The organism is Micromonospora sp. NPDC049529 (assembly GCF_055586685.1).
This window is the reverse complement of the sequence record NZ_JBVJHT010000006.1, coordinates 248,710-306,380: the sequence shown is the minus strand read 5'-3', so window position 1 is coordinate 306,380 and position 57,671 is coordinate 248,710. Positions and strand designations below refer to the sequence as shown.

Annotated in this window: 42 protein-coding genes and 1 pseudogene (1 of these 43 running past the window's edge); 24 read left to right on the top strand and 19 right to left on the bottom strand. The window is 72.4% G+C overall.

Going from position 1 to position 57,671, the window contains the following annotated elements:
• Positions 1-198, bottom strand: partial view of a response regulator transcription factor gene (locus ACZ6QQ_RS12830; protein WP_465876139.1) — the 5' end (the start) only. 468 nt of this gene lie to the left of the window's left edge; the window shows 198 of its 666 coding nt (coding positions 1-198); it begins with the start codon at positions 196-198; its stop codon lies off the left edge, out of view.
• Positions 195-1,349, bottom strand: coding sequence for a sensor histidine kinase (locus ACZ6QQ_RS12825; protein WP_465876138.1), 1,155 nt, complete (start codon positions 1,347-1,349; stop codon positions 195-197). The genes ACZ6QQ_RS12830 and ACZ6QQ_RS12825 overlap by 4 nt, the downstream gene beginning before the upstream one ends.
• A gap of 220 nt (positions 1,350-1,569) precedes the next feature.
• Between ACZ6QQ_RS12825 and ACZ6QQ_RS12820 the strand changes: the two genes are divergently transcribed.
• Positions 1,570-2,562: an NAD(P)-dependent alcohol dehydrogenase gene (locus tag ACZ6QQ_RS12820; RefSeq protein ID WP_465876137.1), complete on the top strand. Its 993-nt coding sequence runs from the start codon at positions 1,570-1,572 to the stop codon at positions 2,560-2,562.
• Between the two features lie 13 nt (positions 2,563-2,575).
• Here the strand turns inward: ACZ6QQ_RS12820 and ACZ6QQ_RS12815 are convergent, their stop codons facing one another.
• Positions 2,576-2,878, bottom strand: a complete 303-nt coding sequence (locus tag ACZ6QQ_RS12815; RefSeq protein WP_465876136.1) for a metal-sensitive transcriptional regulator — start codon at positions 2,876-2,878, stop codon at positions 2,576-2,578.
• A 111-nt stretch (positions 2,879-2,989) separates the two neighbouring features.
• Here ACZ6QQ_RS12815 and ACZ6QQ_RS12810 point away from each other — a divergent pair, with 111 nt between their 5' ends.
• The 3 genes from ACZ6QQ_RS12810 (at position 2,990) to ACZ6QQ_RS12800 (ending at position 9,482) form a co-directional block, all read left to right on the top strand.
• On the top strand, positions 2,990-5,038 hold the full coding sequence (locus ACZ6QQ_RS12810; RefSeq protein ID WP_465876135.1) for a heavy metal translocating P-type ATPase: 2,049 nt from the start codon (positions 2,990-2,992) through the stop codon (positions 5,036-5,038).
• A gap of 60 nt (positions 5,039-5,098) precedes the next feature.
• Entirely contained in the window at positions 5,099-5,797 is a 699-nt protein-coding gene (locus ACZ6QQ_RS12805) for a hypothetical protein (protein ID WP_465876134.1), read from the top strand.
• A gap of 103 nt (positions 5,798-5,900) precedes the next feature.
• Positions 5,901-9,482, top strand: a complete 3,582-nt coding sequence (locus tag ACZ6QQ_RS12800; protein ID WP_465876133.1) for an ATP-binding cassette domain-containing protein — start codon at positions 5,901-5,903, stop codon at positions 9,480-9,482.
• 36 nt (positions 9,483-9,518) lie between these two features.
• Here ACZ6QQ_RS12800 and ACZ6QQ_RS12795 read toward each other — a convergent pair whose 3' ends face one another.
• Positions 9,519-10,310: a hypothetical protein gene (locus ACZ6QQ_RS12795; protein ID WP_465876132.1), complete on the bottom strand. Its 792-nt coding sequence runs from the start codon at positions 10,308-10,310 to the stop codon at positions 9,519-9,521.
• A gap of 90 nt (positions 10,311-10,400) precedes the next feature.
• On the opposite strand from ACZ6QQ_RS12795, the gene ACZ6QQ_RS12790 reads away from it, so the two are divergent.
• On the top strand, positions 10,401-10,667 hold the full coding sequence (locus ACZ6QQ_RS12790; RefSeq protein WP_465876131.1) for a hypothetical protein: 267 nt from the start codon (positions 10,401-10,403) through the stop codon (positions 10,665-10,667).
• A 21-nt stretch (positions 10,668-10,688) separates the two neighbouring features.
• Here ACZ6QQ_RS12790 and ACZ6QQ_RS12785 read toward each other — a convergent pair whose 3' ends face one another.
• The 3 genes and pseudogenes from ACZ6QQ_RS12785 to ACZ6QQ_RS12775 form a co-directional block, all read right to left on the bottom strand.
• Entirely contained in the window at positions 10,689-11,819 is a 1,131-nt protein-coding gene (locus ACZ6QQ_RS12785; RefSeq protein WP_465876130.1) for an SMP-30/gluconolactonase/LRE family protein, read from the bottom strand.
• A 77-nt stretch (positions 11,820-11,896) separates the two neighbouring features.
• Positions 11,897-12,517, bottom strand: coding sequence for a class I SAM-dependent methyltransferase (locus ACZ6QQ_RS12780; RefSeq protein WP_465876288.1), 621 nt, complete (start codon positions 12,515-12,517; stop codon positions 11,897-11,899).
• A gap of 69 nt (positions 12,518-12,586) precedes the next feature.
• Positions 12,587-13,546, bottom strand: a pseudogene (locus ACZ6QQ_RS12775) (NAD(P)/FAD-dependent oxidoreductase); the annotation flags it as partial.
• Between the two features lie 79 nt (positions 13,547-13,625).
• On the opposite strand from ACZ6QQ_RS12775, the gene ACZ6QQ_RS12770 reads away from it, so the two are divergent.
• Positions 13,626-14,207 carry a helix-turn-helix domain-containing protein gene (locus tag ACZ6QQ_RS12770; protein ID WP_465876129.1) on the top strand — a complete coding sequence of 194 codons (582 nt, stop codon included), beginning with the start codon at positions 13,626-13,628 and terminating at the stop codon, positions 14,205-14,207.
• A gap of 8 nt (positions 14,208-14,215) precedes the next feature.
• On the opposite strand, the gene ACZ6QQ_RS12765 is transcribed toward ACZ6QQ_RS12770, so the two are convergent.
• Together ACZ6QQ_RS12765 and ACZ6QQ_RS12760 are read right to left on the bottom strand one after the other, a co-directional pair.
• On the bottom strand, positions 14,216-15,553 hold the full coding sequence (locus ACZ6QQ_RS12765; RefSeq protein WP_465876128.1) for an MFS transporter: 1,338 nt from the start codon (positions 15,551-15,553) through the stop codon (positions 14,216-14,218).
• 235 nt (positions 15,554-15,788) lie between these two features.
• A complete protein-coding gene (locus ACZ6QQ_RS12760) occupies positions 15,789-16,262 on the bottom strand; it encodes an AAA family ATPase (RefSeq protein ID WP_465876127.1) in 474 nt (157 codons plus the stop codon).
• Positions 16,263-16,465: 203 nt separating this feature from the next.
• Between ACZ6QQ_RS12760 and ACZ6QQ_RS12755 the strand changes: the two genes are divergently transcribed.
• The 4 genes from ACZ6QQ_RS12755 (at position 16,466) to ACZ6QQ_RS12740 (ending at position 21,278) form a co-directional block, all read left to right on the top strand.
• Positions 16,466-17,830 carry a serine hydrolase gene (locus ACZ6QQ_RS12755; RefSeq protein ID WP_465876126.1) on the top strand — a complete coding sequence of 455 codons (1,365 nt, stop codon included), beginning with the start codon at positions 16,466-16,468 and terminating at the stop codon, positions 17,828-17,830.
• A 174-nt stretch (positions 17,831-18,004) separates the two neighbouring features.
• Positions 18,005-18,226, top strand: a complete 222-nt coding sequence (locus tag ACZ6QQ_RS12750; RefSeq protein WP_465876125.1) for a response regulator transcription factor — start codon at positions 18,005-18,007, stop codon at positions 18,224-18,226.
• Positions 18,227-18,398: 172 nt separating this feature from the next.
• The gene (gene wecB / locus ACZ6QQ_RS12745) at positions 18,399-19,619 is read left to right on the top strand and encodes a non-hydrolyzing UDP-N-acetylglucosamine 2-epimerase (protein WP_465876124.1); all 1,221 of its coding nucleotides are present in this window, start codon (positions 18,399-18,401) and stop codon (positions 19,617-19,619) included.
• 66 nt (positions 19,620-19,685) lie between these two features.
• On the top strand, positions 19,686-21,278 hold the full coding sequence (locus ACZ6QQ_RS12740; protein ID WP_465876123.1) for a right-handed parallel beta-helix repeat-containing protein: 1,593 nt from the start codon (positions 19,686-19,688) through the stop codon (positions 21,276-21,278).
• 104 nt (positions 21,279-21,382) lie between these two features.
• Here the strand turns inward: ACZ6QQ_RS12740 and ACZ6QQ_RS12735 are convergent, their stop codons facing one another.
• Positions 21,383-24,703, bottom strand: coding sequence for a ThuA domain-containing protein (locus ACZ6QQ_RS12735; protein WP_465876122.1), 3,321 nt, complete (start codon positions 24,701-24,703; stop codon positions 21,383-21,385).
• Between the two features lie 655 nt (positions 24,704-25,358).
• Between ACZ6QQ_RS12735 and ACZ6QQ_RS12730 the strand changes: the two genes are divergently transcribed.
• From ACZ6QQ_RS12730 to ACZ6QQ_RS12720, 3 genes are all read left to right on the top strand, one after another.
• Positions 25,359-25,907: a hypothetical protein gene (locus tag ACZ6QQ_RS12730; RefSeq protein ID WP_465876121.1), complete on the top strand. Its 549-nt coding sequence runs from the start codon at positions 25,359-25,361 to the stop codon at positions 25,905-25,907.
• 153 nt (positions 25,908-26,060) lie between these two features.
• On the top strand, positions 26,061-26,492 hold the full coding sequence (locus ACZ6QQ_RS12725) for a cold-shock protein (RefSeq protein WP_465876120.1): 432 nt from the start codon (positions 26,061-26,063) through the stop codon (positions 26,490-26,492).
• Positions 26,493-26,762: 270 nt separating this feature from the next.
• Positions 26,763-28,022 carry a NosD domain-containing protein gene (locus tag ACZ6QQ_RS12720; RefSeq protein ID WP_465876119.1) on the top strand — a complete coding sequence of 420 codons (1,260 nt, stop codon included), beginning with the start codon at positions 26,763-26,765 and terminating at the stop codon, positions 28,020-28,022.
• 97 nt (positions 28,023-28,119) lie between these two features.
• Here ACZ6QQ_RS12720 and ACZ6QQ_RS12715 read toward each other — a convergent pair whose 3' ends face one another.
• Complete coding sequence (locus tag ACZ6QQ_RS12715; RefSeq protein WP_465876118.1) at positions 28,120-28,590, bottom strand: aminoacyl-tRNA deacylase; 471 nt, start codon at positions 28,588-28,590, stop codon at positions 28,120-28,122.
• A gap of 356 nt (positions 28,591-28,946) precedes the next feature.
• Between ACZ6QQ_RS12715 and ACZ6QQ_RS12710 the strand changes: the two genes are divergently transcribed.
• The 3 genes from ACZ6QQ_RS12710 (at position 28,947) to ACZ6QQ_RS12700 (ending at position 31,067) form a co-directional block, all read left to right on the top strand.
• Positions 28,947-29,618: a FadR/GntR family transcriptional regulator gene (locus tag ACZ6QQ_RS12710; protein ID WP_465876117.1), complete on the top strand. Its 672-nt coding sequence runs from the start codon at positions 28,947-28,949 to the stop codon at positions 29,616-29,618.
• Positions 29,619-29,637: 19 nt separating this feature from the next.
• Positions 29,638-30,474, top strand: coding sequence for a hypothetical protein (locus ACZ6QQ_RS12705; RefSeq protein ID WP_465876116.1), 837 nt, complete (start codon positions 29,638-29,640; stop codon positions 30,472-30,474).
• A gap of 95 nt (positions 30,475-30,569) precedes the next feature.
• Positions 30,570-31,067, top strand: coding sequence for a serine acetyltransferase (locus tag ACZ6QQ_RS12700; protein ID WP_465876115.1), 498 nt, complete (start codon positions 30,570-30,572; stop codon positions 31,065-31,067).
• 89 nt (positions 31,068-31,156) lie between these two features.
• Here ACZ6QQ_RS12700 and ACZ6QQ_RS12695 read toward each other — a convergent pair whose 3' ends face one another.
• From ACZ6QQ_RS12695 to ACZ6QQ_RS12660, 8 genes are all read right to left on the bottom strand, one after another.
• A complete protein-coding gene (locus ACZ6QQ_RS12695) occupies positions 31,157-33,103 on the bottom strand; it encodes a hypothetical protein (RefSeq protein WP_465876114.1) in 1,947 nt (648 codons plus the stop codon).
• The gene (locus ACZ6QQ_RS12690) at positions 33,100-37,002 is read right to left on the bottom strand and encodes a vWA domain-containing protein (RefSeq protein WP_465876113.1); all 3,903 of its coding nucleotides are present in this window, start codon (positions 37,000-37,002) and stop codon (positions 33,100-33,102) included. The genes ACZ6QQ_RS12695 and ACZ6QQ_RS12690 overlap by 4 nt, the downstream gene beginning before the upstream one ends.
• Positions 36,999-38,189: an ATP-binding protein gene (locus ACZ6QQ_RS12685; protein WP_465876112.1), complete on the bottom strand. Its 1,191-nt coding sequence runs from the start codon at positions 38,187-38,189 to the stop codon at positions 36,999-37,001. The genes ACZ6QQ_RS12690 and ACZ6QQ_RS12685 overlap by 4 nt, the downstream gene beginning before the upstream one ends.
• A 116-nt stretch (positions 38,190-38,305) precedes the next feature.
• Positions 38,306-43,318 (bottom strand): hypothetical protein, encoded by a 5,013-nt coding sequence (locus ACZ6QQ_RS12680; protein WP_465876111.1) that lies wholly within the window; start codon positions 43,316-43,318, stop codon positions 38,306-38,308.
• Positions 43,319-43,332: 14 nt separating this feature from the next.
• Positions 43,333-44,190 (bottom strand): DUF4132 domain-containing protein, encoded by an 858-nt coding sequence (locus tag ACZ6QQ_RS12675; RefSeq protein ID WP_465876110.1) that lies wholly within the window; start codon positions 44,188-44,190, stop codon positions 43,333-43,335.
• Between the two features lie 252 nt (positions 44,191-44,442).
• The gene (locus ACZ6QQ_RS12670) at positions 44,443-45,396 is read right to left on the bottom strand and encodes a universal stress protein (protein WP_465876109.1); all 954 of its coding nucleotides are present in this window, start codon (positions 45,394-45,396) and stop codon (positions 44,443-44,445) included.
• A 174-nt stretch (positions 45,397-45,570) separates the two neighbouring features.
• Positions 45,571-47,952: a phosphoketolase family protein gene (locus tag ACZ6QQ_RS12665; RefSeq protein WP_465876108.1), complete on the bottom strand. Its 2,382-nt coding sequence runs from the start codon at positions 47,950-47,952 to the stop codon at positions 45,571-45,573.
• Between the two features lie 103 nt (positions 47,953-48,055).
• Positions 48,056-48,895, bottom strand: a complete 840-nt coding sequence (locus ACZ6QQ_RS12660) for a universal stress protein (RefSeq protein WP_465876107.1) — start codon at positions 48,893-48,895, stop codon at positions 48,056-48,058.
• Between the two features lie 385 nt (positions 48,896-49,280).
• Between ACZ6QQ_RS12660 and ACZ6QQ_RS12655 the strand changes: the two genes are divergently transcribed.
• The 8 genes from ACZ6QQ_RS12655 (at position 49,281) to ACZ6QQ_RS12620 (ending at position 57,317) form a co-directional block, all read left to right on the top strand.
• Positions 49,281-50,417 (top strand): S1 family peptidase, encoded by a 1,137-nt coding sequence (locus ACZ6QQ_RS12655; RefSeq protein ID WP_465876106.1) that lies wholly within the window; start codon positions 49,281-49,283, stop codon positions 50,415-50,417.
• Between the two features lie 129 nt (positions 50,418-50,546).
• A complete protein-coding gene (locus tag ACZ6QQ_RS12650) occupies positions 50,547-51,539 on the top strand; it encodes a diacylglycerol/lipid kinase family protein (RefSeq protein ID WP_465876105.1) in 993 nt (330 codons plus the stop codon).
• Positions 51,532-52,641: a YihY/virulence factor BrkB family protein gene (locus ACZ6QQ_RS12645; RefSeq protein ID WP_465876104.1), complete on the top strand. Its 1,110-nt coding sequence runs from the start codon at positions 51,532-51,534 to the stop codon at positions 52,639-52,641. Before ACZ6QQ_RS12650 ends, ACZ6QQ_RS12645 begins: the two co-directional genes overlap by 8 nt.
• 78 nt (positions 52,642-52,719) lie before the next feature.
• Positions 52,720-54,186: a phosphatase PAP2 family protein gene (locus tag ACZ6QQ_RS12640; RefSeq protein WP_465876103.1), complete on the top strand. Its 1,467-nt coding sequence runs from the start codon at positions 52,720-52,722 to the stop codon at positions 54,184-54,186.
• Entirely contained in the window at positions 54,183-54,899 is a 717-nt protein-coding gene (locus ACZ6QQ_RS12635; RefSeq protein ID WP_465876102.1) for a helix-turn-helix domain-containing protein, read from the top strand. The genes ACZ6QQ_RS12640 and ACZ6QQ_RS12635 overlap by 4 nt, the downstream gene beginning before the upstream one ends.
• Complete coding sequence (locus ACZ6QQ_RS12630; RefSeq protein WP_465876101.1) at positions 54,817-55,404, top strand: ATP-dependent Clp protease proteolytic subunit; 588 nt, start codon at positions 54,817-54,819, stop codon at positions 55,402-55,404. Before ACZ6QQ_RS12635 ends, ACZ6QQ_RS12630 begins: the two co-directional genes overlap by 83 nt.
• Positions 55,405-55,456: 52 nt before the next feature.
• The gene (locus tag ACZ6QQ_RS12625) at positions 55,457-56,713 is read left to right on the top strand and encodes a hypothetical protein (protein WP_465876100.1); all 1,257 of its coding nucleotides are present in this window, start codon (positions 55,457-55,459) and stop codon (positions 56,711-56,713) included.
• Between the two features lies 1 nt (position 56,714).
• Entirely contained in the window at positions 56,715-57,317 is a 603-nt protein-coding gene (locus tag ACZ6QQ_RS12620; RefSeq protein ID WP_465876099.1) for a DinB family protein, read from the top strand.
• Positions 57,318-57,671 lie beyond the last annotated feature (354 nt).

The following is a 57,671-nucleotide window of genomic DNA, read 5'->3' as shown; positions in this document are numbered from 1 at the left end:
GGTCGCGGTCAGCCCGTCGACGCCGGGCATCCGGATGTCCATCAGCACCAGATCGGGCCGTACCTGCCGGGCCAGCCGGACCGCGTGCGCGCCATCGCTCGCCTCGCCGACCACCTCGATGTCCGGCTCGGCGTCGAGCAGTGCGCGGAAACCGGCCCGGACGAGCGCCTGGTCGTCGGCGACGACCACCCGGATCACGGCGCGGAAGCCGGGTCGAGGGGCAGGTGGGCCTGCACCCGCCAGCCGCCTGGTACGGGTCCCGCGGTCAACACACCGCCGAGCGCCGCCGCCCGCTCACGCATGCCGGTGATCCCGTTGCCGGGCGGCGCCTCGGTCGACTCACCCGTGCCGCCGTCGTCGTCGATCCGGACCACCAGTGCCTCCGGCCGGTACGTGATGGTGATGGTGGCGACCGCGCCCGGACCGGCGTGCCTCCGCACATTGGTCAGGGCCTCCTGGACCACCCGGTACGCGGCCCGGTCCACGGCCGTCGGCAGCGGTCGCGGTTCACCGTCGACCACGGTCCGGACCGGTAGACCGGCGTCGACGGTCAGCCCGTCGAGCCGGTCGAGTCCGGGCGCCGGGGCGCGCGGCGCGGTCGCGCCGGTCGGGTAGAGCGTGTGCAGCACCGACTGGACCTCGCGCAGCGCCTCGGCGCTGGTGCGCTGGATGGTGTCGAGCGCGATCCGGGCCTGGTCGGGCTCGCGGGCCATCAGGTGCAGGGCGACACCGGCCCGGATGTTGATCAGCGACAGGTGGTGCCCGAGTACGTCGTGCAGCTCGGCGGCGATCCGCAGCCGCTCCTCACTGGCCTGCCGGCGCTGCCGTTCCTCGTCCAGCCGCCGCTGCTCCCGCGCCGCCTGCTGGACCAGCCGCACCGCCGGGGTGACCAGCTCGGTGAGCAGGCCGAGGCCGACGACGACCGCCGCCCCGGTCAGCGCCCGGCCGGTCGAGATCGTGCCGCTCCCGATGCCGTTTTCGGTCCCGATTCCGATTCCGAGCCACCCCACGTACCCGGCGGCGGCGACCGTCCAGACCAGCCAGCGGTGCCCGGCGGCGATGGCGGCCGACGCGGCGATCGTCGGCGCGATGAACGCCAGGTGCGGTGGATGGCCCAGGACGAGGTACACCATGGTCGCCACGGCCACGATGACGAGGTTGCGTCGGGGGAACCGGTGCCGGTCGGCCAGTGCGAGTCCACCGAGGACGAGCAGCGTGTATCCGACGATGCCCACGGCGGCCGCCGGCCCGCGTACCACTGTGGCCGTGCCCACGGCCTGGACCAACGCGGTCAGCAGTGCCAGACCGGGCGCGGACCGCGACGGCGAGCGGGGCTCGGACGGGGCCATGCAGGCACTGTAGGCGAGCGGTACCCCGGTCGTCGCCACCCGAACGAGGCGACCGGACTACTCCGCCGGGAGTATGCCGGGCACGGCCGTACCACCACGGGAGCAGGGGCGCCGCCGCCCGCGAGCCGAGGTGGGAGACCACCGCCATCGGCACGCTGTAGACGGACGACGGGCGACACGACCGGCCCGTCCCACGTCAAAGGCGCACGAGGGGGAACTGATGAGAGCGATCGTCCAGGACCGGTACGGCTCGCCCGACACCCTGCGACTGCGGGAGGTCGACCGGCCGGTCGCCGCCGACAACGAGGTGCTGGTCCGGGTACGCGCGGCGGCGGTCAACGCCTACGACTGGCACATCATGCGCGGTGACCCGTACCTGGCGCGGCTGATGAGTCCGGCCATGTTCGGGCTCGCCCGGCCCAGGGCGAGGATCCGGGGCCGGGACTTCGCCGGCCGGGTGGAAGCGGTGGGCGCGGCGGTGACCCGGTTCCGCCCCGGCGACGAGGTGTACGGCGATCTCGGCCTGGCCGACGGCGCGTTCGCCGAGTACGCGTGCGTACGCGACGACCTGGTGGAACGGAAACCGGCCAACCTGACCTTCGCGCAGGCCGCCGCCGTGCCGCTGGCCGGCAACACCGCCCTGGTCTGCCTGCGCGCGGCGGGTCTGCGGCCCGGACAGCGCGTGCTGGTCAACGGGGCGTCGGGGGGCGTCGGTACGTTCGCCGTACAGCTCGCCAGGGCGTTCGGCGCCGGGGTGACGGGCGTCTGTAGCACCAGGAACGTCGAGCTGATCAGGACCCTCGGTGCCGATCACGTCGTCGACTACACCCGCGACGACTTCGCCACGAGCGGGCAACGGTACGACGTCGTCCTCGATCTCGTCGGCAACCGGTCGCTGACCGACTTCCGGCGGGTGCTGACCCCCACCGGAACGCTCGTGCTCTCCGGCGGCGGAGTGTCCCGGGGCGGCAGTCTGGTCGGTCCGATGAGCCTGTTCATCCGGGCGCAGCTACTGTCCCGATTCGTCCAGCACCGGCTCCTCATCCCCACCGCGACCCCCGACCGGGAGAACCTGGTCGCGCTCCGGGAACTCGTCGAGGCCGGAAGGGTCGTCCCGGCCATCGACCGGACCTATCCGCTCGACGAGACCGCCGAGGCCATTCGCCACCTGGAGGTGGAGCACGCCCGCGCGAAGGTCGTCATCACCGTCTGACGACCCCGGGGGCTCAGCCGCGTTTCATCAGCCGGCCGACGGCGGCCATCATCTCGGTCGCCATCTCGTCGGCGCGGCCCTCGGCGGCACCCTCGTGCATGCAGTGCCGGGCGTGGCCGTCGAGCAGGCCGAGGGCAACCTTGTCGAGGGCGGCCTGGACGGCGGAGATCTGGGTCAGGACGTCGATGCAGTACCGGTCGTCCTCGACCATCTTCTCGACGCCCCGAACCTGCCCCTCGACGCGTCGCAGCCGGGAGAGGAGCTGGTCCTTGCTGGCGGTGTAGCCCCGGGTCGGGGGAGGGACTGGAGTGGTCATCCGTCAACTGTAGCTAACCCCCAGGGGGTATGTTACGGTCTCACTCCGGATACCTCTGGGGGGTATATCTCGGAGGGTGCTGGCCAGGAGGTGCGGGGATTGCGAGCCGACATGGCAGTCGAGCCAGGTCAATCGGACATCGAGTCGCATCACGGACACGACAAGCACGCCGGACACGATCCGGAGGTGTTCCGGCGCAAGTTCTGGTTGAGCCTGGCGCTCACCGTACCGATCGTCGTGACCAGCCACATGGTCATGGACTGGTTCGGCTACTCGCTCGACTTCCCCGGCATGTCCTGGGTCGGCCCGGTGCTCGGCTCGGTCGTCTTCTTCTACGGCGGCTGGCCGTTCCTCGTAGGCGGTCTCGCCGAGCTCCGCGACCGCGCGCCGGGCATGATGCTGCTGATCTCGATGGCCATCACCGTCGCGTACGTCGCCTCGCTCGCCACCAGCGCCGGTGCGTTCGACCTCGACTTCTGGTGGGAACTCGCCGCCCTGGTCACGATCATGCTGCTCGGCCACTGGCAGGAGATGAAGGCCATCGGCCAGGCCCGGGGAGCCCTGAGCGCGCTCGCCGCGCTGCTGCCCGACGACGCCGAGCGGATCACCGACGACGGCCGGACCGAGCGCGTACCAGTGCCGCACCTGCGGGTCGGTGACCGGGTGCTGGTGCGCTCCGGTGCCCGCGTACCGGCGGACGGGCAGATCGTCGACGGCCGGGCCGAACTCGACGAATCCATGATCACCGGAGAGTCCCGGCCGGTCCGCCGGGAACCCGGCGACCGGGTCGTGGCCGGCACCGTCGCCACCGACTCCGCGATCCGGGTACGGATCTCCGCCGTCGGCGACGACACCGCCCTGGCCGGCATCCAACGACTGGTCGCCCAGGCGCAGGCGTCGAGCGGACGGGCCCAGGTGCTCGCCGACCGGTTCGCCGCGCTGCTGTTCTACGTCGCCCTCTCCGCCGCCGTACTGACCTTCGCCGCCTGGACCGCCTTCGGCGACCTCGACCAAGCCGTCGTACGCACCGTCACGGTGCTCGTGATCGCCTGCCCGCACGCTCTCGGGTTGGCGATCCCGCTGGTGATCGCGCTCTCCACGGCCGTGTCGGCAAGGGCCGGAATCCTGGTCAAGGACCGGCTGGCACTGGAGCGGATGCGTACCGTGCAGGCGGTCCTGTTCGACAAGACCGGCACCCTGACCAGGGGAGCGCACGCGCTCAGCGGGCTCGCCGTCGCCCCCGGCCACACCGAGGACGAGGTGCTCCGGCTCGCCGGGGCGGTCGAGGCCGACAGTGAACACCCGCTCGCCAGGGCGATCGTCGCCGCCGCCACCGAACGCGGCACCACGGCCACCGCGACCGACTTCCGGTCCCTGACCGGGCGCGGCGTACGAGCCACCGTCGACGGCCACGAGTACGCCGTCGGCGGCCCCGCCCTGCTGCGCGAACTCGACGTACGGGTGCCGGACGAACTCGCCGCCACCACCGACGGCTGGTCGAGGCGGGGTGCCGCCGTGCTGCACCTGGTACGGATCGGGGACGGGTCGGCCGAGGCAGTGGGCGCGCTCGGGCTGGCCGACGAGATCCGCCCCGAGGCGCGGCAGGCGATCGAACAGTTGCGCCGGCTGGGCGTACCGAAAATTGTCATGATCACCGGTGATGCCCGGCCGGTCGCCGAGGCGGTCGCCGCCGACCTCGGCTTCCGACCCGGTGTGGACGAGGTCTTCGCCGAGGTCCTGCCCGCCGACAAGGACCGGGCGGTGGCCGACCTCCAGGCCCGTGGGCTGCGGGTGGCGATGGTCGGGGACGGGGTGAACGACGCCCCGGCGCTGGCCCGCGCCGACGTCGGGATCGCGATCGGGGCCGGCACCGACGTGGCGATCGAGTCCGCCGGGGTGGTCCTCGCCTCGTCCGACCCGCGCGGCGTGACCGGGGTGATCCGACTGTCGAAGGCGTCCTACCGCAAGATGATGCAGAACCTGGGCTGGGCCGCCGGCTACAACATCGTCGCGATCCCGCTCGCCGCCGGGGTGCTCTCCTTCGCCGGACTGACCCTCAGCCCGGCGATCGGCGCGGTACTGATGTCCGCGTCCACCATCGTGGTCGCGCTCAACGCCCAACTGCTGCGCCGGGTCCGGCTCACCCCCGAGCAGCAGTGACGGCCGTCCTCCCGCCCCGGTATCGGCGGACCGGCGACGGTGGCGGGTGACAATGCCAGGATGAGCGGGCAGGCGGAGCCGGACGGGACGCAACACCACCCCGTACCGGCCTGGCGGCGGCGCCATCCGGGCGAGCACCGCTGGCCGGTGACCCTGGTGATCGCCGTCGCGATCGTGCTGCAACTGGTCACCCCGCCCCAACTCGCGTTCAGCCCGAGATGGCTGCTCCCGGCCGTCGAGGGAACACTGCTGATCGTCCTGCTGGTGGTGAACCCGTTCCGGATGAACCGCGAGTCGGCCGCCGTACGCGTGGCCGAACTCGCCCTCGTCGCGGTGGCCACGATCGCCGTGATCTGGTCCGCCGGGCGGCTGATCGTCCTGCTGCTGGTCGGCGGCGCGCCCGAGGAGCCCGGCACGGTCCTGCTCAGCGGGGCGGCCATCTGGCTGACCAACGTGATCGTCTTCGCGCTCTGGTACTGGGAACTCGACCGGGGCGGGCCGGCGGCGCGGGCCAACGTACGACGTCCGTACCCGGACCTGCTCTTTCCGCAGATGACCGCCACGGACCTGGCGCCGCACGACTGGCGGCCGGTCTTCCTCGACTACCTGTACCTGGCGTTCACCAACTCCACCGCGTTCAGCCCGACCGACACGCTGCCGCTCAGCCGCTGGGCGAAGGCGGCGATGATGCTCCAGTCGGCGGTGTCGCTGCTGGTGATAGCCCTGATCATCGCCCGTGCGGTGAACATCGTCTCCTGACGCCGGGTACATCTTCTCCTGACCCAACGCGGTAATTGCGTTGAGTGATCCCGGATTTCCGGCCAGGCTGGAGGCTCCGCCCACGACGTCCGGGAGCTATTCGATGCGCCTGCTCCGCGATCTGTGGGCCACCTCACCGCGCCGGGTCGCGGCCGTGGCCTGCCTCATCGTGCTCGGTGCCGCCGGACAGGCCGCCGCCTCGGCGCTGGCCGGGCCGGTGCTGCTGAACCGCTCGACCCCGCTGTTCGCCGTACTCGCCATGTCGCTGGTCGTCGCCGTCGTCAGCGACCTGCTGCTGGGCCTGGTCGCCGCCGGGCTGACCGCCGACTGGGCCGCCGACGTGCGCCGCCGGCTCTGCCGGGTCGCCCTCGGCCAGGACCTGCCGAGGCTGGAGACCACACCGGTCGGGGAACTGCTCGACCGGATCGACGGCGACGTCTACCAGGTCGCCGCCGAACTGCGCGGCAGCGGCATCCGGATCGCGCAGATGCTGGCCGTCGGGGTGCTGTCGATAGCGGTCGCGGTCGGCGTCTGGTGGCCGGCCGGCGTCGCCATGCTGCTGCTCGCCGTGGTGCTGGCGGTCGGCCTGAGCAAACCGACCCAGCGGATCGGACCTGCCCGGATGGGCGAGGAGGAAGCCTGGTCGGACCTGGCCGCCGTGATGGAGGAGTCGATCCACGGGCAGGACGACATCCGTACCAGCCTGGCCCGGCCGTACGTGCTGCGGACCTACGCCCAGCGGGCAAGCAGGGTGCTGGCCCGGGGACGGGTGGTGTGGCGGCTCTCCGCCTCGGTCGCCACGATCGCCGTCGGCGTCACCCGCGCCGGCATCGCGGCGGTTGTCCTCGGCGGCGTCTGGGCCCTGGCCACCGACCGGGTCGACGGGGCCCGGCTGACCGCCGTCTGGCTGCTCGCGCTCGCCTTCGGCGCCACCGCCGAGCACGTCAGCCGGATGGTGCCCGAGTTGCAGTACGCCCTCGGCGCCTGGGGCCGGGTCCAGTTGCTGCGCGACTCGCCGCAGGAGCCGACCGGCGGCGCCGCACCGGTCGACGGCGACCTGGAAATCCGCGACCTCACCTTCGGCTACGGCACGACCGAGTCCGACGGCGGGCGCCGGCTGGCCCTGCGCGGCGTACGACTCACCTTCGCCCGAGGCCACTCGTACGCCCTGATCGGCCGGACCGGCTCCGGCAAGTCGACCCTGGCCAAGGTGCTCACCCGCGCCGTCGACGTGCCGCCCGGCACCGTCTTCCTCGGCGGCACCGACCTGTGCGAGCTGGACCTGGAGGGACTGCGCCAGTGGATCGGCGTGGTCCCGCAGCGGACCGAGATCCTGGCCGGCACCCTCGCCGAGAACGTCGCCCTGTTCGACCCCGACCTGCACGCCTCGGCCGCCAGGGCCATGCACGAACTCGGCCTCGACGCCTGGGTGTCCGGTCTGCCCGACGGGATCGAGACCCGGCTCGGCGAGGGCGGGCACGTGCTCTCGGCCGGACAGGAACAGCTGGTCGCGTTCGCCCGGATCCTGGTCCGGGACCCGCACGTGGTGATCCTCGACGAGGCCACCGCGCGGATGGACCCGGTCACCGAGGCACGGGTGCAGTCGGCCACCGAACGGCTGCTGCGCGACCGGATCGGGATCGTCATCGCGCACCGGCTGTCGTCGGTGCAGCGGTGCGACGAGGTGGTGGTGCTCGCCGACGGCGAGGTGGTCGAGGCCGGACCGCTGCGGGAGTCGGAGCGCTTCGCCCGGCTGCTCGCCAGCACCCAGGACACCGCCACGCAGGACACCGTGCCCGCCGAGCCGGACCCGCTGCGCCGGCTCGGTATCGGAGCCGGTATCGGAGCCGGTGGCGGGACTGCCGGTGGCGGGGTGGCGCTGGCCGTACCCGACGGTGACACCCGGCTGCGCACCGAACCGGCCACGGCCGTGGGCGTTGGGCCCGAGGTCACATCGGGGCGGGTCGCCGTACGGTCCAAGGCCGAGCCGCCGCCACTGCCCGAACCGGCCCGCGCCCGTACGCTGCGGGAGATCTTCCGGCTGGCCGGCAACGACCCCCGGTTCGGGCTCACCGCGCTCGGGTTGTTCCTGTTCATGGTGCTGCTCGGGCTCGACGGCGCGCTGCTGCCGTGGCTCTGGGTCGGACTGGTCGACGGGGTGGGCGACCCGTTCTGGCCGGCGGTCGGGATCGTCACCGCACTGCTGGTCATCGTGCCGATGTCGTACGCCACCTCGATGTGGTTCCCGGAGTGGTGGGTCCGGCAGATGCTGCGGATCAGCCTCCGGCTGGTGCACGGCCAGACCGGGGCGCGCCGGGTCAGCGCGCACACCCCGGCCGAGGTCGTCGCCCAGGGCGGCGACACCGAACGGGTGGTGATGCTCGCCGACAACCTGCTCGACCAGGCGGCCTGCTTCGTCCTGCTGATCTCGATGACCCTGGTGTCGGGGACGTGGGTGCCGGCGCTCTTCTTCGGCGGCACGATCCTGATCTCCGGGCTGGCGGCGGCCCTGTTCGGGCCACTGCTGGAGCGTTCGGCGCGCAAGACGGTGGCGGCACGGGCCGCCTTCGCGACCGCGCTGGTGTCGTCACTGTCGGCGGCCCGTACGGTCAAACTGGCCGGCGCCACCCGAGCGGTCCTGGACCACCTGGCCCGACTCGACATCGTCCGCAGCGACCGGCAACGGCGGGAGATCTCGACCCAGGTGTGGGCCCGGTCGACCCCGTCGATGATCGGTGGCCTGCTGCCGATCGCCGCCTGGGTGCTCTACCTCAACGGCTCACTGTCGTCGAGCGCGACCCTGGTGGCGGTCTCGACCCTGAGCGCGGTGCGCTGGTTCGCCTGGACCACCGCCTCCCTGGTCTCGCAACTGCCGTCGGCGCGGGTCTGGACCCGGCGTACGGTGGCGATGACCGGGGTCGGGGCGTACTCGGCCACGGTGCCCGGGGTGGACCTCTCCGAGGGGACCGCACCGGCGCCGGAGGCGGCTGCCCGGCATCCGCTGCGCCGGCTGGACCTGGTCGGGTTCAGCGCCGTGCACGAGGACGGGACGGTCGGCGTGCACGACGTCGACCTGACCGTCGAGACCGGACAGTTGGTGCTGGTCGTCGGCCCGGTCGGCGCGGGCAAGTCGTCGCTGCTGCGGGCCCTGGCCGGGATCGTCCACCACACCGGGGCGCTGCGCTGGAACGGGCAGCCGGTGACCGAGCCGGAGCTGTTCCTGCGCCCGAACCAGGTCGGGTACGTCGCCCAGCTGCCCCGGGTGCTCTCCGGCACCGTCGCCGACAACATCCGGCTCGGGCACGAGGTGAACGCCGCCGACGCGGTCTCGACCGCGCAGCTGGAACACGATCTGGCGGCGGCCGGGGGTGGTCTCGGGCTGCTGATCGGGCACAAGGGAACGCGGTTGTCCGGTGGGCAGTTGCAGCGGCTCGCCCTGGCCCGCGCCCTGGCACCGCGTACGGAGTTGCTGATCGCCGACGACGTCTCCTCGGCCCTCGACGTCACCACCGAGCTGGAGCTGTGGCGGGCGTTGCGTGGGCACGGGGTGACCGTGGTCGGTTCGACCTCGAAGCGGGCCGCGTTGGCGCAGGCCGACCATGTGGTGGTGCTGATCGACGGCACGGCGGTGGCCCAGGGGACGTGGCGGGAGCTGGCCGACCGTTGGGGTCACCTCGCGGGGTGACCCACGTCGCGCCGGTCGCGGGAACCGGCCGCGTCGCTACCGCCGGTCGACGGTGAGGGTGGAGACACCGGCGGTGGCGTCGATGTCGTACCGGTCGGTGGTGTTTGCCCAGGCCGGCGGTGTGATCACGGTGCCGCCGGCCACCCCGGAGCGGCTGACGCCGTCCACGGTGACGCTGCCCGCGCCGCCGCCCGCGCGGACCCGTACCGGCGCGGTGCCGGCCAGGTGGACCAGGAACTGGCTCGCCCCGCCGCCCATCACCACCCGGACCGTGCCGCTCGCCGGTGGCAGGGTCAGCTCGGCGCGGTTCGTGCCGGCACTGAACTCGACCTCCGCGACCTGCCCGCCGGTCAGGTCGACGGTCTCCGTCGCGGCACCGCCGCCGAGCCGGATCCGCCAGCGGACCGCGTCGCTCAGCACGATGCTGACGATCGCCGGTCCGCCCCGGCCGGTGCCCGCCAGTCCGGCCAGCACGGTGTTCCCGTCGACGTGCACCGACGGCGCGACCTTCGCGTCCTCGGGTGTGGAGATCCGGTAGAGGTCGTCGCCAAGTCCGGCGGTGCTGACCCGGACTGCGTCGGAGCCGTTGAGCAGGTCGAGCGTCGCCTCCCGGCGGTCGTCACGGGGCCCGCTGGCGACGTGCTCCACCGACCGGCCCGGCTCACCCGACACCGCCGGGTGCGGCCCGTTTCCCGGGGTGTCGTCGGACCAGCGGCCGTCGTGCCAGACACAACCGGAGACCAGCATCGCGGCGGTGAGCAGCCCAACGGCCGCCCGACCACCCCGGACCAACGTACGGGTCACCTTCGTCGCCTCCTCGATGCGCACCTGTACGGCGCTACTACCCACGCCGCGGCCCGCCGACGCCTGGCACCACAGCGGGGGCGGCGCGTTGACCCTCGCTCATACGCTGGGCCGATGGGTGGCGCTATCGCGGTCGTTGTCGGTCTGTTGGTGCTCCTGGGCGTGGTCATCGGGTCGGTCGTGACCCGGGTGCGTAGCCGTAACCGGGCTGCTGGGCCCGACCAGGTGATGCGGGCGGCACGTCGGGCGATTCGAGGGAGCGCGGCCGACCGTCGCCGACGCACCCGTGGCAGCCTCCGTGGCAAGGGACAGGGCGGAATCGACTCCCAGGCGTTCAGTGAGGCGTCGTCGGGTGACTCCGGCGGTGGCGGCACGTACTGAGCCGGCGGGTGGGATTACCGGTCACCGGCGGAAGGCGAGCACGCCGAGCACGCCGACGACCGCGAGTGCCACCATGGCCAGGCCGAGTCCGCCGAGCAGTCGGGCGACGAAGGCGCCGTCCGGCCCGTCCGACGGCTGTTGCGCGCGGGGGCTCGCCGGGGCCGCGTTCGCGGAGCTGCCCGGTGCCGCCGGTGCGGCTGCGGAGGTCGGGGTGGCGGCCGGTGCGGGGGCGGATCCGGCCGCCGGGGTGTAGCTCAGGATCGCCGGTCGGGTGCCGGGTGCCTGGTCGGCGGTTTCGGAGACGGTCAGCAACACCCGGCCGTCCCGGCTGTACGTGATCGACTCGCCCTGGGGCTCGTCGGGCAGCGGCGTGATCCGGGGTACGCCCCGGGTGAGCGCAGCGACCACGTCCCCGTCGGTGACGTCGTACTCGATCGCGTCGGCGTAGGTACGCAGGACCACCCGGCTGCCGTCCGGTGCGGTGGCACCCCCGGTGACCATGAGCCGGCCGAACGCGGACCACGGATTGTCGGTCCGGGTACGGGGCAGGTCCACCTCCCCGACCCGGCGCATCGGTACGGTCGCACCGGCCCGCAGCGGCCCGTCGGGTGCGTACAGCCGGGGTGTGCCGGGGTCCTTGGTCACCACGATCGGCGTGCCGTCACCGGCGAGCAGCAGCGCCTCGGCGTCGTGCGCGCCGTCCGGGTACGAGAGTCGGTGCAGCACCGGTGACTTCCCACCCCTGGTCAGTTTCCAGAGCGCGATGTTCGACCGCTCGCGGTCGTTGTCGCCGATGTCGGCGATCCAGATCGTGCCGTCGCGGGCGACCGCCACGTCCTCGGTGTCGCGGGGGCGGCTCGGGTAGGACAGGGTCCGGGTCACCCTGCACGACCGGTCGAGGAAGAAGACCCGGCGGCGGTTCTCCAGGTCGGCACTGTCGTTGACCACGACGTACCCGTCGTCGGTGGCGACCATGCCGGAGATCTCGATCAGCCGCTCGTCGGCGATGACGCAGACCTCGGTGCCCTTCGTCGCGGCCGCCACCGCCGGTGTCGGTGCGAAGGCGGGGGCCGGCGGGATCGCGGTTCCGGTCAGTGGGAGCGGGCCCGTGATCCCGACCAGTGCCGCTACGAGGATCCCGACACGCAACATCGCGCAAGTCTGGCACCCGTCGTCACCCCCACGGTCGACCGGGAGGCGACCGGCCCCGGTCCGACTCCCTGTCGCCGTCAGCGGTGGCGGACCGCCCGCAGGACCGCGTCCCGGACGGTGATCGTCCGTCCCTCGGGGTCGACGGCCTCCCGCTCCGGCGCGCTGGCCACGATCTCCCACTCCGCCGGGTCGAGGACCGCCGCGACCTGCTCGGCGGTGAACATGAGATCGAGCAGGTCGGGGCGACCGATCGAGGTGTCCAGGTCCGACGGGTGATGGCCGACGACGAGCAGGGTCCCGCCGGGGCGTACGGCCGCCGCCAGCCGGCGGTGCAACGCTTCGAGCACGGTCCGGGGCAGGTGCACGAACTGGGCCGACACCAGGTCGTAGCGGGCCGGCTCGGGCGCCCAGGAGAACAGGTCGGCCTCCTGCCAGTCGATCCGAGCGGTGATCTCGGGACCGACCTCGGCGGCCCGGTCGGCGGCCCGGCGCAGCGCCACCCCGGAGATGTCGACCCCGGTGACCCGCCAGCCCCGACCGGCCAGCCAGATCACGTCGCCCCCCTCGCCGCTGCCGACGTCCAACGCCTGCGCCGGCACCAGGTCGGTGGCGGTGGTGACGAGGTGGGGATTCGGGTTGCCGCTCCAGATCCGGTCGGCGGACCCGTAGCGTTCGTCCCAGAACTCGCGGGTGAACAGCTCGGTGTCCGTCGAATGCCGGTGGTTCCCGCCCCGGTGGGCGTGCTCGGGCCGGGCCGCCCGCGTCCGCCGGTACGCGGCGACGGCAAGCTCGGTCTCCTCGCTGATCAGGTCGGCGTTGATCGCCGCTGCGGCGGTGACCCCACCGGCGGCCGACATCACCACCTGCGCGGTGATGTCGGTGACGTTGCCGGCGACCCAGACTCCCGGCACCTCGGTCAGCCCGGTGGCGTCGCCGTCGACGTACTCGCCGACACCGCGCGGGTCCGGGGTGGGTCGCAGCCCCAGGGCCACCAGCACCCGCGACGCGGCGACGAACCGGGGCCCGACCACCACCGCCCGGCGGGCGACGACGGTGCCGTCGGCCAGGCGTACGCCGGTGAGCCGGTCGTCGACCACGTCGAGGGAGTCCACGGGGCCGGGAACCACCCGGATGCCCCGCGCGGCGAGCTGCTCGGCCTGCTCCGGGGTCGGGTCCGGGGCGGTGTGGGTGAACAGGACGAGGTCGGTTGTCCACTGCCGGAACAGCAGTGCCTGGTGTACGGCCCATGCTCCGGTGGCGAGGATGCCGATCGGCTGGTCCCGTACCTCCCACCCGTGGCAGTACGGGCAGTGCAGGACGTCCCGCCCCCAGCGCTGCTGTACGCCCGGCAGGTCGGGCAGCTCGTCGACCAGCCCGGTGGTGACGAGCAGCCGTCGTGCGGTGACCAGCTCACCGTCGGCGAGGGTGACCTCGAAGCCGTCGTCCGTACGGCGGGCGCCGGTGGCCTCGCCGGGACGCAGGACACCGCCGTACTGGGCGACCTCCTTGCGCCCGGTTTCGCGCAGTTCCTCGGGGCTGATGCCGTCGTGGGCCAGGAAGCCGTGCACCCCGGCGGCGGGGGCGTTGCGGGGTGATCCCGCGTCGATGACGATCACCGAGCGGCGGGCCCGGCCGAGCACCACCGCCGCGCTCAGGCCGGCGGCACCGCCGCCGATCACCGCGACGTCGTAGCCACCGGTCGATTCTTCTGCCGGTTCATTGGTCATGGTGACCACCTCCGCGGCCACTCTGCGGCGGCTCCGGACAGAATGGCAAACATTCTTGCCGTTGTGGCAAAGTGGGTCGATGGACGAGAACCTGGAGAGCGTGCTCACCGCGGTCGGGCCCCGGCTGCGTGCGCTGCGCCGTCAACGGGAGATCACGCTGGTCGGCCTCTCCGAGTCGACCGGCATCTCGGTCTCCACCCTGTCCCGGCTGGAGTCCGGCCAGCGCCGACCCACCCTGGAACTGCTCCTGCCCCTGGCCCGGGCATACGGGGTGCCGATCGACGAGCTGGTTGGCGCCCCGCCGACCGGGGATCCTCGGGTGCACCTGCGCCCGGTCACCTTCAACGGTATGACCATGGTGCCGTTGAGCCGGCGCGCGGGCGGGCTCCAGGCGTACAAAATGATCATTCCGCCGTCGCGGCAGGCGGCGGTGCCCGACCTGAAGACCCACGAGGGCTACGAATGGATCTACGTCCTCAGCGGGCGGCTCCGGTTGCTCCTCGGGGACCAGGATCTCGTGCTCACCCCCGGCGAGGCGGCCGAGTTCGACACCCGCGTGCCGCACTGGTTCGCCGGTGCCGACTCCGCCCCCGTCGAGGTGCTCAGCCTCTTCGGCCGCCAGGGCGAACGGGCGCACCTACGCGCGAGATCCCTACCCTGACCGCACCTTCACCGGTCGGCCGTGCACATTCCGTCGACGGGTGACCGGGCCGGGGGAGCGGCGGCCTCGGGTGGTTCGTCGGCGGGCACCACCGGGCGTCGCGCCAGGATCCCGATCAGCAACGCGACGATCACCGCGAGCCAGACGACCGCCAGTCCGCCGTACCCCAGGGCGGCGGCGGTCACCCCGGCGAGCAGTGCGCCCAGCCCCGCGGCAAGTTGGAGGAAGAAGTCCGAGGCGCCCTGCGCCATCGTCCGGAGCCGGCCCCGCGTGGCGGAGGTGATCAGGACGGAACCGGTCAGGTATCCGGCCGACCAACCGAGGCCGAGCAGCACCAGCCCGATGCCGACCAGGACGATGTCATCCGCCGGCGACACGGCGAGCACCACCGCGGCCGCCGCCATCACGCCGAGGCTCGCCACCAGCACCCGGTACGGCCCGAACCGGTCGGACAGGTAACCCACCAGCGGACCTGGCAGGTACATCGCCGCCGAGTGGACGCCGATCACCAGGCCGATCGCGGTGAGCGTGGCCGCGCCGTGGCTGAGGTGGATCGGGGCCATGTTCATCAGCGAGATCATCGCCGTGTGGACGATGACGACGACCACGATCCCCTGCCGGATCAGCGGATCGCGCAGGCTCGTCCTCAGCCCGGCGCGGGTGTTGCGGCGCTCGCGTACCTGCGCGCGGCCGAGTGAGCGGGCCACCAGCAGCGGGTCGGGCCGCAGGGTCACCAGCACCAGCAGACCGGCGACGACCAGACCCACGGCCACCGCCGCGAACGGTGCGGTGAACTCCGCGAGCCGTCCGGAGGCGATCCGCTCGACCCCACCGGCCAGCGGCGGACCGATCACGGACCCGGTGACCGCGCTCCAGGACAGGATGCTCATCGACCGGCCGATCCGGTCGGCGTCGGCGAGGTCGGTCACGGCGAATCGGGCCTGGAATCCGGCCGAGAGCGCCGCGCCGACGCCCAGCGCGCCGACGAGCAGCAGCGGGTAGCTCGGCACCGAGGCGCTGACCACGACCAGTACGGCGCCGCCCGCCCCGGTCAGGTAACCGGTGGCGATTCCGGCGCGGCGGCCCCACCTGGCCGAGAGACCGGCCAGCGGCAGGCTGAACAGCACCCCGCCGCAGAAGATGACGGCCTGCGCGAGGCCGGCGGCACTCGGTGTCCCGGTCATCCGGTCGGCGATGAGCGCGATCAGCGGGCCGGTCATCGCGAAGAGCGGTGCGAACAGCGCCTGCACCAGCAGGATCGAGGCGACGACGCGGCGTTGGACGCGGCGTAGCGCCGCAGGGTCGGGCACGGGGGCCTGGACCGGTGGGTCGGACTGGGATGTCACGGTGCGCTCCTGGTGGCAGGTGGGCACCGAGGTTGCCGGCCCCTCGTCATTGAATGTGATCATCCTTGACGCTCACATTCCGTGACTACAACTCCGAGGTTGCTCTCGTCGGAAAGCCCCGCTGGCGCCCCGCTGCGGGGCGCGTTCACCGCGATTTCATCGTCCCGACTTCGCATGGACGGACACTCCGATCCACAGTGCCCACCAGACCGGCTCGCCCCGGCAGGCGGGCGTTCTAGTCCGGCAGGCGGGCGTCGGGAAGCTTGGCGAGGATTTCCTCGACGGTCTCGTCCAGGGTCTGTGCGGAGGTGTCCAGCCACAGGCCGATGCGCGGGGTGTCCCGACGCAGGGACCGGTCCCGCCCCGGAGCGAGGACGACCAGGTGCCGGGGTCGGGTGGTCAGCAGGTCGACGTACTCGGCCAGTTCGGGACCGAGGACGACGTCCTGCACCACGGCGGTGAAGCCGGCCTCGGCGTACGTGTCGGCGACGGTGGCGGCGAGCCGGTAGCGCAACCAGAGCTGCGCGGTCGCCTCCGTGGTCGGTTCCGTTGTTGGTTCCTCCCGGTTCGAGACCACCATGCGCCGGAACACGTCGCCGTGTACGTGGGCCGCGCGGGGAAGCCGTTCGGCCAGGCGTTGCGCCACGGTCGACCTGCCGGCCGCCATCACTCCGGTGATGGCGATGACGCCAGGGGTCGGGTCGGACACTCCAGCCTCCTCCGGTGGCCGTCGACACGTCGAGTCTGACCGCGCCGGTCGGGCCCCGGCCAACCTCGTCGACACCATTCGGACTGCCCCGAATTGCTGGCCGCCCGGCTCCGGCGGCGGTACCCGCCGGGGGCGTGCGCACGGTCGGGTGATGTGCCCGCCGAGCCGCCCCGGCAGCCCGTACGGCTGGCTACGTTGCCCCGGTGAACCAGAACCGAACGCGGACCGGCCGCAACCGACGACGTACCCCGATCACCACGCTCGTCGGCCTGCTCTGCGGTCGGCTGGCGGTGCTCACCGTGACCACCCTGGTGGTGGTCGTCGGGATGCCGGCACCCGCGCACGCCGGGCGCCCCGACAACGGGCCTGCCGACGGTCGGGACGCGCACGTCGACCCGACGCCGCCGAGGGCCGAGTTGGCCTGGCTCGCCACCGAGAACGCCATCTTCGCCGTCGACGCGGCCGAGCGCATCGTCCGGTACCGGGGCTGCGACGGTGACTCGGGTCGGGTGCTGGACCGGGCGATGGTGCTGACCGACGGGGTCGCCACCGGGCGGGTGACGGTCGGCAGCGTCACGTACGCGTACCGGGTGCCGTTGCGCGGGCGGACGCGGGGCACGGTCGAGATCCACCGCCCCGACCTGGCGCCCGTGGTGCTGACCGGCGAGGTGGTGACCAATCCGCAGCCGCCGGTCGACCGCGAGCGGGGCGCGCGGCTGTTGCCGCTGACCGAGCGGCTGCGCGAGATCGTCGCCGCCTCGCCCAACCCGACCGGAGTCGCCGTACGCGACCTGTCCGGCCGGTACGGCGACCAGCAGGTCGAGGTGAACGGCACCTTCCGCCCCAAGGCGGCCAGTGTCATCAAGCTGTGGATCCTCGCCGAGTTGCTGCGTGAGGTCGACTGCGGCTCGCAGTCGTTGTCCGACGGGGTGCTGGTCCGCCCCGAGGACGTGGTCGGCGGTACCGGTGAGTTGCAGCACGAGACGTTTCCACAGGTGGTGACGTTGTACCGGCTTGCCCGCTACATGATCGTCTACAGCGACAACACCGCGGCGAACGTGCTGATCAACCACCTCAACGGGTTCGTCCGGGTGAACGCCCTGATCGACACGATGCTGCTGAAGCAGACCGCGCTGAACCGCAGGATGCTCGACACCGCCGCGGCGGCGCGGGGCGAGGAGAACTGGATCACCGCCGACGACGTGGTGTCCCTGCTCGGCGCGGTCTGGGACGGCAATCTCCTCTCGCCCGTCTCCCGGGCGCTGATGATCTCGTTCATGCTGGAGCAGACGATCAACACGAAGATCCCGGCCGCGTTGCCGCCGGGCGTACCGGTCGCGCACAAGACCGGCGAGTTGCCGGACGCCTCGCATGACGTCGGCTACCTGCTGATCCCGCATTCGCAGGTCGCGGTCGCGTTCGTCACCTCCGGCCCGGAGGCCACCGGCGCCGAGACGGTACGCCAACTCGCCCGAGCCGTGTACGACTACCTCGTCCCGGTCGCGGTCACCGGCCTCGGCCCCGCCCCGACCGGCGACCTCGGCCCCGCCCCGACCGGCGGCAGGTAGCTCCGGCGTCCCGCCCCGACCGGCGGCTCCGCTCCCGCCCCGACCGGCGGCGGGTGACGGCGGGGCGTTCCGCCCGTCCGACCGGGACACCCGGTACTGCCGGTCGGGACGATCCGGTCGACAGATTGGCCCCACGGACGAGGGCAGATGGCCCGCGCGGGGAGGGGACCTGTCATGCGGAGACGGACGGAACGCGGGCGCAGACGAGTGCGCGCCGGAACCTGGGGACGGTGGTGCGCGACCGGACTGTCCGGTGAGGGCAACGCCCGGATCGCCCGCAGGTTCGGGCTGAGCGAGAAGACGATCCGCAACCAGGTCTCGGCGGTGCTCACCAAACGGGGGGTCGCCGACCGGGTCCAGGCCGCCCTGCTCGCCCGCGACCTCGGCATCACATAGCCCCTGGTCGGAGTCGCGTCGCCGGCCGGGTCGGGACCCGGCGGAAGTGATATGTGCTCACCAAAGCCCGTTATCGGCGTTTAGCGATTTATGCGACATACGTCCCTTTAGCTGGTTAGCGTGACACATCGGCGTCCCGACCCTGTCGGCGCCACGGCCCAACCGGAGAGGGGTGAGCATCGACATGCGCGGTAGCGGTACGGCCCTGCCCGAGGTCATGATCCTGATCGGCACCCGCCCGGAGGGGGTGAAAACCGCCCCGCTGGTACGTCAGCTGCGGCGCGATGCCCGCTGCACGGCAACGGTGGTGGACACCGGGGAGCATCCTGGCCGCGTCGCGGAGGCACTGGCGTCCTTCGGCCTGTCGGCCGGGGTGACGCTGGAGCCCGTACGGCAGGCGGGGTCGCTGGCCGAAATCGCCGCCGCGCTGATCACGGCGACCGACGCGGTGCTCGCGGAGCACCGTCCCGCCGCCGTCGTGGTCCAGGGCGACACCCTGACCGCGTTGGTCGGTGGACTGGTCGCCTTCTGGCACCGCATTCCCGTGGTGCACCTGGAGGCCGGTCTGCGCACGCACGACCTCGACCGGCCCTTTCCGGAGGAGGCGAACCGGGCCATGCTGGCCCGACTCGCCTCGCTCCACCTGGCGCCGACCCCGACCGCGCGCCGGTACCTGCTCGACGAGGGAATCCCGGACGACCGGATAGTCGTCACCGGCAACACCGTGGTCGACGCCCTGCACCACCTGCTCGACCACGGGCTCGCCCGACCACCGGAATGGCTCGACCCGACCCGGCGGGTGGTCGTGGCCACCCTGCACCGCAGGGAGAACTGGGGTGGCGGCGTCTTCGGTGTCTGCGCCGGGCTGCGGTTCCTCACCCGCCGCTTCCCGGACGTCCAACTGGTCATGGTCACCCATCCGAACCCGACGCTCGGCGCCGAGATCACCGCCCAACTCGGCCGTACGCCGGGCATCCGGCTGACGCCGCCGCTGGCGTACCCGGAGATGATCGGGCTGCTCAGCGTGGCGGACCTGGTCGTCACCGACTCCGGCGGCCTCCAGGAGGAGGCCGGCACGCTCGGCGTACCGGTCCTGGTCACCCGGGACAGCACCGAACGCCCGGAGATCCTCGACTCCGGCTTCGGCACGCTGGTCGGCACCGACCCGGAGCGCATCGTCGCCGCCGCGACCCGGGAACTGAACGTACGCTCCACCGCCGAGCACTCGTCCCCGTTCGGCGACGGACGGGCCGGCGTACGGGCGGTCTCGGCCATCGCCGACCTGCTCGGCCTGCCGGCGAAGATCGTCGAGCCGGTCCGTCGGGCCGTACCCGCGTTCCATCCCGGCCACCCGCGCCCCGGCGCACAGAGTCCGGCCGTCGCCGCCCGCTGACCGGCGCACGTTAACTCCGGCCGAAAGCGGGAATCGACCGATCTCCGGGTACGGAGGGGGACGGACGTGTCGCTGCCCGATGGTTCGGTCTACAACGCCCGTGATCATGGCTTGATGGGCGACGGCATCACCAACGACCAACCGGCGTTACAGGCGCTGGTCGACCGGCTCGGTACGGCGTACGCGGCCGACGGGCGGGCCAGGGTGATCCACTGCCCGCCGGGTGTCTACTCGATCCGCGACGCCGGCACCGTCTGGCGCAGCGGCGTCTCCCTGGTCGGCGACGGAATGGGCGCCACCAAGTTCGTCCTCAGCAACGAGGGGAACCGGGTCGACCCCGTCCCGCTGGCCTACTTCACCACCGTGCAGCACGGGGCGGCGCGGGACAACCACATCGCCGACTGCACCTTCGCCCGCTTCGAGATCGACGGGTCCGGCGTCAAACTGGCCCGCTACGACTACCTCGCCAAGGGACTCGGCCTCCAGTACGTCATGCGCGGCCGGTTCCGCGACCTGTTCATCCACGACACCGCCGCGACCGGCCTCGGCTGCGACTTCCTCCAGGACACCGTGATCGAGGGGGTGGTCGCGATGCGCTGCGGCCGACTCGACACCGGGCAGCAGATGGGCGGCGCCGGCATCGGCATCGGCATCGGCGGCTGGGGGTCGAGCGAACGGCTGACCGTCAGCACCTGCACCGCCGTCGGCAACGGCACCAACGGGATCTTCCTCGAACTGCAACAGCCGACCTGGCTGCCGCCGCGCGGCATCCGCATCACCGCCTGCCACACCGAGGACAACCGGTTCGGCATCTCCGACTGGGGCGCCGACGGCCTGGTCGTCAACGGCTGCACCATGATCGGTAACCACGAGGCCGGCTTCGACGTCTCGGCCCAGGGCACCTGCGGCGTCGCCGGCCGGGGCGGGATCGTCGCCGACTGCATCATCGACGCGAACATCTCCGACGGCCTGAGCATCGGCAACACCCCCGGCCGCTACATCGTGCGCGGCAACCGGATCAGCCGAAACGGCCGCTACGGCTACCGCGAGCACAACCTGGCCAGGGACTCGATCCCGGCCCACGAGGTGGTCCTCGACGGCAACGAGATCTGGGAGAACGGCCTCGACGGCGTACGGATCGAGGCCGGGCTGATCGACGGCGTGCTCGTGAACAACCGCATCCGGGACAACGGTCGACGGCAGGCCGGCGCGACCAGCGGCTCGGGGGAGCGGGTCAGCTACACCCGTACCGCCGTCTGCGACGATGGCGCCGACTGGCTGCCCGACGGGCACCGGGGTAAGCAGGTCACGGTCGGCAACTGGACCGCGGTGGTCGCCACCAACACCGCCACGGAACTGCTGCTCGCACCGGTCCGGCCCGGTGCCACCACCGCCTGGGCCGGGGGTACGCCACCGGCCGGCGCCGCCTACCGGCTGCCGGACACACCCGCGACCCGCCCCGGCATCACCCTGGCCGTCGCCACCAGCGACCTGACCCTGCGGCACAACCGGGTCTGGGACTCCCAGCAGCACCGGTCGCAGACGCACGGGCTCTGGGTCACCGGCGACGGCACCCACGGCTCGGCCGACTTCCAGGACAACGACTTCGCCGGCAACGCCGTCGCCGCCACCAGGGTCGACACCCCGCAGTACGCCTGACCCGCCTTCCTGCCCGGAGCGGGAAACCCGGCGGGACGCGTTTGGGTGGCTGTCCATGTGGACAGCCACCCAAACTCATCAGGTGCGCGAACGACGGGTACGGGTTACGGCGTGGTGGCGCCGAACTCGACCCAGTTCAGGTTCACCAGACCGGTGGTGGGCCCACCGGTCACCGGCGTGAACACCAGGTAGAGGCGCTGCGGTCCGGCCGGATGGGTCACCGGAACCGCCTGGCTCGCGTACGCGCCGTTGCCGCTGGTGGCGTTCAGGGTGGCGGTGGCGACCACCGTGCCGGTCGGCGAACCGACCCGGAGTTCCACGTTGGCGCGCGGTTGGCCGACCGTGGCGGTGGAGCCGCCCGAGTAGCGCAACGTCACCGTGCTCACCCCGGCGAAGTTGATCGGCTCGAACGCGATGTGGTCACCGGCGTCGATGCCGCCGACCTGGGAACCACCGCCGGTGTCGGTGCTGGCGGCGATCGTCACACCCGACTGGATCTGGGCGTGCTCGGCCTGCTGCCGGGGCAGCTGGATGATGGCCTGACCAACCGTGGTGAGCGCCGGCTGACCGTTGCCGCCGAGGTCGGTGTAGATGGCGCTGATCCCGCCGTAGAGGTAACCACCGGCGTGGTCGGCACCGTCGGCCGGGGTGGGCAGGGTGCCGGTGCAGCCACTGGTCTCGGTCTCGCCGTGGCCGTGGGTGTCGTGCCCGAGCACGAACGAGACCGTGACCCGGCTACAGTCGACCGCCCCGTCCTCCGGGTCGGTGACGTTGACCGTGAACGGGACCGTGTCGCCCCAGTTGAAGAACGTGCCGCCGGCCGGCACCGTCACGGTGACCGTCGGAGCGGTGTTGCCGACGACGATCTCCCTGGTCAGCACCGCCGTCTTGCCGCTGGAGTCGGTCACCGTCAACTTGGCGTTGTAGACCCCGTTGGCGGTGTAGGTGTAGGTCGGGTTCGGGTCGGCCGAGTCGACCGTGCCGTTGCTGTCGAAGTCCCAGGCGAAGGAGATCGACTCACCCGGGTCCGGGTCGGACGAACCGGCGCTGGAGAAGCGCACCGGCAGCGGAGCCTGGCCCGAGGTCGGGTTCGCCGACAGGGCGGCGATCGGGGAACGGGTGCCCTTCACGTACCGGATCATGGACAGTTGGGCGTCCGGGTTGGCCCGGAAGAAGCCGTCGCCGTACTCCAGCACGTAGAGGTTGCCGTCCGGGCCGAACTCCATCTCCATCGGGTTGTCGAAGACGACACCCGGCAGGAACTGCTCCACCCCGGTCAGCTTCCCGCTGCCGTTGGTCCGCATCATGAACAGCTTGTCCCGGGTGAACTCCCCGAAGACCACGCTGTTGTCGTAGTACTCCGGGAACTTCGTCTCCGAGGTGCTCTCGGAGTCGTACTTGTAGATCGGTCCGCCGTGCGGGCCGACGCCACCGGTGCCGATCACCGGCCACTGGAAGTCGCAGGCAACCGGCGGGGTTTGCAGGTAACCCCCGGCGCAGGTGGTCCGGGCCTCGTAGGTGTACCAGAACTGCGGCTGCTCCACCGCCGGCAGGACCGTACGGCCGGTGTTGCGGGGCGAGTTGTTCACCGGCGCGCCGCAGTTGAACGGCTCCCCGGAGGTACGGGTCACGAAGTCGTAGTCGATGTACGGCAGGCTCGGCGAGTAGCAGTACGGCCAGCCGTAGTTGGCCGCCTTGTTGGTGGCGAACCACCGGCCGACGCCCTCCGGACCCCGGGTCGGGCTGGAGGTACGCGAGTCCGGCGAGTAGTCACCGACGTACACGAAGCCGTTGGCGTCGACGTCGAACCGGAACGGGTTGCGCAGCCCCATCAGGAAGATCTCCGGACGGGTCCTGTTGTCGTGGTCGGTGGCCTCCGGGAAGAGGTTGCCGGCCGGGACGGTGTACGTGCCGTTCTCCTTGACCTTGAGCCGCAGCACCTTGCCGCGCAGGTCGTTGGTGTTGGCCGAGGAGCGCTGGGCGTCGTAGCCCGGCCCCTGGGTGGGGGACTCGTTGATCGGGACGAAGCCGTCCGAGCCGCTGGCGTTGGTGTCGTCACCGGTGATCAGGTAGAGCAGGCCCTTGCCGTCGAACTTCACCTTGCCGGCCACGTGGCAGCAGATGCCCCGGTCGGTGTCGACCCGGATGATCTGCTGCTCGGTCGACATGTCCAGCCGGGGGGTCGGCCCGTCGACGAACTTCACCCGGGAGAGCTGGTTGTAGCCCTTGAAGGCGTTCCAGACCGTCGGGTCGGTGCTGGTCGCCGGTGCGTCACCCTCGTTGACACCGGGGGTGGCCGGGTTGTCCAGCGGGGTGTTCAGCGGCGGCGAGTAGTAGATGTAGACCCACTTGCTGGTGGCGAAGTCGGGCGCGATCGTGATCGTCTGCAACCCGTCCTCGTCGTGCTGGTACACCGGAATGGTGGTGATCACCGGGCTGGCGCCGGTGGCCGGGTCGTAGAGCCGGATCTCACCGCCACGGGTGTTGTGCAGCACCCGCCCGTCGGGCAGGACCGACAGCGACATCGGCTCGCCCGGCTCGTCGTTGAGGGTGACCTTCTCGTAGTTGCCGAGTACGGTCGCGCCGCAGTCGCCCTCGACCACGCCGGCCGCCCACTGGATGCCGCCGAGCAGGTGCTTCTTGAAGCCACCGACCCGGTACGTCTCGATCGAGTGGCCGAGCCCGGTGTAGAACGAACGGCCGCCCTGGTAGTCCTTGCACCAGCTGACCGGGTGGTCGAAGCCCATCGTGCCGCCGGCGAAGCTCTTCTCCTGAGCGGTGGCGAGCACGTGCGACGTACCCCGGACGTTGGCGGTGAAGTTGTACCACTCCTCGGTCAGGGTCAGCGTCTGCGGCGTCGCCTCGGTGGCCGGGTGGACCCGGTCGGCGACCTCGACCACGCCGGCCTCGGTGCTGGCGACACCGGAGGCCTTCGCGCCGACCAGGTTCTGGTAGAACGCCCAGTCCGGCTCGGTCTCCGCGGCGGCGTGCACACCGACGTAACCGCCGCCGGCCTTGACGTACGACTCGAACGCCGCCTCCTGGGTCGGGTTGAGCACGTTGCCGGTGGTGTTGAGGAAGACCACCGCGCGGTAGTCCGCCAGGTTCTCGGGCGTGAACGCCGCCCCGTCCTGGGTGATCGTGGCGGTGAATCCGTTCGCCCCGGCGAGCGCCTGGATCGTACGCACACCGTCCGGGATGGAGGCGCGACGCGTACCGGCGGTCTTGGTGAAGACGAGTACCCGGTAGTCGTCCGGGGCGCGGACCTCGGAGCGCAGAGCTGCCGGGCCGTTCTCCTCGGTGACCAGCCGTTCCTCGGCGGTGCCCGGATCGGGCGCGGCCGAGGCCGGTACGGCGACCAGGGCGGGCAGCACGATGGTGGCGCCGGCCACGGCGGCAAGCCACCGGCGCAGGGGTCTTGTCATATGTTCCTCCGGGGGTGTGGAGCGGGCCTGCGGCAGCACCCGTCGACACCGGACGCGCACGGGTCCGGTGCGGTGGTTCGGTTGCCACGAAGAGGTGTGCTGCCGCATCCGTCTGGATGGTGCGCAATCTCGCAGGACCCGTCACCGTTGCCGACCGGTGACGCCGGATGCTGTCCGCTACCGGGTGGTCGCGTGCGCCGACACGACGATCCGCGCTTCCTGCTGTCCGGGCCGGCCGTGCTGCACCGGTCCCGCCACCGCCGTCATCCGGCGGGGGATCGTGGGCTCAGCCGAGCTTCGTCAGCCGAGTGAGTGTTCGCGGGCGGCTGGAGACTGTCTCGTCCATGTCTCGCTACCTTCCTCGCGGCCGGGGCCGCGCGACGGGCGGGAGTGGCAATGGGACAGTGGCGCCGCCGATGCGCCGCTGAAACGTTTTTGTGTCCCCCACGCAGGGGGTTCGGGAGACGCTGCGGTTGAAACAGAACCTTAATCCGTAGGCAACACGAAAGATAGACCCAAGACCAACTAACTTCCGTCGATCCGAGCAGAAGGCTCGCCCCTCGCCGACAAAAGTTGGGGAGGGGTTGTGAATCTTGTGTGGGGGTGGTAACTCGGCGAGGTCGGGCCGGGGTCCGGCTCGATACGATCTTGGTTCGTGAGCACCCTTACCCGCGTACGTGTCTGGCTGGTGCTGTTCGTCATCGGCCTGGTCGTCAGTGGAGTCACCGCGTTCCCCCTCGAAGCCGAGAGCCGCCTGCTGGTGCGGCTGCTGCACGCCGACTGGTCACCGGCCCCCGAACACCTGCCGGTGCTGGTGGACTGGATCGACCACGTGCACCGGGGCATCGTCGCCACCAACGACGAGTACCCGTTCCTCGCGTACGGGACGGACTGGCTGGCCTTCGCACACCTGGTCATCGCGATCGCGTTCTGGGGGCCGTACCGCGACCCGGTGCGCAACATCTGGGTCGTCCACTTCGGCATGATCGCCTGCGTGGCGATCGTGCCGACGGCGCTGATCGCCGGGCCGGTCCGGGGCATTCCCTGGTGGTGGCAGCTCATCGACATCTCGTTCGGCGTCTTCGGCATCATCCCCCTGCTCGTCGCCGACCGCGGAATCCGCAGGCTCGCCGCCGAGGACGCGGACGACAGCGCCCCGTCCGCGCCGGACCGGCGGGCCGTCGTCCCGGCGGCCGAGGGATAGCGGTACGCGAAAGCGCGCCGGTCGCCGCAGCCCGCTAACACCAACCCCTATCAGTACGGCGACACTCCGATATTCGGCGCTGACCCTATGATGTTCGTGTGGTTTGTGCTTTCGCGGAGTTGTTGGTGACGGATCGAGACGAGGTTGGGCGCGGTGGTCAGAGGTAGGTTCATCCGGTTCGACGAGGCCCGTGGATACGGGTTCATCACGCCGGACGGCGGCGGTGAAGACGTCTTCGTGCACGCGAACGTGTTGGGTGACGGGAAATACGCGTTCGTTCCGGGAGTGCCGGTGGAGTTCGACGCGGTGGAAAGCGACCGGGGTATGAAGGCCCTCGCGGTCCGCATTCTCCGAACGGAACGCACGGCGACACCGGCCGGCAACGGTGTGTCCTCCGGTGACGTCGCGGCGGTGGAGCGTTCCGACGACGACGGTATGTGCGACGTACTCACCCCGGCCGGTTTCCGGCACGAGGTGACCGAGCTGCTGCTCGACGCCGTACCCACGCTGACCGGGGCGCAGATTGTCCAGCTACGGCAGGGTCTCACCGGGCTCGCCCAGCGGCACGGTTGGGTGGAGCACTGACGGTACGGCCGGACACGGCGGGCGGGTCGCGGCACCGGGTCGCGACCCGCCCGCCGTTTGTGAAGGCGCTTTTATAACGCTCGAATCTGTCGAAGACCCTATTCTGTGGCCAAACACCGGAATATGCGTGCCGCCCGGATAAGACAGTTCTCATCGGGGTCACATTGACTTCAAATTGCTGCACTCCATAGATTTCCAGCTATTCACGTCGCCGCGACGCGGGCGTTGCGGGCGAGGTGTTCCGGCAGAAATACCTGGAGGCGGTTCATCATGGCAGAAATTCGCGCACTCCGGCGGGCGCTGGGCGTGGTGCTCGGCGGGCTGGTCGCGATCCCGGTCGTCCTCGTCGGATCCGCCGGGCCGGCGCAGGCCGCGCCGAACTGTGGCGCGGTGGTGACCACGAGTACGACGGTCACCGCGAACCTGACCGACTGCCCCGGTGACGGACTCGTCATCGGGGCCCACAACATCACCCTGAACCTCAACGGCAGGACCATCGACGGTGTCGGCCTCGGCGTGGGCGTACGCAACAACGGCTTCGACGGGGTGACCATCCGCAACGGCACGATCACCGGGTTCGACCACGGGGTGCAGCTCAATCCCGGCACGCTCGGCAATCTGGTCACCGCGATCACCGCCCGGTACAACGAGGTCGCCGGGGTCGAACTGAACAACGCCGACACCAACAACCGGGTCATCAGCAACGTGCTGGAGTTCCAGTCGCAGCGCGGGGTCGCCGTGCTCGGCGGTTCGACCGGCAACATCGTGCGCGGCAACACCGTACGGGACAACCGGGACGGCATCTACGTCGAGAACTCGGCCAGCAACACCATCGAGACCAACCAGGTGACCGAGAGCAGCGACCGGGGGATCGAGGTGGTCGGCTCGCAACGGGTGACGCTGCGGTCCAATACCCTCACCGGCAACGGGGACGCGGCGCTCGCCCTGACCGGCTCCAACCTGAACACCGTGGACAACAACACCGTCAACGGCAGCGGTGACGCCGGCATCCTGCTCGGCACCTCGCACGACAACCAGGTGATCAACAACCGGGTCTCCGGCAGTGGCGACGCCGGGATCCTGCTCGACGTCGCGCACCGCAACACCGTACGGGCGAACAACCTCAACGTCAGCGCGCCCAACGCCAGCGGGATCGAGCTGATCGCCTCCAACGGCAACACGCTCCAGTCCAACACCGCCAACGCCCAACTGGGCAGCGGCATCGAGTTGCAGAACTCGGCCACCAACCGGCTGTTGAGCAACACCGCGAACACGAACAACGGCGCCGGCATCTTCGTCACCGGCTCGGCCGGGACGGCGGGCAACGTACTCGACGGGAACACCACGAACGCCAACAACGGCAACGGCATCGTCGTCGACAACGCCGGCAACACGGTCCGGCGCAACATCGCCCGGAACAACAGCGGCTGGGGGATCTACGCCAGCCCCGGCAACGCCGACGGCGGCGGGAACCGGGCCAGCGGCAACAGCGAGGCCGGCCAGTGCTACGGCGTGACCTGCACGGCCTGACCCAGGCGGGGTGACCCGCGCGGCGTGACTCAGGCGGGGTGACCCGCGCGGCGTGCCCGGACAGTACGGCGCAACGGCCGGGCCCGGACCGCTCCGGCTATCGGGGTGGTTCGGGCTCGGTCACGTCCGCGACGGTGGCGTCGAGCGCCCGGAGTGCCTCGTCGGCGGCGAGTGCGACGGCGACGCCCCGTTCACCGGCGCCCAGCGTGATCCGTCGCCCGCGTACGCGAACATCCGCGACGACCGGCCAGGCGGTGGTCGAGCCGAACGGGGTGATGGTGCCGCGCTCGTACCCTGTCGCGTCCTTGGCCGTGCCCGCGTCGGGCAGGGAGAGTCGGTTGACGCCCAGCAGCCCGCGCAGCTTGGGCCAGGAGATGACCCGGTCACCCGGCACCAGGACGAAGACGTAGTCGTCCTCGCCCCGACGGATCACGATCGTTTTCACGATGTCCGCGACCGCCATCCCGAGCGCGGCCGCGGCCTCGGCCACACTGCCCACCGGTCCGTGCCGGATCACCTCGTACCCGACGGCGGCGGAGTCGAGGGCGGCGGAGGCGGAGCCGGACATGGCTGCACAGTACCCCCGGCCGGGGCGGGCGGTCGTCGGTTCGGGCGGTGACGGCGTTCACCTGCCGATCCATCGGATGTCGTGGTCTTGAGGGTGGCCGGCGTCCGGTAGAGGAACACGGGGTTTGTCGGCTTACTTACCGACAGTGGTTGTGAAAGCGTTCAAAGTGCTGGTAGACATCGGATGTATCACGGCCGTTGGGTGCCCGAGAGCCGGATGAGTCACACCGCACCGGACGGTCCGGCGCCGCTGGTCCGGCGTCGCCGCCACGCCGGGCGGTGCGGGTCGCCGGCTCCGGTGGCGCCACACTGCGAGCCTGTGAGCTGATTGTCCGCGCGGGCCGGAGGGGAACGAGCATGGCGCTCACCGACGAAGCGATCCACAAGATCAAGGAAATGATCGTCTCCGGCGAACTGCGCCCCGGCGACCGGCTGCCCAAGGAGGCCGACCTGGCCGACCGGTTGGGACTGTCCCGCAATTCGCTGCGCGAGGCGGTGAAGGCGCTGTCGGTGATCCGGGTGCTGGACGTACGGCAGGGCGACGGCACGTACGTGACCAGCCTCGATCCCGGTCTGCTGCTCGACGCGATGAGCTTCGTGGTCGACTTCCACCGCGACGACACCGTGCTCCAATTCCTGGAGGTACGCCGGATCCTGGAGCCGGCCGCCGCCGCGATGGCCGCCCAGCGGATGACCGAGGAGGGCATCGCGACCCTCCGTACGCTGCTCGACGGGCTGGGCGGTGAACCGACCATCGACGCGCTGGTCGCCAACGACCTCGAGTTCCACCGGCAGATCGCCGCCGGCGCCGGCAACGACGTGCTCTGCTCGCTGATCGACAGCCTCTCCGGCCCCACCACCCGGGCCCGGATCTGGCGCGGCCTCACCCAGGAGAGCGCGGTCGCCCGCACCCGCGAGCAGCACGCCGCCATTCTCGACGCGATCGCCGCCCGGCAGCCCGAACTGGCCCGGTCCTGGGCCACCGTGCACGTGGCCGGCGTCGAGGAGTGGTTGCGCCGCGCGCTCTGAAGGACGAACCACTTCGCCGATGTCCCACGGCGCGGAGTCCGGGCAGAATGCCTGCATCGTGATCATGCAGCCGCCGGCACCGGTACCGTCCCGTCGGGTACAGACCACCGTCCTCATCGGATATTTCGCGATCCTCGTGGCCTGGGTGGTCGCCGGCCTCTGGCTGCTGAGGAGCGAATACTCCGAAACGGCCGGATTCGTTCTCCTCCCGGTGGTCCTCACCGTCCAGTTGGTGTGGTCGTGGATGAATGACCGCGACCCCTCCGGCGCCCGGAGGTTCACCGCCTTCGCCGCCCCGCGTACCGGCGGACCACCGGTCCTGGTCGCGCCCGGCCGGGTGTGGTGGCGGACCCACAGTGCGCCGCAGCTGTTCACCGGTGTCGGACTGATCCAGTACTGGGTGTTCGCGATCAAGGAGATCGGCGAGATCCACTGGGTGCTCTGGTCGAGCATTCCGTTCATGTTGCTCGTGGCGGTGAGTCTGGTGGCGACGATGGTCGCGCTCCTTCGTTCCATTCGGGGCGGCGGTGACCTGGAGTTGCGGCCCGGAGGGCTGTCGCTGCCCGGCCCGCTGGGACGGATCGAGCTGCCGTGGGAGGAGGTGCCCTCCGGTCGGCTCAAGGGACACCGGGACACCGACCCGCTCGTCCTGCGGGTGCGGCGGCGGTCGGGGAGCCTGTTCCGCCGCCGACGGGTCACCGTCCACTTCGACCGGTACGCCGTCGCCCCGGCACTCCTCACCGGTGCGATCCGGCACTACCTGGATCACCCCGAGCACCGCGCCGCGATCGGCACCGACGAGGAGTACGTGCGACTGCACGTCCTGCTGTACCCCCGGCCGGAACCGGCCGGGTAGACGGTCGGACCGACACAGCCTTGTCGCATTTCTGACGGATTACCCCGGCCCGTTCGGCTGGGGGCCTGCCGCCCACAGGTCTTACGCTCTGCATCATGTTCGATACTCTCCGGCAGGACTTTCGGCGGAACCGGGATCCGCTGGTCCGGCTCGTGCTCGCGGTCTTCCGACTCGGGCAGTGGACCGCCGCTCGGCGTACCGTGACGCGGCGGTGCTGGACCGTGCCGTACAAGGTGTTGAACCTGCTGGTCGTCCGGCTCGGCACGAACAGCGACCTGCCGCGTGAGCTGACCTGCGGGCCGGGGCTGCGCCTGTTCCACCCCTACGGGCTGGTGTTCCACCGGGACGCCTGCCTCGGCCGGGACGTGAACGTGTACCACCAGGTGACCATCGGGCGGCGCGACCACAGCGGTGAGCCGATCATCGGCGACGAGGTGACGGTGGGCGCGGGCGCGACCGTACTCGGGCCGATCGTGATCGGGCGGGGCGCGAAGATCGGCGCCGGGGCCACCGTGCTGGACGACGTTCCGCCCGGCGGTCGGGCCCTCGGACCCCGGGCGCTGATCACCGGCCTGCGCGGCGTCGCCCCGTGACCGCCGGTGGCGGCGGTTCGGCCGGATCGAGCAGGTACCGCCCGGCGCCCGTCCGAGGTGCGGACGGGCGCCGGGGTGCGGTCGGGGTCTCAGCCAACAGGTGGGACGGTCCAGGAGGACCGGATCAACTCCCGCTCGGTGGCAGCGAGGTGGGCGGTCACGGCGAGCCAGGCCCAGGCGTACCGGTCCGGGTCGGGATCGGCGAGCCGGCCGAACACGTCCCGGCCACGCCGGTCGGACTCGTGGGCAAGCGCGGCGGCCACCGTCGCGGCGGTGGTGAAGCCGGCCCGGCGCAGCGGACCGGCCAGCTCGGCACCCTCGCTGCGGGCCGCCTCGCCGACGGCACGCCGACCGCCGGACACGGCCAGTTCCACCAGCCGGCGGACCCGCCACAGCGGCGACTCCGCCACCGCGTCGACGCCGACGGCGAGGACCGGTTCGGTCATCGCGGCCAGGTCGCGCGGCGGCAGGTGGCCGCCCTGGATCTGGTCGTAGCCGAGGTCCGCCCGGCCGTGCCAGTCCGGCGGCAGCCGCAACGTCGCGACGGCACCGGGCACCGGAGCGACCGCGAGCGGGTGCAACGTGCTCGGTCGGGCCGGGTCCAGCCGGCCGACCACCCGGATCCGCAGGCCCGGCCGGGAGGCGAGCCGTCGCAGGTTGGACACGTGGGCGAGCACCGGGTGGGGGTTGACCGGCACCAGCCGGATCACCGGTCCGTCCGGCACCGGCTCACGGTCCGCCCCGGCTCGGGTGCCGGGCGCCAGCTCCCGGGCCAGCACCTGGTCACCGACGGCACCGACCACCATCAGGTCACAGCCGACCAGCGCGGTCCCGGCGCGGGCCGGATCCTCCGGGTCGTCGGCGGCGAGTTGCGCGGTCACCACCTCGGCGAGCGGGCGGGCGAACAGCTCCGCCAACGGTCCGACAGACCAGTCGCTGCCCTGCAACGGGGTGGCCCGGACCCCCTTGCCGGCACCGAGCCGGCCGTCGGGGGAGACGGTGGAGCCGGTGATCCGCAGGCCGCCACGGGCCAGAACCGCGTGGTTGACCGCGACCGCGCCCATCTCGGTGACCGCCCGGGCGCAGTCCCGTGCCCGGTCCGGGCCACCCGGCTTCACGTCGCCGAAGGAGAGCTGCCGCCCGTCGGCCGCGATCAGGTGGGTGACCACACCGGCGTACCCGGTCGCGCTGATCACCGGTTCCCGGCAGACGCCGTACACCTCCAGCGTGCCGTCCGGCTGGTAGGCCCGCCGCAGGACGCCGACCAGCGCCGGATCGGGGTCACCGGCGGCCAACCGGCCGGCCACGTACAGCAGGTCGTGCAGCACCTCGACCAGCTCGGCCAGCCGGTGCCCGGCCTGTCGCTCCCGGTGGGCGCGCAGGCCACGTACCGCGCGCAGGGCGGCGCTCTCGGCGCGCGGTAGCCCGGCCAGCCGGGCACTGTGCGCGGCCCGCAGCAGCTCGGCCTGGGGCACCGCGCCGACAGCCGGCGCGCCGGCCGCGATCACCGCGCCGGCGGCCCGCCACAGCGCACCGGCGGCGGCCCGTTGCGCCTTCGTCGGCGCCGTGCCCCCGCTGGTACGGCCGGCCGGCTCGCCGTCCGCGCCAGCCGACTTTCCGGTACGCCCGGACCTGCCGCCACGCCCGGTGGCGGTGCCGCCCTGGGTGGACGGTGCGGCGGTGCGGGCCGTCGGATCGGGGTGGGCGGCCGGATCGGCCACCGGGCAGGCGACCAGGACTGCGGTCCGGTGCAGGCAGCGGGGTGCCAGCAGGCAGCTGCACCGCGCCTGGATCGGGTCGGTGACCGCGCCGGTCGGTCCGGGTGTCAGCGTGACCAGGGCCTCGGCGCCACAGTCGATCGACACACCGCCGTCGACCCGGCCAGCCGGTACGTTGGCGAGCCGTTCGATGGTGGCGTCCAGTCGCCGGTGCAGCCGGGGTGGCAGGGCCGCCACCGCCGCGGCGGCGACCCTCGGCAGCACCGGCGGCAACCGGTCGACGTCTGCGGGGGTGGGCGTGGGGGTGCGGTGCGTCAACGTGATCCTCCGCGTACGCGGTCGCCCACCCAGCGGGCGAGTTCGAGCGGGCTGAGAGCGGCGACCGGCATCCCGGCCGCGACGAGCTGCCCGGCGACCGGTACCGAGTAGCAGGGCACTCCCCTGTCGTTCAGCGCGGCGCAGCCGAGCAGGTGCACGCCGGAACTGGCCAGCGCGCGAACCTCGCCGAGCAACCCGGCGAGCGGGTAGCCCTCCTCGAAGTCGCTGACCACCGCGACGATGGTGCGGCTCGGCACGGTCACCAGTGAGCGGGCCGCGGCCAGCCCGGCGGCGATGTGCGTACCGCCGCCGACGCGCACCTCCAACAGCAGCGACAGCGGGTCGTCGACCCGGTCGGTCAGGTCGACCACCGAGGTGGAGAAGGCGAGGAAGTGGGTGGACAGGGTGGGCACCCCGGCCAGCACGGCGGCGGTCAACGCCGACCACACCACGGACGCCTCCATCGAGCCGGACACGTCGACCACCAGCACCAGCCGCCAGTCGGCCTCCTTGCGGACCCGGGTGTTGAAGACCGGGTGTTCCGGCACCACCACCGTCCGGCCGTCGCCGAGCCGCTGGGTGTGCGCCAGGTTCGCCCGCAGGGTCCGGGCGAGGTTGATCCGGCCGCCGGGACGGCGGGACGGACGGGGGTTGGTCAACCCGGTCAACGCCGGACGCAGCTGGGTCGCCAACTGCTTGGTCAGCTCGTCGACCAGCCGCCGGACCAGTGGCCGCAGCTTGGCCAGGTGCCCCTCGGGCAGGCCACCGGCCAACGACAGGACCGAGGTCAGCAGCTCCATCGAGGGGCGTACCGCAGCCGGGTCGAGCTCGGTGAGCACGTCGGTACGGCCGTTCTCGGCTGCCCGGGCGATCACCTCCTCGCGTACCTGGGTGCCGAACAGCGCCTCAAGTTCGTCGGCCCATTCGCGGGCGGTCGGGAAGGAGGCTTCCTGGCCACCGCCGGCCGCCTGGCCGAGGTCGACGGCGCCCTCGCCCCGGCCGGCCCCGTACAGCTCGTCGAGGGCGCGGGCGTAGCGGCGGGCGTCGTCCGGCAACCGGTCGGACTGGCGGCCGAGCAGCAGCCGCCAGCGGTCCGCAGGGGTGAGCCCGGCGGGGTCCGGGTCCGGCCCGGTGCCGGTGTCGGCGCCGACGGGGGCGTCGGTGCCGGTGGGGGCATCGACGGAGCCGGTCGGCGTACCCGGGATCGGGATGTTGCGGGCGACCAGAGCGGCCCGGCCGGCCCGGTCGGCGGCGGCCCAGCGGGCCAGCAGTTCGGGCGAGGCGGGCAGGGTCAGGTCGAGCCGATCGGCCAGCCGATCGGAGACGGTGCGCAGCAGCCGGTCCCGGGCTGCCGGGGTGAGCACGTCGAACCCGCCCCGCAGCGCCGGCAGCCGGTCCAGGAACTCGGTGTCGGCAAGCCGTTCGATCCGCTCCAGCAGCGGGTCCAGCGCGACCGGGGCGGACTGCAACAGCGGGTGCGCCGCGGTGAGCAGACCACCCAGCAGCCCGCGCAGGTGCCGTCGGGTATCCGGTCCGGTCGCCGCGTCGACCCAACCGGCGACCCGGGTGCCCAGGGTTTCCAGATCGGTCAGGTCGAGCAGCACCCGGGCGGCCAGGGCGGCGCCCTGGATCAGCGACGAACCGGTCCGGGCCAGGTGACCGAGGGCCTCGTCCAGGCGTAGGCCGATCCGATCCTCGCCGGCCCGGACCGCGAGGTCGACCAGCGCGGCGGCATCGGCCGTGGCATCGCTGCCGGCCAGGCCGGGCAGTCCGCGGACCGCCGCGTCCAGCAGTACGACCGCCAGCTCGGCCGCCCGGGCCCGGCCGGCGGGGGTGGTGCCGGGCAGGTGTTCCCGGCGCAGCGCCTCCAGCAGGTCCAGTGCGGCCAGCAACTCGGGCAGCGTGCCGGTGTCGGGCAGCACGGCGGCGGCCAGTTCGAGCCGGTCGGTGACCAGCTCGGGTAGGTCGCACCGGGCGGCGTCGCGTAGCCCGGTGAGCAGTTGCGCGGCGGTGGGGCCACCGTCGGCGGCCTCCCGGCGGAAGCGCTCCCGCAGCGTACCGGCCGCAGCCAGCGCCGAGGTCACCCCGCGTACGCCGACCAGGTCCAGTCGGGCCGCCACGGACGGTGTCCAGGCCAGTTGCCACCGGGTGGTCAGGGCGGCACCGTCGCCTGTGCCGGTCACCGCGATCGGCTCGCCGTAGCCGACGCCGCAGAGCCGCAGGCGTTGCAGCAGGATCTCCCGCCGCCCGTCCAGCTCGGTGCGCAGCGGGTCCAACCGGAACTCGCGGGACGTCGGGTTGTCCGGATGGGGCAGCCGCAGCGCGGTGAGTTCCGCCTCGACCGCAGGCCCGAGCCCGGACCGGGGGGTGCCGGGGGCGATGCGGCCCCGCTCGGCACCGACCAGCACGGTCTCCAGTGCCGTGGCCAGCGCTCGACCTCGGCCGAGCAGTTCACCCTGGCCGAGCACGGTGGTCACCGCCTCCAGCATCTCGCCGCGGCCGGGGGCGGGCAGGTCCCGTAGCCGGGCCAGGTCCTCGGCCAGCCGTACCGTCTCGCTGGCCTCGCCGGTACCGGCGGTGTGGCCGGCCGAGCGGAGTTCCCGGCACAGGTCGGTGACCGCCCGGGCGGCGGCGGCCCGGATCCGTTCCGGATCGCCGGTGGCGGTGAAGACGGACTGCTGCCAGCGCGGGTCGCGGATCCCGGCCGGGTAGCCGGAACGAGAGTCGAGCAGGTCGAACGCGTACGGCACCAACGAGGTGACCGCCGGGTCGGTATCTTCGCCGGTGGTGGCCGGCCGAGACCGGGTCGTGACAGACCGGACCGGAGCGGACGGGGCGGCAACGGTCAGGGTGGACGCGGCGACAGTCCGAGTGGACGCGGCGGCGACCTCGGCGGTCGACTCCGGATCGCCGTCGACCGGGCCGGTGGCCCGCGCCGGGCCGTTGCCGTTGCCGTCGGCGTCGGCGTCGGTCGACGCTCCGGCGAGCAGGGCTGGGGCGTGGAACGCGCCGATGACGGCGGCGACCCGCCGACCGGATGAGCCGGCCTCGGCCAGCACGCGCCGCATGTGCCGCTCGCGCGCCAGGTCACGGGCGGGTACGCCATCGCCGTTCGCGCTGTCGGTACGCATCGCCCAGCCGACCCCGAGTGCCGCCCGGCGGACCGCCTCGGGCGAGCAGCCCGGGGCACGTACCTCGACCACCCGGTCCCACAGGTCGTCGCCGTCGCGGCCGGTGCTGCTGGCGCTGAGCGCGGCGGCGTACCCGGACCGGCGCGGGCCGGACACCGGCTCACCGGCGTCCGGGGCGGGTTCGCCCCCGCCGCCCGGCCCGGAGCCGGCACTCAGATCGGAGCCAGCGGTCGGGTCGGAGCCGTCGGTCGGGTCGGAGTCGCCGCTCGGCGCGGAGCCGGTGGTCGGGTCGACGTCGGTGGCCGGTTCGGTGGCGTCCGCGTTCCAACCCGGGTCGGCGCTCCAACCCGGATCGGCCAGCGGCAGGTCGCAGCAGACCACCTCGACCCCGCGCTGCCGGGCCCAGCGGATCGCGGCCAGTTCCGGCGAGAAGTCCGTGAACGGGTAGAAGCCCATCGGCCCGTCCGTGCCGTGGCTGCCGACCAGTGCCAGCGGCGCCCGGGCGGCGGGGTCGGACAGGTACGGCAGCCAGCGCTGGAAGTCGGCCGGCAGTTCGATGCAGACCACCTCGGCCCCGGCGGCGTCCAGCAGTGCCGGAACCATCGCCGCGAGGGCCGGGCTGTGATGCCGCACCCCGATCAGGTACGGCCGGACCGAACCGGCGAGCGTGTCGATCACGGCTCGCGGGTCGTTCGGCGACGGGTCGACGCTCGGCGGTGCGACGGCCGGGGCAGCCGCACCGGTCGACGTGCTGGAAAGGGTCGTCACCGCAGGCTCTCCCGCAGGTCCCAGAGCCGGCGCCACATCGCCGAGCCGTCCTCGGCGCGGCGACGTACCGGGCCGTCCCAGTAGCCGAGCAGCCGGGCGTGGTCGTTCTCGTCGTCCTTGCGCACCACGCCGAGCAGGTGCCCCGGCACGAGGTCGAGCGCGTCCCCGCCGGGCAGGTACGCGGCGGCCAGACCGAGCGACACGGCCACCTGCACGGCCTCGGCGGTCGACATCACCGTGCCGGGCCGTTCCACGTCCCAGTTCTCGCCCGACCGGCCCGAACGCAGATCGCGGAACACGGTGACCAGCGCCTCCAGCACCGCGTCGTCCACCGTGTACGCCGCGCCGGCGCGCTGCACGGCGGCGACGGCCTGCCGACGGACCAGGTCGGTCTCGGTCTCCGCGTCGGCGATCGGGTGAATGGTCTCGAAGTTGAACCGGCGCTTGAGTGCCGAGGACATCTCCGACACGCCCCGGTCCCGCAGGTTCGCGGTGGCGATCACGGCGAACCCGGGCACCGCGCGGATCAGCCCACCCTCGGTGCCGACCAGCTCCGGCACGTTCATCCGCCGGTCGGACAGGATGGACACCAACGCGTCCTGGACCTCGGGCAGGCAGCGGGTGACCTCCTCGATCCGAACCACCCGGCCGGTACGCATCCCGGTCAGCACCGGCGAGTCGACCAGCGCCTGCGGGGTCGGGCCCTGGGCGAGCAGCAGGGCGTAGTTCCAGCCGTACCGGAACGCGTCCTCGGTGGTGCCGGCGGTGCCCTGGACGGTCAGCGAGCTGGTGCCGCAGATCGCGGCGGCGAGCAGTTCGGACAGCATCGACTTGGCGGTACCGGGCTCGCCGACGAGCAGCAGCCCCCGCTCACCGGCGAGGGTGACCACGCACCGTTCGACCAGGCTCCGCTCGCCGACGAACTTCGCCGGAATGGTCATGCTGGCCGGCAGTTCGGTGCCGTCCGGCCCGGTACGCCGGTCGGCGGGCAGCTTCAGTGCCTCGCCGTCGCTGCCCCGGACGAAGGTGACCACGGCACGCGGGGTCAGTGCCCAGCCCGGTGGCCGGGCCCCGGCGTCGTACGCGGCCAGGAAGGCCAGCTCGTCGGCGTACCGCTGTTCGGCGGAGAGAACCTGGGCGGCGGTCTCCGGCTCCACGGTGGGGCGGACGTGTTCCGTCACGGTCACGAGATTCCTCGATCTCTCTATGGTTGGGATGGGACATTTGGGGCACGGGCGGCGGCGGGACGGTGCCGCGACGGCCGGGTCGGTCGTCGCGGACGCACCGCCGCGCGGGATCGGCGTCAGCGGCGGGTGCCGCCGACGGGCAGATTGTCGAACCGAGGCCGGTCGCCGTCGCGGACCCGTTGCCAGGCCCGCCGGTAGAGCTCGGCGACCGGTTCGAACGGCACGGTCACGCCGAGCCCGGCCGTACCGTCGGGGGCGAGATCGAACAGGGGCACCTTCCAGCCCTCGATCGGCGCCTGCCCGCTGCGGCGCTCCAGCCACGGACCGGGCAGGAACAGCGACCGGCCGGCCCGGGCCCGGCTGGCCGCGACGACCAGGTCGGTGCCGGACAGCTCGGCGCAAGCCGCCTTCAGCCGAGCCGGCTTCCAACCGGTCCACCTCGCCGTGTTGCGGTCGGTCGGGTCCGGCATGGCCAGCAGCATCAGGTACACCGCCGCCGCGTCGGAGCCCAGGTGGTGTTCCCCGGCCACCTCGGCGACCAGGTCGGGCACGGACCGGGTCGGATCCTGCGGCCACCACGTCCCGGCCTGCGCCGCCGCGCCGCCGTCCGGCTCGCCCGGATCGTCGAGCAGCGCCGCGAACCGCGAATCGCGGACCAGGCGCAGCGCAACCTCCATCGGGTACGGCTTGGCCGCGTCGCCCCGCAGCGCGGGCAGGTACGGGTCCGTCCCGTCGGCGTCGAGCAGATCCGGCCGCAGCGCCGGGGACGGCTGGCTGTCGTAGGTGGCCAGCACGACGGCGCCGTACCGTTCCCAGCCGGGGCCGGTCTCCGACGGGGTCCCCGCGAGCTGGCTGAACTCGGGCAGGGAAATGTACTGGTCGAGGTCGAGCAGCAGGTCGCGGTTTGCCAGCCGGTTCCGGATCGCGGCCAGCGCGGCCGGCAACGCGGCCCGGCACGGGTCGCCGGCCGGCGTGTGGTGGGCCACCCAGGCGGCCAGGGTGACCGAGGAGCGCAGCACCTCACCGGTGAAGCCCACTGCCCGGCCGTCGACCTGCTTGGCCCGGTCGCCGTCGATGTGGAAGACCAGGTCGGTGCTCAGCTCGACCGAGTGGGCCGGGTCGAGCAGCGCCGGCAACGCCTTCGCGGGACCCCAGTCGCAACGGACCGTGCGAACCGCCTCGGCGAGCAGTTGCTCGGGCACCACCACCCGGCGTCCCAGGGCGGCGGTCCAGGTCGCCGCGGCGGTGGCGACGTCCGGACCGTCGGTCCACAACCGGGTCGGGTCTTCCGGCAGCAGCGCCGAGACCACGGCCCGCCGGAGCTCCGGACCGGCCTCGTTCAGCATGCCGAAGGCCAGCTTGACCTCGCCGACCTGCTTGATCCCGAGCGCCTTGCGCAGCTCGACCGGCACGGCGTGCGCCGAGTCCAGGTACGGCATGCCGGCCAGCACCAGCTTGGCGGCGGTCGGGGTGACGCCGGTCAGCTCGGCGAACGACTCGGCCGCCTCCGGCCGCCAGGGTAGCGGCCCCCGCGCGGCCCACTCGGCGAGGAAACCGGCCAGCCAGCCGGCCGGCCGACCGCCGCCGAGCGACGCCGAGGACACCACCGTGTACGGCTCGGGCACGGCGAAGACACCGGCCGGATCGTGGTACAGCGCGCCGAGGGCATAGCCGGTGGGTGTTCCGCTGGAGTTGAGCACGGCGATGAACGCCCCGCCGGACACCGGCAGGATCCCCGGCCCGGGGTACCGGCGCGTCCCGTCGGGCTTGGTCACATCGCCGTCGAGCAGGTGCAGCGTGAACCGGCGCCACCGAGGCGGTTCGGCCGCCCCGCCCAGGTCGAGCCGGTCGATCTCGGTGAGCAGGGCACGCAGCGTCTCCCGGTGTTCGTCCGGGGTGACCGCCGCGACGGCCCGGTGGGCGACGGCCGCGACATTGTCGAGCAGGGGTGACCAGTCCAGGGCCTTCGGCAGCGACGGTCCGTCGAGGTGCAGCCGTACGGCGGGTTCGCCCTCGGTGGTAGCGGCCCGCCGGGTGGCGAGCGCCTGGAACTGGGTGAAGACGTGGGTCGAGCTGCTCGCCCCGTAGGTCGAGCCACGCAGTCCGTCGAGCGCCGTCGCGAGCTGTTCGTCGGTGGGTCCGGTCGCGGTGGCCACCGGCGGCGGCGCCGCCGGAGCGGCCAGCGACGTGGTGAGCCGCTCCAGCACCGCGTCCAGGTCGGTGCGCACCAGGGCGGCGAACCGCAGCACTCCGACCACCCCGGCCAGCACCGCGTCGTGGCTGACCGCCGGCACCGTCGAGCGGACCAGCTCGACCAGCGCGTCCCGGTCGTCCCCATCGGCGGTGGCCGGTCCGGGACCGCCGGCCGCCGCGCCGACCAGGGATGCCGCGACGGCGGTCGGACGGCCGATGGTGGCGCGCGGGGCTCCGGTCGGTCCGGGGCGGGTCGCCGATCGGGCCGCGGCCCGCGCGGCCGCCTCCGCCAGGGCGGCCCGGCGTTCGTCGAGGGCGACCTTGAACAGCGCGGCGGCGGTCTCCCGGTCCATCCGGCGCAGGGTGGCGGAGCCGGCCGGGTCCCGGGGCAGCATGTTGCCGAGGAACGTCTGTCCCGGCAGCCGAACCGCGTCGGAGGTGTAGGCCCGGCTCGATGGCGGCCCGGCCACGGCCGACACCACCCCGTCCGGATCGACCAGGACGAAACCCTTCAGTACGGCCCGAGGCCGGTCGTCGCCGGGCAGCACCAGTGCCGCGACCGGCTCCTGTCCCGCTGCCACGGTGACGGTACGACCGGCCAGGTCCTCGCCGCGTACCGAGCCGTCCGGCAGGGTGACCACCCGCCAGCCGAGCAGACCGTTCACCGGTACGGCAGCCGGGGTGGCCCGGTCGGACAGGGCCGGCCGCAGCCAGCTGTCCGACTTCCGGAGGTCGCCCCCGTCGACCGGGAGGTCGGCCAGGAACCGGGGCAGGCTGCGCCGGCCGTGGGTGTTGCTGCCCGGGTCGTACTCGCGCCAGCCGTGGCCGCCGTCGTCCGAGCTGCGGTCGCGGACCCAGTAGGAGGTGCCGTCGGTGATGACCGGCCGCTGCGCCGGGACCACGGTGTCACCGACGTGCAGCACGCCTGCGCCGGTGGTCCGCCCGCCACCGGGCAGCGGCAGGGTGACCACGTGCGACTGCCGCCCGCCGCCCTGGACCGGCTGTGGCTCGTCGGGCGAGGAGTGCCAGTAGCCGCGCGGGTCGTAGCCGTGTGACTGGGAGGTCCAGTAGACCAGGAGCTGGCCGTCGACGTAGTGGTAGTCGGGCGTGCCATACATGTCGTCGGCCGGGATGCGCAGGTCGTGGCGGAGCACGATGCCCTCCGCGCCGAGCACGCGTACGGTGGTCGGCCCGGCCAGGATCACGTACGGCCAGGCTTCGTGCCGGGTCACCTCGACCCGGTGGTCGCCGCCGGTCACCTCCTGCCAGGCCAGCTCCCACTCCGGCCAGCCCAACTCTTCGACGATCCCGCCGCGCAGGCTGCGGGCCACGTGCTCGGCGAGGTCGACGCCGAGGGCCTGCCCGAGGTCGTCGCCCTTACCTGGTTCACCGGACAGGCCGAGCTCCCCGGAGACCAGGCGCACCGCCTCGACCGGAAGCTTGCCCAGCCACTCCACCGACTCCCGCAGGTACGGCAGCCCGGTGGTGAACCGGTCGCGGATCCGGGTCCGCAGCCAGTCGGTCAGCAACGGCCGGAGACCCGGCGTCCTGGCCACCCGGCGCTGGGGGTCCTGCTGGCCGTCGAGCCGGTCGAGGCCCCGGCGCAGCGCGCCGACGAACCGGTCGTCGCCGGCCACGGCCAACAGATCCCGCCCACCGTCGGTGCTGACCCAGTGCGCCAGGTCCAGCCGGTCGTCCTTCGGTGCGGCCACCGGCACGTCGAGGACGAGCAGCAGGTCGCACAGGTCCAGGTCGCCGTCGGCGACGAGGGACTCCCCGCTGTCGGCCAGTTCGGCGCGCAGTCGGTCGGCCATCCGCTCGACCAGTGGGTACAGCTCCGGCATCCGGCGGCGGTGGTGGCCGGAGCCGGCCCGGCCCACGAAGCGGCGCAGCCAGCCGACGGAGCCGTCCTGCGGCCGGGCCGTTGCCGGCACGTCCGGGTCGGACAGTCCGGCGAGCGCACCGGTGTCGGTCAACAGCTCCAGCCAGGTGACCAGGTCGTCCCGGTCGGCGGGCATCAGGTCGAGCAGGCTGCCCCGGATCGCGGGGTCGCGCAGAGCCAGCGCCTTCACCGCCGGCAGGTGTGCCTTCCACCAGCCGGCCGGGGCCTCGGCGGCCACCGGCAACCGGAGCAGTGCGGTCAGGTAGGCCGCCTCACGATCGGCGACGGCACCGGCCTTGCCGGCGGCCCGGACCAGCCGCTTCACCGCGTTGGCCGACTGCACGGACGGAACCACGCCGGCAGCGGCGGCCCGCAGCGCCAGCCGGCAGAACCGGTCCAGCGCCTCGTCGGCCGGCAACTGGGCGGAGAGTTCCTTCGCGTAGCCGGCCAGTCCGGTCGCGGACACCACCTTGGCCGACGCGAACTCCACGTAGACCTCGTCCAGCCGGTCCAGGTCGACCGGCAGGCCGTGCTGCGCCTCGGCCTTGCGTGCCTTGTTCAACAACTGTGTCGCGTAGGTGTCCTGCCCGGCGGCGAGAAACACCCGGGCCGCCTGCTCGAAGAAGGTCGGCAGGAAGTGCGGCAGGGTACGGGCGAACCGGTCGGCGACGGCCTGGTGCCCGTCCAGGGCGGCCTTCGGCCGCGACCGCGCCTGTTTGGCCAGCTTCTGCAACTCCGGCACCACTGCCAACGCGTGCCGGCCGTCGGCCGGGTGGTGGACCAGCACCCACTCCGGGAACGCCAGCGGGCGGCGCGGGCCCAGCCCGACGACGGCCGGATCGGCCGCCGTGGTCAGGCCAAGGAACCCGACGGCGATGTCCTCGCCCTCCCCGAGTACGGCGTCGACCACGCGGACCACCAGCCGGTCACCGAGGGCCGGATGCCGGTAGGCGCGGGCGGTGAGCGGCACCGCCCGGTCGCCGGCCCTGGCGGTGTCGGCCGGCAGTACCGCGCCGGCGGCCAGCATGCTCTCGGCGGTTTGCTCGCCCGACATGGTCGTCATCCCGGTCACGCCTTCTTCTCCGTTTGGGTTACGGCGCCGGACAGGGCCGTCGCCATCCGCATTCCTTCCGACCACCCGATCGGCCCAACCTCGGTCAACGGCAGCGTCGGTCCGTCAACCACCGACCAGGACAGGGAGCCCAGGGTCGCCTCGGAGTCCCAGTAGTCCTCTTCGAACCAGATGGCGGCCTCGACCGTGCGGCCGTTCTCCCAGACCCGGCAGGTGACCTGCGAGCCGGAGACCCGGAAGCCGAGCGTCGCGGCCCGGGCGGCCAGCCGGTTGGGGACCTTGGTGCCGCGGAAGTCGGTGATCGTGGTGTCGCGGTCCTTCAGACCGGCGGGTTTGCTCCACGTGCTGCGGTGCAGCTGCTCGATCCGCTGGGTGATGTCCAGTTCGTCGGCGAACTCGCGCAGGTCGGTCAGATCCGGCAGGCGGACCGGATGGGGCAGCGTGGCGCTGGCGGGCGAGAGCCGGACGGTCTCCCCGTCGAGGTTCACCACACGCAGGTCACCGGTGTCGGTGACGTCCCGCAGGAAGCCCGGCTCGGCCGGGTCGTCGCCGATCACCACGAGGTCGCGCAGGGCGCCCTGCCAGCCCGGGTCCGGCCAGACCCGTGCCAGCAGCCCGGTCGGCACCGGCAGCGAGGACACCACCCAGGCGTCGATCCGGGCCAGGCATTCGGCGGTGTGCCGGTCCAGCCACTGGGCGAGCTGGCGTAACCGGTCCACCTCGGGGTCGTCGCGCAACGCCTTCGGCAGGGTTTTCAGTGGACGGCCGGTGGCCCTCGGGCCGGTGGACCGGGCCGCCACCCTTCCGTCCACAAGGGAGATCTCGTACGAGTCTCCCACCGATAGCCAGCCCATGAGGAATACCCTCCGTAGTGGAGAATCAGTCAGATTTACTCAGAAATCGCCCACGACCGACGATGTAGAGGACGCTAACAGTAGTGACCGACACGACAGGATTCCGCCGACAGTCGGCGGTTGACGCAGCGGGTCCACTCCGGCGCGACGAGAGGGCCCGGAGCTGCGGGAGTCGGCAGGTCCGGCTGGTGCGGCGGCACTCCGGACGGCCGAGCGGTGGCGCGGCGAGCGAAAGGTACGTGACCTAGGTCACTAAATGCCTGGGTCCGGTGGGAGTTCGCGGACGACCGCGACCGGGGACGCGGCGTGGTGCAGCAGCTGTTGGCTCACCGATCCGAGCAGCAGCCCCCGGAACCCGCCGCGACCCCGGCTGCCGACCACCACCAGTTGGGCCTGCCGGCTCGCCCCGACCAGCACGGCGGTCGGATGGCCGGGCACCACCTGCGCCGAAATCGGCAGGTCCGGGTACCGGTCCCGCCAGCCGGCCAGATCCTCGTCCAGTGCGGCCAGCTCGGTCCGGCTGAGGTCGGACGGACCCGAATCGGCCGGGCGCCACGGCGTCCTCGGCTCCGCCCGGACCCGGACCGCGTGCAGCGCGACGTCCCGGCGCGACGCCCGCTCCACCGCCCAGGCCAGCGCGACCCGGGCGTACGGCGAGCCGTCCACCCCGACCACGATCCGCGTCCGGTCGCCACCGCCACCAGCACCGGTACCGCCACCAGCACCAGCACTGCCACCGCCGGCATCGGCCTCGGGAGGACCGTTGGTCAGGGGACGGACCACCACCACCGGGCAGTGGGCGTGGGTGCTGACCGAGATGCTGGTCGAGCCGGCGAGCAGGCCGCTGAACCCGCCGTGCCCACGGCTGCCCAGCACCACCAGCGCCGCGTCGGCGGACCGCTGCCGCAGCCCGATCGCGGCCGGGCTGTCCAGCACCTCACCGCGTACGTCCAGGCCCGGATGCGAGTCGGTGGCCTCGTCGACCGCGGCGGCGACCATGTCTCCGACCGCCTGTCGGGTGACCTCGTCCGGCCAGGTGCCCGGTCCGGGGCCGGGCCCGATCCAACTGCCGGCGGTCATCCACTCGAAGGCGTACGCCAACCGGACCGACGCCCCGGAGCGGGTCGCCTCGTCCAGTGCCCAGGCGAGCGCGAGCCGGGCCGGCTCGGAGCCGTCGTAGCCGACCAGGATCGGCCTGTCGCCCATCGTCTCCTCCGCTGAAGTTCGGCCTCCGCTGAAGTTCGGCCTCCGCTGAAGTTCGGCCTCCGCTGAAGTTCGGCCTCCGCTGAAGTTCGGCCTCCGCTTAAGTCCGGCCTCCGGTGAGCTTCGGCCTTCGGTCCGGTTGGGCCTCGGGTCCGGTTCGGCCAAGGCCGGCGGGAATCAGCCCCGGTCGCCCACCCAGCGCCACTGCGCGACGCGGGGTGCGTCCTCGCCGTACCGGCGGGTGTACTCGCGGCACTCCTGCCGGGCGTCGATCATGGACTGGCGCAGGTGGGCGGCGCGGGCGGCCAGGCCGGGCACCCGGTCGACCACGTCGACGACCAGGTGGAACCGGTCGAGCTGGTTGAGCATCACCATGTCGAACGGCGTGGTGGTGGTCCCCTCCTCCTGATAGCCGCGTACGTGCAGGTTGTCGTGGTTGGCCCGGCGGTACGTCAACCGGTGGATCAGTGCCGGATACCCGTGGTACGCGAAGATCACCGGCCGGTCCCGAGTGAAGATCGTGTCGAACTGCGCGTCGGGCAGCCCGTGCGGATGGGCGACCTCGGACTGAAGGCGCATCAGGTCGACCACGTTCACCACCCGTACCCGCAGGTCGGGCAGGTGCCGCCGGAGCAGGTCGGCGGCGGCCAGCGTCTCCAGGGTCGGTACGTCACCGGCGCAGGCCAGCACCACGTCCGGCTCGGCGCCGTCGTCGGTGCTCGCCCAGCCCCAGATCCCGAGCCCGCGTCGGCAGTGCAGCACCGCCTCGTCCATCGCCAGCCAGTTCGGACCGGGCTGTTTGCCGGCGACCACCACGTTGATGTAGTGGCGGCTGCGCAGGCAGTGGTCCATCGTGCAGAGCAGGGTGTTCGCGTCCGGCGGCAGGTAGACCCGGACCACCTCGGCCTTCTTGTTCACCACGTGGTCGATGAAGCCCGGATCCTGGTGCGAGAAGCCGTTGTGGTCCTGCCGCCAGACGTGGCTCGACAGCAGGTAGTTGAGCGAGGCCAGGGGTTGCCGCCAGGCGATGTCGCGGGTCGTCTTGAGCCACTTGGCGTGCTGGTTGACCATCGAGTCGACGATGTGGATGAACGCCTCGTAGCTGGTGAAGACGCCGTGCCGGCCGGTCAGCAGGTAACCCTCCAGCCAGCCCTGGCAGAGGTGTTCGGAGAGCACCTCCATCACCCGGCCGTCGGGGGAGAGGTGGTCGTCGCCGGGCTGCCGGGCGGCGACGAAGACCCGGTCGGTCACCTCGAAGACCGCGTCCAGCTTGTTGGAGGCCACCTCGTCCGGGCCGAAGAGCCGGAACCGGTCCGGGTTGGCCACGATCACGTCGCGCAGCCAGCGGCCGGTCGGGGTGGTCGCCCCGGCGACGGTGGCGCCGGGCTCCGGCACCGCGACGCCGTACTCGCGGTAGTCGGGCAGCACCAGGTCGCGCAACACCTGGCCGCCATTGGTACGCGGGTTCGCGCTCATCCGCAGGTCGCCGTCGGGCACCAGCTCGCACACCTCGGGTACGGGTGACCCGGTGGCGTCGAACAGCTCCTCGGGGCGGTAGCCGCGCAGCCAGCGTTCCAACTGGGCCAGGTGCTCCGGGTTGTCCCGTACCCCGGCGAGCGGGACCTGGTGGGCGCGGAAGGTCCCCTCGACCCGGCGGCCGTCGACCTCGCGCGGCCCGGTCCACCCCTTCGGCGTACGGAGCACGATCATCGGCCAGCGGGGGCGGTCGACCATGCCGGTGCTCCTGGCCCGGCGCTGGATCGCGGCGATCTCGTCGAGGGCCCGGTCCAGGGTGGCGGCGAGTTCCCGGTGCACCCGGTCCGGTTCGTCACCGGCGACCACGTACGGCCGGTAGCCGTAACCGTGCAGCACGGAGAGGAGGTCCTGCTGTGGGATCCGGTCGAAGATCGACGGGTTGCCGATCTTGTAGCCGTTGAGGTGCAGGATCGGCAGTACGGCCCCGTCCCGGGCCGGGTTCAGGAAGACGTTCGACAGCCAGCTGCCGGCCAGCGGCCCGGTCTCCGCCTCGCCGTCGCCGACGACGCACGCCACTATCAGGTCCGGGTTGTCGAACGCGGCGCCGTAGCCGTGCATCAGCGAGTAGCCGAGCTCGCCGCCCTCGTGGATCGAGCCCGGCACCTCGGCGGCGACGTGGCTGGGAATGCCGCCGGGGAACGAAAACTGCCGGAACAGCCGTTCCATCCCGGCCTCGTCCCGGCCCACCGACGGGTAACGCTCGCTGTAGCTTCCCTCCAGCCAGGTGTTGGCCACGATCGCCGGGCCCCCGTGTCCGGGTCCGGTCACGTAGATCATCTGGAGTCGGCGGCGGACGATGGTCCGGTTCAGGTGTGCGTAGATCAGGTTCAGGCCGGGGCTGGTGCCCCAGTGGCCGAGCAGCCGGGGTTTGATCTGGTCCGGGGTCAGCGGCTCGCGCAGCAGCGGGTTTGCCATCAGGTAGATCTGGCCCACGGTCAGGTAGTTCGCCGCCCGCCAGTACGCGTTCAGCCGACGCAGCTCCTCGTCGGTGAGCGTGGCGTGCGGGTCCAGGGCGGTGTCCATCGACCTGAGCCTGCCCGGTGACGGGTGCGCCCGCAGGCGGATCGCCGGATTGTCCCCCCGAGCGGGGACGTTCCGGCCCGCGCCCTGCGCGGCGGTACGCCCGTCAGGCCTGGACGTACAGCCCGTGCGGGGTCCGGACGATGACCACCGGGGCGGGGGAGTGGTAGAGCAGGGTCTGGCTGAGCGCGCCGAGCATGCTGCGCGAGGGCTGCTCCCCGCGCATGCTGACCACCACGATCTCGGCCGTGCGCGACTGGTCGATCAGGATCTGCTTCGAGTCGCCGCTGCGGACCCGGGGGACGACCCGTACGTCCGGGTACTTGCGCCGCCACGGCACCAACGCGGCGTCGAGTTCCTCGGCCACCGAGGCGTCCGGCTCCTCCGACGGGTCGTCGGCCTCCCAGATCCGCAGTGCGACGAGTTCGGTCTCGCGCCAGGACGCGGCGTCGAAGGCGAAGCCGAGGGCGGTTTCCGTACCGATTCCGCAGTCGATGCCGACCAGCACCGGACCCGGCGGCGGGGAGTTCTCGCGTACGACCAGCACGCTGCACCCGGCGCGGGCGGCGACCTGCACCGACAGGGCCTCGATCGGTACGGCGGTCTGGCCGGAGAGCCCACCGTCGCCGAGCACCAGCATCGCGGCGCTGCCCGACTCGCGCAGCAGGGTGGTGAGCGCCGGTCCCTCGATCAGCGCGCAGGACAGTCGTAGTTCCGGTTCGGCCTCGGTGGCGGTGCCGGCCGCCTCGTCGAGGAGTCGGTCGGCGGGTGCCCGCAGCTCTCCGCCCAGCGGCGTCGCCGGGTCGGCGACCCAGTTGAAGGCGTGCACTATCCGTAACGTACGGCGGTGTGCCGCCGCCTCGTGGGCGGCCAGCCGGACGGCGGTCATGCTCTGTGCCGAGTTGTCCACCCCGACCACGACCGGTGCGTTGGGGGGCAGGCTCATCGTCGTCACCTCCGGGCCCGCTGCCGGCACTCCGGCGCGGGGCTGGCACATTGCGCTCGTCTCCGGTACTGACAGTAGTGGCGGGTCCGGTTCGGCGGACCGGGTTCGGCGGGGTGCGTGGACCGTCGCCGGGTGATCCACGCCCTCGGCGCGGCGGCCGGAACGTACGCCGGGCGGGCCGGCTCCGGTGCGGCCGGGACGGGCGCGACCCGGCTCCGGTGTGACGGATGCCGGCCCGCTGTCTGCAAGGTATGACATAGAGGATATGTATCTGCATCAATCGATTGGGATTAGCGTGAGGCGCACTGACGGCGCTGCCGCACTGGACCGGGATCCGGCCGGAGCGCACGCGGCGTTCCTCAACCCCAATCGAAGGGACCCGTCAATGCAGCACAGATCCTCGTCTGTCGCAGCGGCCATCCTGCTCGCGGCCGGCATGCTGGCCACGCTCCCGCAGGCGGCCTCGGCCAAGCCCACCAACGAGACGGCCCCCGCCGTCTCCGTGGAGATCCTCAACGCGATGCAGCGCGACCTCGGCCTCACCGCCGGCCAGGTGCAGGCGCGGCTCGCCGCTGACGAACGGGCCGCCAAGGCCGAGGAGTCGCTGCGCGGCGCCCTCGGCAACCGCTTCGCTGGCGCCTGGCTCGCCGACGGCAGCCAGGTCGTCGTCGCGGTCACCGACGCCGCGTCCGCCGAGCGGGTACGCGCCGCCGGTGCACAGCCGAAGGTCGTCGCCCGCAGCGAGGCGTCCCTCACCGCGATCAAGGACACCCTCGACGCCAAGGGGTCCGCCGCACCGAAGTCGGTGACCGGCTGGTACGTCGACGTCACCAGCAACACCGTGGTCGTCCAGACCACCGCCGGCAACACGGCCGCCGCCGAGTCCTTCGCCGCCACCACCGGCGCACCGGCCGGCGCGGTCCGGGTCGTCGTCTCGGCCGAGGTCCCGCAGACCTACTACGACGTACGCGGCGGCGACGCCTACTACATCGGCAGCGGGCGCTGCTCGATCGGCTTCTCGGTGGCCGGCGGCTTCGTCACCGCCGGGCACTGCGGCAGCGCCGGGCAGGCCGTCTCCGGCTCCAACCGGGTCGCCATGGGCACCATCGCCGCCTCGTCCTTCCCGGGCAACGACTACGGCTGGGTACGCACCAACTCCAACTGGGTCCCGCGCGGTGTGGTGAACCGGTACAGCGGCAGCACCACGGTGGCCGTAGGCGGCTCGACCGAGTCCGCCGTCGGCGCCTCCATCTGCCGCTCCGGCTCGACCACCGGGTGGCGCTGCGGCACCGTCCAGGCCAAGAACCAGACCGTGCGCTACTCGCAGGGTTCGGTCGGCGGGCTGACCCGTACCAACGCCTGCGCCGAGCCGGGTGACTCGGGCGGCTCGTGGCTCAGCGGCAACCAGGCCCAGGGCGTCACCTCCGGCGGCTCGGGCAACTGCTCCTCCGGCGGCACGACCTACTTCCAGCCGGTCCGGGAGATCCTCTCCGCGTACGGGCTCAGCCTGGTCCTCGGCTAACGCCCGCGGGCAGGACCACGAACGGGCCGGCGTACCCACGCCGGCCCGTTCGGCAACGTCGTATCGATGCGGGGTACGTCACGGCTCGCCGGGTCGCCCGCTCCGGCGACGTCATGCACACTGACGCGCGTGAGCCAGCGAAGCGATACCAGCAGTGACGGCGGCGTACGCTCCGCGGTCGTGGTGAACCCCACCAAGGTCGACGTCGGGCAGTTGCGCACCACGGTCACCCGCGCCCTCGCCGACGCCGGCTGGCCCGAACCGCTCTGGTACGAGACCACCGTCGACGACCCCGGCCGGGGACAGACCCAGCAGGCGATCGACGCCGGAGTCGAGGTCGTCTTCGTCTGCGGCGGCGACGGCACCATCCTGTCCTGCGTGAACGCGCTGGTCGGCACCGACGTCGCGATGGCGGTGCTGCCGGTGGGCACCGGCAACCTGCTCGCCGCCAACCTCGGGCTCTCCGGCGACGTGGCCGGCGGGATCGAGATCGCGATCGAACGGGGGCGCCGGCTGCTCGACGTCGGCGTCGTCGGCGACCAGGTCTTCACCGTGATGGCCGGAATGGGCTTCGACGCCCAGATGCTCGCCGCCACCTCCGAGACCACCAAGGCCCGGATCGGCTGGCCGGCGTACCTGGTCGGGGCCGTACGACACCTGCGCGACCGGCCGATGCGGGTCGTCATCCGGGTCGACGACGACCCGCCGCGCCGCCGCCGGGCCCGGACCGTCCTGGTCGCCAACGTCGGGCGGCTCCAGGGCGGGGTACGCCTGCTCGCCGACGCCGAACCCGACGACGGTTACCTCGACGTCGCCATCCTCACCCCGCGCACGATCCGGCACTGGGCCGTACTGGCCTGGGCGGTGATGGCCAAGCGCGAGCGGGTGCCCCGGATGGAGGTCTTCCGCTGCCGCCGGGTGCAGATCACCAGCAACCGCCGGCAGCCACGGCAGCTCGACGGGGACCTGATCACACCCGAGAAGGCACTGCGGGCGCACATCCGGCCGCAGGCGCTGTGGCTGTGCGTACCGCGCCCGGCCGACGCGCCGGACCTGTCCGTGGACGCCGTGACGGTGAGTCAGCGGGGGGAGCGCCGGATCGAGCGGGTACGCGGTGAGTAGCACCCGTATCGTCCCCGAAACCCGGTTGATGGCCGACGACCAGCTCTCGGCCGACGACGCCTGGCACACCCTGCGCCGGTACGGCGGCTGGCACCTGCTGCGCGACGCGTTCATCCGGTTCCGGTACGGCGACGGCTTCAGCCACTCCCGGGCCACCGCCCTGCAACTCTGCCTGGCGGTGGTCCCGTTCCTGATCGCGCTCACCGGTCTGATCAGCGACCTCGGGGTGGAGGACGGCGGACGGGTGGTCGCCGACACGGTGGTCGCGTTGACCCCCGGCCAGAGCGACGCCATGGTCGAGGAGCTGCTGGTCGACACCGAACGCACCGAGGAGGCCGGTGAACTCGCCCTGCTCCTCGGTCTGGTCACCGGCCTGGTGGCACTGACCAGCACGATGGCGCAGGTCGAGCGAGGTGCGAACCGGATCTACGGGGTGGAGCGGGACCGCCCCGCGCTGCGCAAGTACGCCCGCGCGGTGGTGCTGGCGGTCGGTGCCGGCGTGCCGGCCCTGTCCGGGTTCCTCATCCTGGTCGGCGGCGGACCGCTCGGCGACTCGGTGCAGCGCTACTACGCCTGGGGCGGGGTCGCGCACACGATCTGGAACGTGCTCCGCTGGCCGTTGAGCCTCGGCCTGACCGTGCTCGCGGTGGCGGTGCTGTTCCGGTACGCCCCGCGCCGCCGCCAACCGAGCGTGTCCTGGTTGCTGTTCGGGGCGGCGCTCGCCACCGCGCTGTGGTGGCTGGCGAGCGTGCTGCTGGCCGCGTACATCCGGCTCAGTGAGGGCTTCGGGGAGACGTACGGCGCGCTCGCCGGCATGATGGCGCTGCTGCTCTGGGCCAACCTCACCGGGATCGCGCTCCTCGGCGGGCTGGCCTTCAGCGCCCAACTGGAGGCGCTGCGGATCGGGGTGCCGGAGCCGGCCGAGCCGGACCGCTGGCGGCCCCGGTCGGACGCGACCGTGCCGGTCGCCCGTACCCCCGACCACGACGCGGCCCCCGACCACGACGCCGTGTCCGAGCAGGACACCGCCCCCGATCGCGACACCGCCCCCGATCGCGACGCGGCTACCGACCGGGCCGAACGGGCGCCGCGCTCGCCCTGACCCGGTGTCCCACCCGCGCCGGGTGTACGGCGAGTCCTGATCGGGTACCGGCACGCCAGGCATCGAGGAGGTGCGGGTGTGAGCGCGGTCAAGGACATACTGCGGCGGCCGGGCGGCCAGTTCACCGAACGGAGCCTGGCCGGTCTCGTCTTCATCATCGGCACCGGGGCGGGATTCGCCCTGCTGCTGACCCTGGTACGGGTCGAGTGGGGACCGTTGCACCGGATCGACAGCGGGGTGGCGGCCTGGTTCAACCGGCTGGTCGCCGCCCACGACCCGCTGGTCACGGTGCTGCGGGCGATCACCGACCTGGGCGGCCGGCCGATCATGATCTGGCTGGTCACGGTTGCCGTGGTCGGGCTGCTGATCCGTCGCCAGGGCCGGTTGGCCGGCTACCTGCTGGTCACCGGTGCCGGTGCGCTGGCCCTGGACCCGTCACTGAAGGCACTGGTCGGGCGCCTGCGTCCGGTGGTCGACGTACCGGTCGCGGCGGGTGTGGGCAACAGCTTCCCCAGCGGGCACGCGCTCGGCTCGCTGGTCGCGTACGGGGCCCTGCTGCTGGTCTTCCTGCCGGCGATCCGGCCCCGGTGGCGGCGACCGGCGATCGCGTTCGTCGCCGTACTGGTCTTCGCGATCGGGCTGACCCGGATCGCGCTCGGCGTGCACTTCGTCTCCGACGTGCTCGGCGGCTGGCTGCTCGGGCTGGCCTGGCTGGTCGTCACCGGGTACGCCTTCCGCCTCTGGCGGCGCGAGCGGGGTCGCCGGGTGCCGGCGTTGACCGAGGGGCTGGAGCCGGAGGCCCGGCGGGACCTGGAGCCGGCGCCGGAAGAGGAACGGATGCTGCCGCACCCCTGGGCCGGCACCGCCGAACTGGTGACCGGTTGGGTGCTGGTCTTCGCCGCCCTGTACGGCTTCGGCATGCTGGTCAGCTACTACGCCGACGGCACCTTCGTGGCGACGCTCGACACCGAGGTGCCGCGCTGGTTCGAGGAGCACCGGACGGCCACCCTCGACCGGATCAGTTACGGCTGGAGCAAGGTCGGGGACACGCACGCGATCCTGCTCGTCTCGCTGGTCTTCTGTCCGTTGGTGCTCGCCGTCTGGCGCCGCTGGCGACCGGTGGTCTTCATCGTGCTGACCATGTTCGGCGAGCTGGCGCTCTTCCTCACCACCGCCCGAGCGGTCGACCGGCCCCGGCCGGCGGTCGAGAACCTGGACGGCCAGATGCCGACCGCGTCGTTCCCGTCCGGCCACATCGCCGCCACCATGTGCCTGTACGTGGCGATCGCGGTGCTGGTGATGCCGCGTACCGACCGCTGGTGGCGCTGGCTGACGGTGGTCGCCGCGGTGGTGATGCCGCTCGGGGTGGCGCTCTCCCGGATGTACCGGGGCATGCACCACCCGAGCGACTTCGCGGGTGCCATCCTGCTCACCGTGCTCTGGGTCGGCCTGCTCTACCTCGTCGTACGCCCCAACGCCGACCTCGAACAGGGCAACCGGCCGAGCGCCCCGGAACCCGACCTGCTGGCTAGAGTGGCGGCATGAGGATCGGCCCGGAGCAGACCGTCCCGTCCGCCGCCGCCAGCCCGGCCCCGCCCCCGGTGGTCCGGGTCCCGGCCGCTCGCGTCGCGGCCACGATCGGGCGCGCACCGATCGGCAGCGCACCGATCGGCAGCGCACCAAGTGGAAGCGCGCCGGCCGGCGGCACGCCGACCCCGCTGCTGCGCCGGTTGATCGGCTCGGTGCTGCGCCGGGTCCGACTGCGGCAGGGGCGGACGCTGCGCGACGTCGCCCGGACGGCGGGTGTCTCGGTGCCCTACCTGTCCGAGATCGAGCGGGGCCGCAAGGAACCCTCCTCCGAGGTGCTGGCCGCGATCTGCCGCGCGCTCGGACTGCACCTGACCGAACTGCTCGAACAGGTACGCGACGACCTGTCCCGGATCGAGCCCGCCCGTCCGGTCGTCCCGCCCCGCGCCGGAGCGCTGCCCACCGGGCCGGCGTCGTCGGTGCGCCGGGCACCGGAGATCACTTGCGCTGTGGGCAGATCTCCCGACAGCAGAAACCGTTCCCCGCGCACCCGCCCCGGCGGGAAGCTGCACGAGTCGGTTATCCGGGCGAACACCTCGCCCGCCGGCCGGGCAGGAGGCGGGATCTATGACCGGGCAGAGGGTATGGATGCGCGCCGAGGAGCAGGTCTCGTTCGGCGACCAGGTCTACGACCGGTTGCTCCAGGAACGGATCATCTTCCTCGGCACTGAGGTCGACGACGCGTCGGCGAACCGGATCAGCGCACAGATGCTGCTGCTCTCGGCCGCCGATCCGGCGCGGGACATCAAGCTCTACATCAACTCGCCGGGCGGCTCGATCAGCGCCGGCATGGCGGTCTACGACACGATGCAGTTCGTCCCGAACGACGTCGCCACGATCGCCATGGGGCTCGCCGGTTCGATGGCGCAGTTCCTGCTCTGTGCCGGCACCGCCGGCAAGCGCTACGCGCTGCCGCACGCACGGGTGCTGATGCACCAGCTCTCCGGCGGCGTCGGTGGCACCGCCGCCGACATCGCCATCCAGGCGGAGAACATGCTGCACGTCAAGCGGACCACGCACGAGCTGCTGGCCCGGCACACCGGACGTACGGTCGAGGAGATCACCGCCGACTCCGACCGGGACCGTTGGTTCACCGCCGAGCAGGCGAAGTCGTACGGCATGATCGACCATGTGATCGCCAGGGCCGGCCAGATCCCGGACCCGAGGCCGGCCTGACCGGACCGGTCGGTGGACCACCCGCTCGCCACCGGACACTACTGTCGAGCGGGTGACCAGCCCGGAGGCGGACGCGGCGGCCCGATCGGCGCCCCCGTTGGAACCGGACGTGCCCCGGTGGATCCAACTACCGGTACGGGTGCTCGCCGCGTTGGTGATCGTGCCACTGGGTCTGCTCTGGGAAGCCGCCCGGCTGACCGGCCGGTTCCTGTTCCGCTACCTGCTCCGTCCCGTGTGCCGGACCGTCGACCGGCTCCTCTGGCGCCCACTGGTCTGGGCGGCGCGTCATCTGGTCTGGCTGCCACTGGTCTGGGCGGCGCGTCACTTGGTCTGGCTGCCACTGGTCTGGGCGGCGCGTCACTTGGTCTGGCTGCCATTGGTCTGGGCGGCGCGTCATCTGGTCTGGCTGCCACTGGTCTGGGCGGCGCGTCACTTGGTCTGGCTGCCACTGGTCTGGGCGGCGCGACATCTGGTCTGGTGGCCGCTGGTCCGGGTGGCCCGTGGGCTGGACTGGCTGGCCCGTCACCTCGTCTGGCGGCCGCTGCGCTGGGCGGCCAGACACCTGGTCTGGCGGCCGCTGCGCTGGGCGGGGCGCTACCTGCTCTGGAACCCACTGGCCTGGGTCGTCCGTTACCTGGTCCTGGCGCTGCTGAGCTGGCTGCACGGGCTGCTCGCCCCTCCGGCGCGCGCGTTCGTACGGATGCTCGCGGTGGCCGCCGGCTGGCTGCTGGATCGACTCGTCGTCGTACTGCGCCTGCTCCAGTCGGCCGCGCTGTGGCTCGGCCGGCTGCTGGTGGACGGTGCCCGGTTCGGCTGGTGGCTGCTCGGGCTGACGGTACGGGCCGGGTACCGGTACCTGCTGCGTCCGATCGGGCTGGTGGCGCGTTGGTTGTGGCGGCACACGGTGGTCCCGCTCGGGCACGGCGTCCGCTGGGCGGTCGACCAACTCGTCCGCCTGTCGCGTCCGCTCGGACGGGCCGTGGTCCACCTCGGACGGCTGTTGTGGGCGGGGGCGCGGTTCGGCTGGTGGCTGTGCGCGCTCCTGGTGCGCTTCGTCCACCGCTTCCTGCTGCGTCCGATCGGGCGGGGAATGCGCTGGTTGTGGGGGCGCACCGTGGTCCCGGTCGGGCGCGCGGTCGGTCGGCTCTGGTCGGGTGGTGTGGTCCCGGCGGGTAGGTGGCTGCGCGACGACGTGGTCCGCCCGGTACGGGTGACCACCCGGCAGGTCCTCGCCGCGTTCGCCTTCCGTCGCCACGCCCGAGGACGCGACGGGGCAGAACATGACGCGGCAGGACGCGATGGGATCTGAAATGTCCGCCCTGGTCCGTAATCTCGTCTCCATGGACATCGACTGGAACCACGAACTGCTGGACCAGCTCGACTGGCACTGGCGAAACCAGCTCCGGCCCCGGCTCGACGGTCTCGGCGACGCCGAATACCTCTGGGAGCCGGTCGCCGGCTGCTGGAGTGTGCGGCCACGCGGCGAGAGCCGTACGGCGCGGGCGTTCGGCAGCGGCGACCATCTGCTCGACTTCGCCTACCCCGAGCCCAGCCCGGCGCCGGTCACCACCATCGCCTGGCGGCTGGGGCACGTGATCGCGGGCGTGCTCGGCGCCCGTACGGCGGCGCACTTCGGCGGCCCGCCGACGGACCACGACACGTTCGCGTACGCGGGGACGGCCGCCGAGGCGCTCGGCCAGCTCGACCGGGCGTACGACGGCTGGACCGAGGGCGTACGCGGGTTGGGCGAAGCCGGTCTGGCCCGGCCGTGCGGCCCGGCCGAGGGTCCGTTCGCCGAGTACCCGCTCGCCTCGCTCGTGCTGCACATCAACCGTGAGGTGCTGCACCACGGGGCGGAGATCGCGCTGCTACGGGACCTCTACCGCTCCCACCCCGACCCCGCGACCCCCTGACCCCCCCGCCGAGCCCACCCCCGCCCCGGCGACAGGACTCCTCGTTGATCTAGGGCAAATGGTGGCTTGTTGATCTCTATCAACCACCATTTGCCCTAGATCAACGGAAAGAAGGGTGGCGCGTGGGGGGAGGGCGAGACAGTGATGAGCTTGACTGTGTTGTGGTGCGGCGGGTAGTGTACCTGGCTTAACCGGTTAAGAATCCGGCTGACGCGACATCCTGTGGTGGGGATGATGGCGTGGGGGGGGGGGGGGGGGGGGGGGGGGGGGGAAAACCGCGAGGCGGACCGCCACGCCCCGGCGTGGGGCCCCTATTCGCCCTCTTCTCTGGTCCTTTTTCTCCTCCGCCCCAAA

Coding starts and splice junctions, on each gene's coding strand:
- ACZ6QQ_RS12825 (WP_465876138.1), bottom strand. CDS start 1,349: ATGGCCCCGTCCGAGCCCCGCTCGCCGTCGCGGTCCGCGCCCGGTCTG.
- ACZ6QQ_RS12820 (WP_465876137.1), top strand. CDS start 1,570: ATGAGAGCGATCGTCCAGGACCGGTACGGCTCGCCCGACACCCTGCGA.
- ACZ6QQ_RS12815 (WP_465876136.1), bottom strand. CDS start 2,878: ATGACCACTCCAGTCCCTCCCCCGACCCGGGGCTACACCGCCAGCAAG.
- ACZ6QQ_RS12810 (WP_465876135.1), top strand. CDS start 2,990: ATGGCAGTCGAGCCAGGTCAATCGGACATCGAGTCGCATCACGGACAC.
- ACZ6QQ_RS12805 (WP_465876134.1), top strand. CDS start 5,099: ATGAGCGGGCAGGCGGAGCCGGACGGGACGCAACACCACCCCGTACCG.
- ACZ6QQ_RS12800 (WP_465876133.1), top strand. CDS start 5,901: ATGCGCCTGCTCCGCGATCTGTGGGCCACCTCACCGCGCCGGGTCGCG.
- ACZ6QQ_RS12790 (WP_465876131.1), top strand. CDS start 10,401: ATGGGTGGCGCTATCGCGGTCGTTGTCGGTCTGTTGGTGCTCCTGGGC.
- ACZ6QQ_RS12785 (WP_465876130.1), bottom strand. CDS start 11,819: ATGTTGCGTGTCGGGATCCTCGTAGCGGCACTGGTCGGGATCACGGGC.
- ACZ6QQ_RS12770 (WP_465876129.1), top strand. CDS start 13,626: ATGGACGAGAACCTGGAGAGCGTGCTCACCGCGGTCGGGCCCCGGCTG.
- ACZ6QQ_RS12750 (WP_465876125.1), top strand. CDS start 18,005: ATGCGGAGACGGACGGAACGCGGGCGCAGACGAGTGCGCGCCGGAACC.
- ACZ6QQ_RS12735 (WP_465876122.1), bottom strand. CDS start 24,703: ATGACAAGACCCCTGCGCCGGTGGCTTGCCGCCGTGGCCGGCGCCACC.
- ACZ6QQ_RS12720 (WP_465876119.1), top strand. CDS start 26,763: ATGGCAGAAATTCGCGCACTCCGGCGGGCGCTGGGCGTGGTGCTCGGC.
- ACZ6QQ_RS12715 (WP_465876118.1), bottom strand. CDS start 28,590: ATGTCCGGCTCCGCCTCCGCCGCCCTCGACTCCGCCGCCGTCGGGTAC.
- ACZ6QQ_RS12710 (WP_465876117.1), top strand. CDS start 28,947: ATGGCGCTCACCGACGAAGCGATCCACAAGATCAAGGAAATGATCGTC.
- ACZ6QQ_RS12705 (WP_465876116.1), top strand. CDS start 29,638: ATGTCCCACGGCGCGGAGTCCGGGCAGAATGCCTGCATCGTGATCATG.
- ACZ6QQ_RS12700 (WP_465876115.1), top strand. CDS start 30,570: ATGTTCGATACTCTCCGGCAGGACTTTCGGCGGAACCGGGATCCGCTG.
- ACZ6QQ_RS12680 (WP_465876111.1), bottom strand. CDS start 43,318: ATGTCGGGCGAGCAAACCGCCGAGAGCATGCTGGCCGCCGGCGCGGTA.
- ACZ6QQ_RS12675 (WP_465876110.1), bottom strand. CDS start 44,190: ATGGGCTGGCTATCGGTGGGAGACTCGTACGAGATCTCCCTTGTGGAC.
- ACZ6QQ_RS12670 (WP_465876109.1), bottom strand. CDS start 45,396: ATGGGCGACAGGCCGATCCTGGTCGGCTACGACGGCTCCGAGCCGGCC.
- ACZ6QQ_RS12665 (WP_465876108.1), bottom strand. CDS start 47,952: ATGGACACCGCCCTGGACCCGCACGCCACGCTCACCGACGAGGAGCTG.
- ACZ6QQ_RS12660 (WP_465876107.1), bottom strand. CDS start 48,895: ATGAGCCTGCCCCCCAACGCACCGGTCGTGGTCGGGGTGGACAACTCG.
- ACZ6QQ_RS12655 (WP_465876106.1), top strand. CDS start 49,281: ATGCAGCACAGATCCTCGTCTGTCGCAGCGGCCATCCTGCTCGCGGCC.
- ACZ6QQ_RS12635 (WP_465876102.1), top strand. CDS start 54,183: ATGAGGATCGGCCCGGAGCAGACCGTCCCGTCCGCCGCCGCCAGCCCG.
- ACZ6QQ_RS12630 (WP_465876101.1), top strand. CDS start 54,817: ATGCGCGCCGAGGAGCAGGTCTCGTTCGGCGACCAGGTCTACGACCGG.
- ACZ6QQ_RS12620 (WP_465876099.1), top strand. CDS start 56,715: ATGTCCGCCCTGGTCCGTAATCTCGTCTCCATGGACATCGACTGGAAC.